Origin of the sequence: Pontibacter mucosus (assembly GCF_003054055.1) — a bacterium.
GTDB lineage: Bacteria > Bacteroidota > Bacteroidia > Cytophagales > Hymenobacteraceae > Pontibacter > Pontibacter mucosus.
In genome coordinates this window covers 346,029-401,780 of sequence record NZ_QBKI01000006.1, presented here as the reverse complement: position 1 = coordinate 401,780, position 55,752 = coordinate 346,029, and the positions used below count along the sequence as shown (strand labels likewise).

General features: G+C 51.2%; 58 protein-coding genes and 1 tRNA gene (2 of these 59 running past the window's edge). 31 read left to right on the top strand and 28 right to left on the bottom strand.

Annotation, left to right across the window (positions count from 1 at the left end):
- Together C8N40_RS13940 and C8N40_RS13935 are read left to right on the top strand one after the other, a co-directional pair.
- On the top strand, positions 1 to 577 hold the 3' portion of the coding sequence (locus C8N40_RS13940; RefSeq protein WP_108212373.1) for a trimeric intracellular cation channel family protein. The gene continues 74 nt to the left of window position 1, outside the view; the window shows 577 of its 651 coding nt (coding positions 75-651); its start codon lies off the left edge, out of view; it ends in the stop codon at positions 575 to 577.
- 213 nt (positions 578 to 790) lie between these two features.
- Positions 791 to 1,864, top strand: a complete 1,074-nt coding sequence (locus C8N40_RS13935) for a sensor histidine kinase (RefSeq protein ID WP_108212372.1) — start codon at positions 791 to 793, stop codon at positions 1,862 to 1,864.
- A gap of 65 nt (positions 1,865 to 1,929) precedes the next feature.
- Here the strand turns inward: C8N40_RS13935 and C8N40_RS13930 are convergent, their stop codons facing one another.
- Positions 1,930 to 2,415 carry an SRPBCC family protein gene (locus tag C8N40_RS13930; RefSeq protein ID WP_108212371.1) on the bottom strand — a complete coding sequence of 162 codons (486 nt, stop codon included), beginning with the start codon at positions 2,413 to 2,415 and terminating at the stop codon, positions 1,930 to 1,932.
- Between the two features lie 547 nt (positions 2,416 to 2,962).
- On the opposite strand from C8N40_RS13930, the gene C8N40_RS13925 reads away from it, so the two are divergent.
- The 7 genes from C8N40_RS13925 to C8N40_RS13895 all read left to right on the top strand — a co-directional run bounded on the left by C8N40_RS13925 (position 2,963) and on the right by C8N40_RS13895 (position 8,475).
- Complete coding sequence (locus C8N40_RS13925; protein WP_108212370.1) at positions 2,963 to 3,520, top strand: TetR/AcrR family transcriptional regulator; 558 nt, start codon at positions 2,963 to 2,965, stop codon at positions 3,518 to 3,520.
- Positions 3,520 to 4,761: a beta-ketoacyl-ACP synthase II gene (fabF, locus tag C8N40_RS13920; protein ID WP_108212369.1), complete on the top strand. Its 1,242-nt coding sequence runs from the start codon at positions 3,520 to 3,522 to the stop codon at positions 4,759 to 4,761. The genes C8N40_RS13925 and fabF overlap by 1 nt, the downstream gene beginning before the upstream one ends.
- A 64-nt stretch (positions 4,762 to 4,825) precedes the next feature.
- Positions 4,826 to 5,398, top strand: coding sequence for a Crp/Fnr family transcriptional regulator (locus C8N40_RS13915; protein ID WP_108212368.1), 573 nt, complete (start codon positions 4,826 to 4,828; stop codon positions 5,396 to 5,398).
- A 103-nt stretch (positions 5,399 to 5,501) separates the two neighbouring features.
- Positions 5,502 to 6,212 (top strand): DUF4386 domain-containing protein, encoded by a 711-nt coding sequence (locus C8N40_RS13910; protein WP_108212367.1) that lies wholly within the window; start codon positions 5,502 to 5,504, stop codon positions 6,210 to 6,212.
- Positions 6,213 to 6,332: 120 nt separating this feature from the next.
- Positions 6,333 to 6,893, top strand: coding sequence for a GNAT family N-acetyltransferase (locus C8N40_RS13905; RefSeq protein WP_108212410.1), 561 nt, complete (start codon positions 6,333 to 6,335; stop codon positions 6,891 to 6,893).
- Between the two features lie 321 nt (positions 6,894 to 7,214).
- Positions 7,215 to 7,793, top strand: coding sequence for a hypothetical protein (locus C8N40_RS13900; RefSeq protein ID WP_108212366.1), 579 nt, complete (start codon positions 7,215 to 7,217; stop codon positions 7,791 to 7,793).
- Positions 7,794 to 7,917: 124 nt separating this feature from the next.
- Positions 7,918 to 8,475: a GNAT family N-acetyltransferase gene (locus C8N40_RS13895; RefSeq protein ID WP_108212365.1), complete on the top strand. Its 558-nt coding sequence runs from the start codon at positions 7,918 to 7,920 to the stop codon at positions 8,473 to 8,475.
- A 754-nt stretch (positions 8,476 to 9,229) separates the two neighbouring features.
- Here the strand turns inward: C8N40_RS13895 and C8N40_RS13890 are convergent.
- Positions 9,230 to 9,303 (bottom strand) — tRNA-Arg (locus tag C8N40_RS13890).
- 152 nt (positions 9,304 to 9,455) lie between these two features.
- On the opposite strand from C8N40_RS13890, the gene C8N40_RS13885 reads away from it, so the two are divergent.
- Complete coding sequence (locus C8N40_RS13885) at positions 9,456 to 9,872, top strand: organic hydroperoxide resistance protein (RefSeq protein ID WP_108212364.1); 417 nt, start codon at positions 9,456 to 9,458, stop codon at positions 9,870 to 9,872.
- A gap of 458 nt (positions 9,873 to 10,330) precedes the next feature.
- On the opposite strand, the gene sucC is transcribed toward C8N40_RS13885, so the two are convergent.
- The gene (gene sucC / locus C8N40_RS13880) at positions 10,331 to 11,527 is read right to left on the bottom strand and encodes an ADP-forming succinate--CoA ligase subunit beta (RefSeq protein WP_108212409.1); all 1,197 of its coding nucleotides are present in this window, start codon (positions 11,525 to 11,527) and stop codon (positions 10,331 to 10,333) included.
- A gap of 181 nt (positions 11,528 to 11,708) precedes the next feature.
- Between sucC and C8N40_RS13875 the strand changes: the two genes are divergently transcribed.
- The 6 genes from C8N40_RS13875 to C8N40_RS13850 all read left to right on the top strand — a co-directional run bounded on the left by C8N40_RS13875 (position 11,709) and on the right by C8N40_RS13850 (position 19,439).
- A complete protein-coding gene (locus tag C8N40_RS13875; protein WP_108212363.1) occupies positions 11,709 to 12,782 on the top strand; it encodes an AI-2E family transporter in 1,074 nt (357 codons plus the stop codon).
- 119 nt (positions 12,783 to 12,901) lie between these two features.
- Complete coding sequence (locus C8N40_RS13870; RefSeq protein WP_108212362.1) at positions 12,902 to 13,570, top strand: ABC transporter ATP-binding protein; 669 nt, start codon at positions 12,902 to 12,904, stop codon at positions 13,568 to 13,570.
- A gap of 516 nt (positions 13,571 to 14,086) precedes the next feature.
- Positions 14,087 to 14,872, top strand: coding sequence for a hypothetical protein (locus tag C8N40_RS13865; protein WP_108212361.1), 786 nt, complete (start codon positions 14,087 to 14,089; stop codon positions 14,870 to 14,872).
- Between the two features lie 134 nt (positions 14,873 to 15,006).
- Positions 15,007 to 15,777, top strand: a complete 771-nt coding sequence (locus C8N40_RS13860; protein WP_108212360.1) for a transporter — start codon at positions 15,007 to 15,009, stop codon at positions 15,775 to 15,777.
- Positions 15,778 to 16,651: 874 nt separating this feature from the next.
- On the top strand, positions 16,652 to 18,562 hold the full coding sequence (locus tag C8N40_RS13855; protein ID WP_108212359.1) for a RecQ family ATP-dependent DNA helicase: 1,911 nt from the start codon (positions 16,652 to 16,654) through the stop codon (positions 18,560 to 18,562).
- 142 nt (positions 18,563 to 18,704) lie between these two features.
- Positions 18,705 to 19,439 (top strand): head GIN domain-containing protein, encoded by a 735-nt coding sequence (locus tag C8N40_RS13850; protein ID WP_108212358.1) that lies wholly within the window; start codon positions 18,705 to 18,707, stop codon positions 19,437 to 19,439.
- An 85-nt stretch (positions 19,440 to 19,524) separates the two neighbouring features.
- Here the strand turns inward: C8N40_RS13850 and C8N40_RS13845 are convergent, their stop codons facing one another.
- Positions 19,525 to 19,752 carry a VF530 family protein gene (locus tag C8N40_RS13845; RefSeq protein WP_108212357.1) on the bottom strand — a complete coding sequence of 76 codons (228 nt, stop codon included), beginning with the start codon at positions 19,750 to 19,752 and terminating at the stop codon, positions 19,525 to 19,527.
- Positions 19,753 to 19,823: 71 nt separating this feature from the next.
- On the opposite strand from C8N40_RS13845, the gene C8N40_RS13840 reads away from it, so the two are divergent.
- Positions 19,824 to 20,444, top strand: a complete 621-nt coding sequence (locus C8N40_RS13840) for a hypothetical protein (protein WP_108212356.1) — start codon at positions 19,824 to 19,826, stop codon at positions 20,442 to 20,444.
- A gap of 45 nt (positions 20,445 to 20,489) precedes the next feature.
- Entirely contained in the window at positions 20,490 to 21,017 is a 528-nt protein-coding gene (locus C8N40_RS13835; protein ID WP_108212355.1) for a DinB family protein, read from the top strand.
- 7 nt (positions 21,018 to 21,024) lie between these two features.
- Here C8N40_RS13835 and C8N40_RS13830 read toward each other — a convergent pair whose 3' ends face one another.
- The 4 genes from C8N40_RS13830 to C8N40_RS13815 form a co-directional block, all read right to left on the bottom strand.
- Positions 21,025 to 22,416 carry an amidohydrolase family protein gene (locus tag C8N40_RS13830; protein ID WP_342749973.1) on the bottom strand — a complete coding sequence of 464 codons (1,392 nt, stop codon included), beginning with the start codon at positions 22,414 to 22,416 and terminating at the stop codon, positions 21,025 to 21,027.
- A 196-nt stretch (positions 22,417 to 22,612) separates the two neighbouring features.
- Positions 22,613 to 23,902 carry an acetyl-CoA hydrolase/transferase family protein gene (locus tag C8N40_RS13825; protein ID WP_108212354.1) on the bottom strand — a complete coding sequence of 430 codons (1,290 nt, stop codon included), beginning with the start codon at positions 23,900 to 23,902 and terminating at the stop codon, positions 22,613 to 22,615.
- Between the two features lie 170 nt (positions 23,903 to 24,072).
- Positions 24,073 to 25,275, bottom strand: coding sequence for a phosphoglycerate kinase (locus tag C8N40_RS13820; protein ID WP_108212353.1), 1,203 nt, complete (start codon positions 25,273 to 25,275; stop codon positions 24,073 to 24,075).
- A gap of 141 nt (positions 25,276 to 25,416) precedes the next feature.
- The gene (locus tag C8N40_RS13815; RefSeq protein WP_108212352.1) at positions 25,417 to 26,004 is read right to left on the bottom strand and encodes a nitroreductase family protein; all 588 of its coding nucleotides are present in this window, start codon (positions 26,002 to 26,004) and stop codon (positions 25,417 to 25,419) included.
- A 237-nt stretch (positions 26,005 to 26,241) separates the two neighbouring features.
- Here C8N40_RS13815 and C8N40_RS13810 point away from each other — a divergent pair, with 237 nt between their 5' ends.
- Both C8N40_RS13810 and C8N40_RS13805 read left to right on the top strand, forming a co-directional pair.
- Positions 26,242 to 27,492, top strand: coding sequence for a PAS domain-containing protein (locus tag C8N40_RS13810; RefSeq protein WP_245905122.1), 1,251 nt, complete (start codon positions 26,242 to 26,244; stop codon positions 27,490 to 27,492).
- Positions 27,493 to 27,536: 44 nt separating this feature from the next.
- Complete coding sequence (locus C8N40_RS13805) at positions 27,537 to 27,893, top strand: CZB domain-containing protein (RefSeq protein WP_108212351.1); 357 nt, start codon at positions 27,537 to 27,539, stop codon at positions 27,891 to 27,893.
- Positions 27,894 to 27,956: 63 nt separating this feature from the next.
- Here the strand turns inward: C8N40_RS13805 and C8N40_RS13800 are convergent, their stop codons facing one another.
- The gene (locus C8N40_RS13800) at positions 27,957 to 29,690 is read right to left on the bottom strand and encodes a phospho-sugar mutase (RefSeq protein ID WP_108212350.1); all 1,734 of its coding nucleotides are present in this window, start codon (positions 29,688 to 29,690) and stop codon (positions 27,957 to 27,959) included.
- A 195-nt stretch (positions 29,691 to 29,885) separates the two neighbouring features.
- On the bottom strand, positions 29,886 to 31,010 hold the full coding sequence (hppD, locus tag C8N40_RS13795) for a 4-hydroxyphenylpyruvate dioxygenase (protein WP_108212349.1): 1,125 nt from the start codon (positions 31,008 to 31,010) through the stop codon (positions 29,886 to 29,888).
- Between the two features lie 144 nt (positions 31,011 to 31,154).
- On the opposite strand from hppD, the gene C8N40_RS13790 reads away from it, so the two are divergent.
- The 3 genes from C8N40_RS13790 to C8N40_RS13780 all read left to right on the top strand — a co-directional run bounded on the left by C8N40_RS13790 (position 31,155) and on the right by C8N40_RS13780 (position 33,154).
- On the top strand, positions 31,155 to 31,553 hold the full coding sequence (locus C8N40_RS13790) for a hypothetical protein (protein WP_108212348.1): 399 nt from the start codon (positions 31,155 to 31,157) through the stop codon (positions 31,551 to 31,553).
- Positions 31,554 to 31,785: 232 nt separating this feature from the next.
- Complete coding sequence (locus tag C8N40_RS13785) at positions 31,786 to 32,352, top strand: DMP19 family protein (protein ID WP_108212347.1); 567 nt, start codon at positions 31,786 to 31,788, stop codon at positions 32,350 to 32,352.
- 52 nt (positions 32,353 to 32,404) lie between these two features.
- Positions 32,405 to 33,154, top strand: coding sequence for a cupin domain-containing protein (locus tag C8N40_RS13780; protein WP_170114108.1), 750 nt, complete (start codon positions 32,405 to 32,407; stop codon positions 33,152 to 33,154).
- Positions 33,155 to 33,222: 68 nt separating this feature from the next.
- Here C8N40_RS13780 and C8N40_RS22700 read toward each other — a convergent pair whose 3' ends face one another.
- On the bottom strand, positions 33,223 to 33,360 hold the full coding sequence (locus tag C8N40_RS22700) for a hypothetical protein (protein WP_170114107.1): 138 nt from the start codon (positions 33,358 to 33,360) through the stop codon (positions 33,223 to 33,225).
- A 225-nt stretch (positions 33,361 to 33,585) separates the two neighbouring features.
- Between C8N40_RS22700 and C8N40_RS13775 the strand changes: the two genes are divergently transcribed.
- Positions 33,586 to 33,771: a hypothetical protein gene (locus tag C8N40_RS13775; protein ID WP_108212345.1), complete on the top strand. Its 186-nt coding sequence runs from the start codon at positions 33,586 to 33,588 to the stop codon at positions 33,769 to 33,771.
- A 1,011-nt stretch (positions 33,772 to 34,782) separates the two neighbouring features.
- Here C8N40_RS13775 and C8N40_RS13770 read toward each other — a convergent pair.
- A complete protein-coding gene (locus C8N40_RS13770) occupies positions 34,783 to 34,995 on the bottom strand; it encodes a cold-shock protein (RefSeq protein WP_108212406.1) in 213 nt (70 codons plus the stop codon).
- 358 nt (positions 34,996 to 35,353) lie between these two features.
- On the opposite strand from C8N40_RS13770, the gene C8N40_RS13760 reads away from it, so the two are divergent.
- A complete protein-coding gene (locus C8N40_RS13760; RefSeq protein ID WP_108212343.1) occupies positions 35,354 to 35,737 on the top strand; it encodes a methylglyoxal synthase in 384 nt (127 codons plus the stop codon).
- 424 nt (positions 35,738 to 36,161) lie between these two features.
- On the opposite strand, the gene C8N40_RS13755 is transcribed toward C8N40_RS13760, so the two are convergent.
- From C8N40_RS13755 to C8N40_RS13740, 4 genes are all read right to left on the bottom strand, one after another.
- Positions 36,162 to 37,325 carry an acyltransferase family protein gene (locus C8N40_RS13755; protein ID WP_108212342.1) on the bottom strand — a complete coding sequence of 388 codons (1,164 nt, stop codon included), beginning with the start codon at positions 37,323 to 37,325 and terminating at the stop codon, positions 36,162 to 36,164.
- Positions 37,326 to 37,505: 180 nt separating this feature from the next.
- Positions 37,506 to 38,480 (bottom strand): tryptophan--tRNA ligase, encoded by a 975-nt coding sequence (gene trpS / locus C8N40_RS13750; protein ID WP_108212341.1) that lies wholly within the window; start codon positions 38,478 to 38,480, stop codon positions 37,506 to 37,508.
- Positions 38,481 to 38,566: 86 nt separating this feature from the next.
- Complete coding sequence (locus C8N40_RS13745; protein ID WP_108212340.1) at positions 38,567 to 39,127, bottom strand: copper resistance protein NlpE N-terminal domain-containing protein; 561 nt, start codon at positions 39,125 to 39,127, stop codon at positions 38,567 to 38,569.
- 305 nt (positions 39,128 to 39,432) lie between these two features.
- The gene (locus C8N40_RS13740; protein WP_108212339.1) at positions 39,433 to 40,344 is read right to left on the bottom strand and encodes an EamA family transporter; all 912 of its coding nucleotides are present in this window, start codon (positions 40,342 to 40,344) and stop codon (positions 39,433 to 39,435) included.
- A gap of 286 nt (positions 40,345 to 40,630) precedes the next feature.
- Here C8N40_RS13740 and C8N40_RS13735 point away from each other — a divergent pair, with 286 nt between their 5' ends.
- Positions 40,631 to 41,017 (top strand): GxxExxY protein, encoded by a 387-nt coding sequence (locus C8N40_RS13735; protein ID WP_108212405.1) that lies wholly within the window; start codon positions 40,631 to 40,633, stop codon positions 41,015 to 41,017.
- Between the two features lie 123 nt (positions 41,018 to 41,140).
- On the opposite strand, the gene C8N40_RS13730 is transcribed toward C8N40_RS13735, so the two are convergent.
- The 6 genes from C8N40_RS13730 to C8N40_RS13705 form a co-directional block, all read right to left on the bottom strand.
- Positions 41,141 to 41,920, bottom strand: a complete 780-nt coding sequence (locus C8N40_RS13730; RefSeq protein ID WP_108212338.1) for a queuosine precursor transporter — start codon at positions 41,918 to 41,920, stop codon at positions 41,141 to 41,143.
- Positions 41,921 to 41,925: 5 nt separating this feature from the next.
- Positions 41,926 to 42,048, bottom strand: coding sequence for a hypothetical protein (locus C8N40_RS23325; RefSeq protein ID WP_281259526.1), 123 nt, complete (start codon positions 42,046 to 42,048; stop codon positions 41,926 to 41,928).
- A gap of 189 nt (positions 42,049 to 42,237) precedes the next feature.
- Positions 42,238 to 43,161 carry a ribonuclease Z gene (locus C8N40_RS13720; protein WP_108212336.1) on the bottom strand — a complete coding sequence of 308 codons (924 nt, stop codon included), beginning with the start codon at positions 43,159 to 43,161 and terminating at the stop codon, positions 42,238 to 42,240.
- A gap of 14 nt (positions 43,162 to 43,175) precedes the next feature.
- The gene (locus C8N40_RS13715) at positions 43,176 to 43,553 is read right to left on the bottom strand and encodes an STAS domain-containing protein (protein WP_046313463.1); all 378 of its coding nucleotides are present in this window, start codon (positions 43,551 to 43,553) and stop codon (positions 43,176 to 43,178) included.
- A 54-nt stretch (positions 43,554 to 43,607) separates the two neighbouring features.
- The gene (locus C8N40_RS13710) at positions 43,608 to 44,555 is read right to left on the bottom strand and encodes a phosphoribosylaminoimidazolesuccinocarboxamide synthase (protein ID WP_108212335.1); all 948 of its coding nucleotides are present in this window, start codon (positions 44,553 to 44,555) and stop codon (positions 43,608 to 43,610) included.
- A 175-nt stretch (positions 44,556 to 44,730) separates the two neighbouring features.
- Complete coding sequence (locus C8N40_RS13705; protein WP_108212334.1) at positions 44,731 to 46,209, bottom strand: SDR family oxidoreductase; 1,479 nt, start codon at positions 46,207 to 46,209, stop codon at positions 44,731 to 44,733.
- Positions 46,210 to 46,357: 148 nt separating this feature from the next.
- Between C8N40_RS13705 and C8N40_RS13700 the strand changes: the two genes are divergently transcribed.
- A complete protein-coding gene (locus C8N40_RS13700; RefSeq protein ID WP_108212333.1) occupies positions 46,358 to 46,795 on the top strand; it encodes a nucleoside deaminase in 438 nt (145 codons plus the stop codon).
- Positions 46,796 to 47,038: 243 nt separating this feature from the next.
- Here the strand turns inward: C8N40_RS13700 and C8N40_RS13695 are convergent, their stop codons facing one another.
- From C8N40_RS13695 to C8N40_RS13685, 3 genes are all read right to left on the bottom strand, one after another.
- A complete protein-coding gene (locus C8N40_RS13695) occupies positions 47,039 to 48,088 on the bottom strand; it encodes a CNNM domain-containing protein (RefSeq protein WP_108212332.1) in 1,050 nt (349 codons plus the stop codon).
- A gap of 81 nt (positions 48,089 to 48,169) precedes the next feature.
- Positions 48,170 to 48,541 (bottom strand): hypothetical protein, encoded by a 372-nt coding sequence (locus C8N40_RS13690; RefSeq protein WP_108212331.1) that lies wholly within the window; start codon positions 48,539 to 48,541, stop codon positions 48,170 to 48,172.
- 98 nt (positions 48,542 to 48,639) lie between these two features.
- On the bottom strand, positions 48,640 to 50,067 hold the full coding sequence (locus tag C8N40_RS13685; RefSeq protein ID WP_211318112.1) for an aldehyde dehydrogenase: 1,428 nt from the start codon (positions 50,065 to 50,067) through the stop codon (positions 48,640 to 48,642).
- Between the two features lie 341 nt (positions 50,068 to 50,408).
- Between C8N40_RS13685 and C8N40_RS13680 the strand changes: the two genes are divergently transcribed.
- Both C8N40_RS13680 and C8N40_RS13675 read left to right on the top strand, forming a co-directional pair.
- Positions 50,409 to 51,254 carry a hydroxymethylglutaryl-CoA lyase gene (locus C8N40_RS13680; protein WP_108212330.1) on the top strand — a complete coding sequence of 282 codons (846 nt, stop codon included), beginning with the start codon at positions 50,409 to 50,411 and terminating at the stop codon, positions 51,252 to 51,254.
- Between the two features lies 1 nt (position 51,255).
- A complete protein-coding gene (locus tag C8N40_RS13675; protein ID WP_108212329.1) occupies positions 51,256 to 51,996 on the top strand; it encodes a (Fe-S)-binding protein in 741 nt (246 codons plus the stop codon).
- A gap of 88 nt (positions 51,997 to 52,084) precedes the next feature.
- Here C8N40_RS13675 and C8N40_RS13670 read toward each other — a convergent pair whose 3' ends face one another.
- A complete protein-coding gene (locus C8N40_RS13670) occupies positions 52,085 to 52,765 on the bottom strand; it encodes an autotransporter domain-containing protein (protein WP_108212328.1) in 681 nt (226 codons plus the stop codon).
- 148 nt (positions 52,766 to 52,913) lie between these two features.
- Entirely contained in the window at positions 52,914 to 53,561 is a 648-nt protein-coding gene (locus C8N40_RS13665; RefSeq protein ID WP_108212327.1) for an outer membrane beta-barrel protein, read from the bottom strand.
- Positions 53,562 to 53,725: 164 nt separating this feature from the next.
- Here C8N40_RS13665 and C8N40_RS13660 point away from each other — a divergent pair, with 164 nt between their 5' ends.
- Both C8N40_RS13660 and C8N40_RS13655 read left to right on the top strand, forming a co-directional pair.
- The gene (locus C8N40_RS13660; protein WP_108212326.1) at positions 53,726 to 54,595 is read left to right on the top strand and encodes a TIGR02587 family membrane protein; all 870 of its coding nucleotides are present in this window, start codon (positions 53,726 to 53,728) and stop codon (positions 54,593 to 54,595) included.
- A 15-nt stretch (positions 54,596 to 54,610) separates the two neighbouring features.
- On the top strand, positions 54,611 to 55,027 hold the full coding sequence (locus C8N40_RS13655) for a hypothetical protein (protein ID WP_108212325.1): 417 nt from the start codon (positions 54,611 to 54,613) through the stop codon (positions 55,025 to 55,027).
- A 620-nt stretch (positions 55,028 to 55,647) separates the two neighbouring features.
- Here the strand turns inward: C8N40_RS13655 and C8N40_RS13650 are convergent.
- Positions 55,648 to 55,752: the 3' end of a 2Fe-2S iron-sulfur cluster-binding protein gene (locus C8N40_RS13650; RefSeq protein WP_092099184.1), read on the bottom strand. It continues 225 nt past the right edge of the window; 105 of the gene's 330 nt are visible here — the last part of the coding sequence; its start codon lies off the right edge, out of view — the gene reads right to left on this strand; its stop codon occupies positions 55,648 to 55,650.

The window sequence follows — 55,752 nt, the reverse complement described above, 5'->3', positions numbered from 1 at the left end:
CGCCGCTAGAAGACGCAACCTTGACGTATTTGGGATAGGTGCCCTTGCCTTCACGGTAGCCTGTGGCGGTGGTATTATCCGGGATCTCTGTATCGGGGTTATTCCGCCCGCTGGCCTGGCAAACTGGCAGTACCTGGTAGTAGCCATTATTGCTGCCGGAATGACTGTAGGTTTATACTCCTTCGTGCAGCTACTCAACCGGCCTGTGCTGTTTTTTGATGCCGTCGGCCTGTCACTGTTTGCAGTAACTGGCGCACAGAAAGCGCTGCATTTTGGCCACAATGGAGAGGTAGCCGTGCTGCTCGGAATCACGACAGCCGTTGGAGGCGGGGTTATACGCGACATCCTGCTTAACCGTGTCCCCATCATCCTGGAAAAAGAGATTTATGCCTTGGCAGCGTTGATAGGGGCTTTGATAGTAGTGTTGGGAGATTACCTGAATTGGATACCGCGTGATTGGGTGGCGGTTATTGCGTTAGGGGTGTGTTTTACTTTACGCATGCTAGCGCTCCATTATCACTGGAACCTACCTATACCTTCTAACGACAAGTCTGACGCATCAGATAAGCAGCCTTAGTTTCTGGCATTGGACTAAGGGTGTACGAGAGGTGTTCCTTTTTTGGCCCTTAAGACACTGTATTCATTACTCCGAGGTTATTAAACAGCTTTGTTCTTTCTTTCCTGGTTACCTATAAGGTATCTGTTTGTAGCTAATATCCGTTCCTATGCTTCTGGTACCTTCGACTATAGAAACACCTGTAAGCAGAAACTGAATAAAGTGCCTTAACCCATGGGAAAGTCATCTAAGAAGCCAAGTCAACTGGAAATACTAATCGAGCTGAATGATGAGTTGGAGAACTATTTCAACAATACGATTATACCGCAGTTGTTTGTAGATGCAGACATGATGCTGCGCAAGTACACGCCTGCCGCCATGAAGCATTTCAAGCTTTCTGCAAGCGATTTGGGCAAACACATCAGCGAAGTGTCGCATAACATCCGCTTCCCCACCATCATTGAGAACATTACTGAGGTAGTTGAGACTGGCAAGGATCTGGAAAAGGAAATCCAGACGACCGATAAGGTGTGGTACCAGATGAATATCCTCCCTTATATCATCAGGAAGGAGAACAGAACAAACGGAGTCATCATCACCTTCGTTGATATCAACGACCGCATCCAAATCCTGAATGGGTATGAGCGGCTGAACAGGAACTATGAGAACATTATTCATTCCATCTCCCACGACATCAAAGGTCCGCTTTCCAATATGGAGGGACTGATAAGTATTCTAAAGGAAACGCCGGCTGACGTAAAGGATAACAGGCTTATCATCGACATGCTTAGCGAGTCTGTGGTAAACCTGCGCAAAACAGTGGAAGACCTCGCTGACATTGACTATGACAAGGAGTTTGCCAAGGCACCTGAGCGTGTAAACTTTGAGAATATCATCGAGGACGCCAAGCTTGCCCTCAGGGATAAGATAGCGGAGAGCAACGCCAGAATCTTCACCAAAGTCAGGGAGTCAGAAATCAACTTCTCCCGAAAGAACATCAGAAGTATCGTCTACAACCTGCTCTCCAATGCGATCAAGTATAAAAAGCCGGACTGCGAACCTGTGGTTACCATCTCTACGGAGAAGTCTGGGGAAGACATCCTGTTGAAAGTGAGCGACAACGGCTTGGGAATAGCCGAAGACCAGCAGCACCGTATTTTCAGCCGCTACGCAAGGGTGCATGACAATGTGGAGGGCACCGGCGTTGGTCTGTTCATCGTCAAAGGAATGGTGGAGGCTATGGGCGGCAGGATAGAAGTAAAAAGCAAGGAGGGCGAAGGTACCACCTTCCTGGTGTACTTTAAATAGCTTCCATAAGCTGCATTAGGGTGTAGTAACTTGGCTCAAGTTAGTTTGCTGAATCCGGTAACCAGTTACTTGTCGATGTGCAACAGGCTTTCCCACTGTCCGGATTCAGCATAATGCTTTATCACGTTGTTGCGCTCCCAAAGCAAACTGGTCATATATTTCTTCAGAAAAAGCGTGTCAGCAACTTTACCTATCGTGCCGAAAGGGGATGTGTAGACAAACACATCCCGCATCAGTGTAATGCCTTTTCCAAAATTCTGGAAGTGGTGCTCATGTTTGAACCGCTTGAACGCACCTGCTACCATCTCATCAGCAAAATAGTAGGGGCGCTCAAATTCAGTGATTCTGCTGGTAAGGTGCTGCCAAAGCCCAAAATGTCTTGCCCTCCATGTTACGGACTCGCCAAGACTAATAAGCCCCGAGGTTACGCCTGCGATAGCCTGTTCGCCTGTATGCTTGGTAGAGAGAACGTGTAGGTCTATGCTTCTGGATAAATCGAAGCAGACTTCTACTGGTGCGTGGATGGTTGTTTCAAAGCTTATGGTGGGCATAGGAGCATAATTTGGAGTGGGCAAGGTATTATGAATGATGCTTCGTTATAATCGCTGCTATAGGCCAACCAACGTCTTTGTGCAAGTATACATACTTCTATCAGTGTGGTTAAATTATCTAAATGATACCCTCAAGATACGGTAGTGAAAGATAAAGGAAAGATTATTTCGGAAGAGAGGCTGCCGGGTATAGTGAATGCAGGCTGGAACGGCTCTAAAAGGGAGGTTTAACAAAATATAAAATATAACAATTCGAATTAACAGCCGCCAAACTTTAATCAAACAATAGCGCCTTTTAATCAAACATTTTCAGTATTTGTTTAATTAAAAGGCTCTGGATTAAATACAAAACGCTGGCTACTAATTAGGTAGCCAGCGTTAGTGATTGATTAAAAGTGCTCAGAGGGTACGGATATCGAATCATGGCCCTTTTCCTCTACTTTACAGCGGTCCAGTTTTTCGGGTGGAGGTCAACTATTAATAAAATGAGCTAATTGTTTTGCCTACCTACTAATAGGTAGTATGTTTGCAGAAAAGATTCGTATCCATGACAACCAGAGAAATTATCATTGACACTGCCGACCAGCTTATTAGAGGCAATGGCTTTAACGCTTTTAGCTTCAAAGACATTTCAAACAAAATAGGCATTAAAACGGCCTCGATTCACTATCATTTTCCAACCAAGTCGGACTTGGGAGTGGCCACAGTAAAGGAGCATATTGCACGCCTGGAGCGGATCAAGGCGGAACTGTCCGGCGAGTCCCCGTTAGTTAAACTTAACCGTTTCCTGTCCATTTATGCCCAAATCAAATCAGATAATAAAGTGTGCCTGGTCGGGTCTTTGGCAACGGACTTGAATACGGTGGATGATGCTGTAAAAAACGAATTAAAGGACTTTGCTGAACGTGTGCTGAACTGGGTGGCGGATGTTTTAGCGGATGGAAAAGAGCAAAAGGTATTTGAATTTCAAGTTCCTCCAAGAACAAAAGCATTAATGGTGATAACAAACATCCTGGCGATCGTTCAGTTGTCACGACTTACCGATGATCAAGATTTTGACATTGTAAAAGAAACCATTTTACAGGAACTAAGCCCCAAGAAATAATGAAAAGAGTAGTAATAACCGGGTTGGGAGCAGTAACACCAATTGGGAATAATGTTCAGGAGTACTGGCACTCTTTGGTTAACGGGGTTAGTGGAGCCTCACCCATCACCAAATTCGACACTTCAAAGTTTAAAACGAAGTTTGCCTGTGAAGTGAAAAAATTTAGCCCTGAAATATTTGAGAAGAACGAAATCAGGAAGTATGATTTGTTTGCTCAATATGCCTTGGTTGCAGTTGATGAAGCGATACAAAACGCCAGGATTGATATTGAAAGCATCAATAGAAACAGGGTAGGTGTGATTTGGGGTGCCGGTGATGGCGGGCTTGCTACTTTTGAAGAGCAGTTCTCGGAATTCAAACGCGGTGACGGGACGCCTCGCTTCAATCCGTTCTTTATTCCGAAACGGATCGTCAACATTGCTTCGGGCGTTATTTCCATCAAGTATGGTTTGCGAGGTGTAACCTATACTACAGCATCGGCTTGTTCTGCAAGTAACAACGCCATCATTGATGCTTTCAATTACATTCGTTGGGGGAAAGCCGATATGATCATTGCCGGAGGCTCTGAAGCTTCTATAACAGAAAGCTCTGTAGGCGGATTTAACGCTTCAAAAGCCTTATCCACTTTGAATGAGAATTTCGAAAAAGCCTCGAGACCCTTTGATATGACAAGAGACGGTTTTGTTCTGGGTGAAGGTGGCGGAGCGCTTATTTTAGAGAGCTATGAACATGCTAGCAGGAGAAACGCCGTGATTCTTGCCGAAATAGTTGGAGGCGGACTGGCAGGAGACGCTTACCACTTGACAGGTACCCATCCCGAAGGAGAAGGGGCTGTTTTGGGAATGACACTTGCATTGGAAGAAGCCGGAATAAATGCGGATGCAATTGACTATATAAATGCGCACGCCACTTCGACACCGACAGGAGATCTGAGTGAACTGAAAGCAATGGAGAAAGTATTTGGCATCAAGCCCAATGCCAATATCAGTGCAACCAAATCAATGACAGGGCATTTACTCGGTGGTGCCGGAGCAATTGAGGCCATTGCCTGCATAAAAGCGATTCAGGAGAACATCATTCCACCAACCATCAACACAGAACAGGTAGAACCTGATTTTGCCAACAACTTTAACCTCACACTGGGGAAGGCGCAGCGAAGGACAGTGAATTTTGCGATGAGCAATACCTTTGGCTTTGGCGGACACATTGCAAGTTCTATATTTAAGAAATATATTGACTGACCTTAGTTCAAATTAGCAGCCTTCACTCAATTTTGTCTTAATAGCCTCCCGAAGGCGACGATTCATGGAAAACGAAATAATAGACTTCATTACGAGTTACATACCGCTTTCCGGAGAGGAGGTGAGCATTATCAAAGAGCAGAACCTGATAAAGTCTTATAACAAAGGGGAGGTTTTGCTCTCCGAAGGCGAATTTTCCAAGGAATGTTACTTCATCTTAAAGGGGTGCATCAGAAGTTATTACCTCATGGATGGGGAGGAGAGAACAACCGAGTTTTATACCGAGAACCAATCGATACGGCCGGTAAGCTACCTCACCAACCAACCCTCCGAATACTATCTGTCCTGCCTGGAAGACTGTGTAGTGGCGGTTGGTTCAACAGAAAGGAATAAAAGACTGATCGAAAGACTACCGAAGCTGGCATCGCTGATCATGCAAATGGACAGTGAGCTGCTCGTGCAGCATCAGGTCTCCTTCGACCAATTCAAGCACCTGAATCCTGAAATGCGGTACCTGAAGCTCCTGGAAACAAGAGCAGACTTGTTCGATAGAGTGCCCTTGTACCATATAGCCACTTACCTGGGCATCACGGCCGTCTCGCTCAGCAGGATGCGAAAGAGAATTTCAAGAAAGTAGTACACTGGCTTAGTGCTGCTTTTTTACTGATCTTATCTTAAGATAATTTATTCGAGAAATGTGACCTGTACGTTTGCCTTAAAATTAACACCTACGAAAAGGCATGAAGTCAGGTACAAAAAAAGACGCAGTAATTACCGGGATACTTTTTATTACAGCAACGGTGACTGCTATAATAGGTCTTAGGTTATATGATCCTGTTTTAAACAACTCCGCTTACCTGACACTTGGTGTCAGCCATTCAAATCAAATTATTGCAGGGGCTGTCTCCGAATTAATACTGGCTTGTACGGCGGCCGGAACAGGCCTGATGCTTTACCCATATCTGAGAAGGTACAACGAAAGCCTGGGATTGGGGTATTTAAGTTTTCGATTGCTTGAAGTGGTTTTCATTCTGGTGGGTATCGTAAGTGTGCTGGCCCTGTTAACGCTCAGCCGGCTGTATACCAGCAGCCCTGCACCTGATACCGCCGCCTTTGAAGCCATTGGGGGAATTTTGAAAGCGATTCATGACTGGACCTTTATGCTGGGCCCAAACTTCATGCTCGGCATAAACACGTTCCTCTACTGTTATGTCTTCTATCAAACGAGACTAGTGCCCAGGAGGCTAGCGGCCTTTGGTATGGTCGGAGCTGGTTGTATATTGATAGCAGCCGTTTTAGAGCTATTTGGAGTCATTCTGCAAATATCCACTTGGGGAGTGTTACTGGCGTTCCCGGTCTTTGCTTTTGAAATGTTCTTGGCCTTTTGGCTTATCCGCAAGGGGTTCAATCTTAAAATCCTACCGGAAGAAGAATTAACGATAGCAGGCTAACGATAGGTGACAAACATAGTGCCCTAAAGAATTGAATCCTTAAAATCAGCAAAGGGCCATACTTATCAGGCGTCAAAGATGTCCTATAGACAAGGTCAGAAGCTCACTAGCTCACTCCTTATGAAAGAAATAAACGCACTCTCCGTACGAGAGATGGTGGAAGACGACATTGAACAATTCATCCGCTACTGGGAGGAGGCCTCTCCGGCGTACCTGGAAGGTATGGGCGTGGACGTCAGTAAGCGCCCAACGCGGGAGCAGTTCGAAAAGCTGGTCATCCCCCAGCTCGGCCAGCCCATGGAAGAGAGGAAAGCCTACTTTCTGACCTGGATAAAGGATGGACACCCTGTAGGGAGTCAGCATGTAAATCAGATTGTATTCGGGGAGCAGGCCTACATGCATCTGCACCTATGGGACTCGGAAAACAGGCAGAAAGGGATGGGGCAGGAATTGGTGAAACAGTCGCTTCCCTTCTTCTTCGAGAACTTAAAGCTCCAGCAGCTTTTTTGCGAGCCTTACGCCCTGAACCCGGCGCCTAATAAGACGGTAGAAAGACTTGGGTTTACACTCGTTAAACAGCATACTACCATTCCGGGCGCCTCTAACTTTGAGCAACTTGTCAACCTGTGGAAGCTGACCCGGGAGCGGTACAATGCGATAATAGCACGACAACACCTTTGAGGAGCTACACCATCCGTTTGCTACCCACCTGCTGGAGCAGGGCATAGTTCTAGCGCTACATCCGGGTGCTGTTGAGTTACAGAAGTACCAAGACCACCGAGATGTATTCCCACGCTATTGCCCATGCTTTGGATAAAATTGTAAGCCCGCTGGATAATCTCTGGTAATCTATTCTGTTAGCTTAAACATATATTTGCGCCTGTTACTCACCAATACCAGATCCATCCAGCAAATGAGCGCTCCTGCAGGGTGTAGCAATTAAGTACATAGTGCAGATAGGCGTATGTTGTTGTATATCCAGAAGTTAGCACATATATTAAAATGAAACGATTAACTAAATTAATAGAACAGAACATATCGGTCAAAAAGGTTTTTGGGCTTTTTCTTCTGACCAATATGGTTTACGTCTACATGCTAGCCTTTACAATTCCTAAAACGATGCAATTCTCGATGGGAATGAAATTGTTGGATATGATGCCAACCGGATATGACTTGGATTATGTGAACGCGTTGTTCATCTCGCTTGGAGAGAAGGGGCGTGAAACTTATTTAACCACTCAGATACCCGTGGATATGCTTTATCCATTTCTTTTTGGGCTTTCCTATTGTTTGCTCATTGGATTTTTTCTCAACAAACTCAGCAAGTTGAATGCGCCTTATGTTTATCTTTGTGTTCTACCAATAGTTAGCGGAATTGCAGATTATCTAGAGAATTTTGGGATAATCTTAATGCTGAACATATATCCGAATTTGACACAGGCTCATGTAACTGTAACGAATTTGTTTTCAGTCATAAAAAGTATCTCAACAAGCGTATTTTTCATTGCTTTGATAATTGTGCTTATATCCCTAGGATTTAAAACAATAAAAAGAAAGAAAACAAGCGCTAACATTGTATAAGTGTAATGCGGACCAGACAGCTAAGGCAGTGAATTGGACAAGTCCCCGCACCACACTTATCCTTGACCGTTAGCAGCCATTTCAAAAACGAGCTGACACATCATCACCGACAGGAAACCAGATAATGGAAGAATTATACATTCAAACCGAACGGCTCAAAATTCGGCGCATCGATTTAGCAGACCTCTCTGACTTTCATCTCTACCGCTCAAACCCAGAAATCACCAAATACCAAGGGTTCGATGTGATGACCATGGAGCAAGCTCAGGAGTTTATCAAAGACAATGCGACAAAGCATTTTGGGAAAGCCGGCGAATGGGTGCAATATGGAGTTGAAAAGAGTGAAACAAGCCAGCTTATTGGCGATTGTGCCATCAAACTCGACTCCTATGATACAAGAATTGCAGAGATTGGCATTACCATTTCACACCTTGAGCAGAAAAAGGGCTATGCGAAAGAAGCGATGCTTGGTGTTTTGGGGTTTCTGTTTGACAAAAAAGGAATACACCGGGTAGTTGAAGTAGTGGACGCTGAGAATATTGCTTCGATTCATCTACTGAAAAGCGTAGGGTTCAGACAGGAAGGGCATTTCATTGAAAACATATTTTTCAAAGGAAAATGGGGAAGCGAGTTCCAGTATGCCATGTTGAGACGGGAGTGGGAAGAGACGAAGCTTGGCTAAAACAGAAGCGTGGAACCCATACTTAGAAATAGAACCACAGCAGCTTACAACTAAGGCTTCGTTGGGTACGGAGTGCCCACAATGAAGCCGTGGTTGGTTCTGAGGACTTTGACGCTAGGGTAACTCACAGCCAGCAAGTCCAAGGGCCGCAACGCCTACTATGCCTACTACCACTGTACGCTGGGCTGCCGGCACCGAACCAAGGCCGAGCTGGCCCACGATATTATTCTGCAGGAGCTGCGTAAGTATACCCCGTTGCAAGCGTTCAAAAGCCTGTATCGGAGCCTTATCCTGGAAGCCTTTCACACGGAGGCCAGGGAGCAGGTGGATGCCCGGAAGAAAGTGCTCCGGGAGATAAGTGATTTTGAGCAGCGCATCTCCCGGGCGCGGGATTTACTTGCTACTACAAAAATCGAACCGGAGGACTTTCGGGAAATGAAGAAGACGTACTCCGCCAACATTGAGAAGCTGGAGGCAAAATTGAACAGTTTATCAGCTAAAACAGACGTGGAGGGGCTTTTGAAGGTGGGGTTGGAACAGTTGATGCAGCTAGACTACTGTTATGAAAAAGGCAACGTCCGGGAGAAGCGAATGCTGATTGGTTCGATATTTCCGGAAAATCTGGTGATCGAAGAACTAAAAGTTCGAACCGCCCGGGTGAACGAAGTAGTTCAGGTTATCTATCTGATAAACAAGGAGTTAGGTGGTAAAAAAAATGGACAAAGAGCTCCAAAAAGCTCTTTGTCCAGTAAGGTGCACCCGAGAGGATTCGAACCCCTAACCCTCGGAGCCGAAATCCGATATTCTATCCAGTTGAACTACGGGTGCTTGGGAATGCAAAAATAGCAAGTAAACGCACATAACGAAATATCTGCCCCGAAAAATATGCACAATACTTAAAGTATAGCTCAGCGGCAAAACCGTAAGCCTTGTTTGGCAGTTCTAACATGTACTAATAGAACGCTGGAAAAACTATGGCTATGGAAAAAGTATATACCGCAGTGGTTACTGCAACAGGGGGCCGCAGAGGCCGTGTTAAATCCGATGATGGAGTTATCGACATGAAAACAAGCCTGCCCGAAGGGCTTGGAGGGCAGGGGGGAAGCACCAATCCCGAGCAGCTTTTCGCGGCGGGCTATTCAGCCTGCTTCCAGAGTGCGCTGCTCGTGGTGGCAGGCAAGCAGCACCTGCGCCTCGACCCGGAGTCTACAGTTACAGCCCACGTAGACCTGAACCGAAGAGACGACGGCGGCTATGCGCTTGGTGTAAAGCTAGAGGTGGACCTGAAGGGCGTTGACAAGGACAAAGCCAGGCAACTGGTAGAGGAAGCGCACGAAATTTGCCCCTACTCAGTGGGCACCCGCGGCAACGTGGAGGTGGAATTGGAAATCGTTTGAGTTTAGGAGTTGGGGAGTTTGGGAGTTAAAGAGTTAGAGAGTTGGGAAGTTAGAAGGTTAGAAAGTGGGTAGTGCTTTGCTTTTTTATACTTTCTGCCGCACGTTTAGCGATAGCGTAACTTGTGGCTATGTATGGCAGCAGTTTTCAACTGCTTTGCTTTGAAAAAGCAAGGGCCGCCAAGGGATTGGCTATACTTTATACTTTAGCAAAACAGCGTTTACAGCTCGTCGCTAAGGTCTGCTGAAGTATAAATTGTTGGTGAAAACACCAACAATGGCGGGAAAACTAACAATAGCTAGAATAGCTGGCGGAGGAGACAACAATGCCAACCATAAACTCCCCAACTCTTTAACTCCTAAACCCTCTAACTCTTCTATTCCCTAACGCGATGCAAAGTATAAAAACAGAAAAGGCTGCCATACGTGGCAGCCTTTTCTGTTTTTATACTTTGCTTAGATTAAGCTTGGGCTAAAACCTGCTTTACTTTGTCAGCGGCCTCTTTCAGCGCCACGGCAGAGTATACTTTCAGGCCGGACTCGTCGATGATGCGGGCACCTTCCTCAGCGTTAGTACCCTGCAGGCGCACGATGATTGGAACGCGGATGTCACCGATGTTCTTGTACGCTTCCACCACACCGTTAGCCACACGGTCGCAACGCACGATACCACCGAAGATGTTGATCAGAATGGCTTTCACGTTCGGGTCTTTCAGGATGATGCGGAAACCAGCTTCTACCGTCTGCGCATTGGCGCCACCCCCTACGTCCAGGAAGTTGGCAGGCTCGCCACCGGAAAGCTTGATGATATCCATCGTGGCCATAGCCAGACCAGCACCGTTTACCATACAGCCTACGTTGCCGTCCAGCTTCACGTAGTTCAGGTTAGAGGCACTTGCCTCCACTTCCAACGGATCTTCCTCCGTCGTGTCGCGCAGGGCAGCCAGGTTCTTGTGGCGGAACAGGGCGTTATCGTCTAAGTCAACTTTGGCGTCTACGGCCAGTATCTTGTTGTCTGAAGTCTTCAGTACCGGGTTGATCTCGAACATGGAAGAGTCAGTGTCCACGTAAGCCTTGTACAAGTTGGTCACAAACTTCACCATCTCCTTGAAAGCCTCACCCTCTAAACCGAAGGCAAAAGCGATCTTACGGGCCTGGTATGCCTGCAGGCCAACAGCCGGGTCGATCCACTCTTTGATGATTTTCTCAGGTGATTTCTCGGCCACTTCCTCAATGTCCATACCGCCTTCAGTAGAGGCCATGATCACGTTCTGGCCCTTAGCGCGGTCCAGCAGGATGCTCAGGTAGAACTCTTTCGGCTGCGACTCGCCAGGGTAGTACACGTCCTGCGCCACCAGCACCTTCTGAACCAGCTTGCCCTCAGGACCCGTCTGGTGCGTTACCAGCGTCATGCCCAGAATCTGACCGGCGATTTCCTTCACCTGGTCCAGGTTTTTGGCCAGCTTCACACCGCCACCTTTACCACGGCCACCCGCATGGATCTGAGCCTTGATTACGTGCCAGCCCGTGCCGGTTTCCTCAGTCAGTTTCATGGCAGCTTTTACTGCCTGGTCTGGCGTTTCAGCCACGATACCCTCCTGGATGCGTACTCCGTAGCTCTTCAGAATTTCTTTAGCCTGATATTCGTGTATGTTCATGCTTTCAGTTTTATTGGACGCACGAAAGTAAGCCATTATCGGCTTAAATTCAAGTAATGTGTTTTTAAAATATAACTCGCCAGGCTGCTGTTTAGCCCCATCACGTAACGAGGATTACGCGAATTGAGTAACAAAGTATACTTATTGGGAGCTTAATAATGCTACTTCGTAGCTGATTCTTATGCTGAATGTATACTTATATGCCAAGCGCGTTGCTATTGCCGCCTTGGTTGTGCTGCTGATTGGAACAGGGTTTTACCTGTTGGGGCGCCATGCCTACTTTTTCCTGCTGGTTTTTGCAGCCATCCTGCTGGCGGTGCTTTTCTGTGGCATGACAGATTGGATTGTGGATAAACTGCACCTGAAAAGGGGATGGAGCCTGCTACTGGCGGTGCTTCTATTCTTCGGGTTGATTATAGGCGCTTTCTGGCTGATTGCCCCAACTGTTAGCGAGCAGGTGCAGGAGATGCGCCAAACCATTCCTAAAGCCCTGACGCAGGTGCAGGACTGGCTGAGCCAGTATGGCTGGGGCCAGAAGCTGGTGGAGCAGGTGCCCGATGACATGAGCCAGGCCATGCCAAAGCAGGACGCGCTCCTTTCTAAGGTATCCGGGGTTTTCTCCTCTGCCCTGAGCTTCCTGGCAGATCTCCTTATTGTTATCATTACAGCGCTTTTTCTGGCATCCAACCCCACACTTTATACCGTCGGCTTCACCAAGCTGTTCCCGGTGCGTAACCGCTCGCGCGTGATGGAGGTGCTGGGCAAAAGTTATGCTACGCTCAAGTCCTGGCTGGTGGGGATGCTCTCGGCTATGGCCATCATCGGGGTAAGCTCCGCGATTGGCTACAGTCTGATTGGTTTACCACTGGCATTTGCCCTGGCACTGATCGCTTTTTTCCTGGCCTTCATTCCAAATGTGGGTCCCTGGATTGCGGGGGTGCCGGCCGTGCTGGTAGGGCTTACAGAAGGCCCGCAGATGGCCCTGTACGTGGTGCTGGTTTATGGAGGCATTCAGCTGGTGGAGAGTTATCTGATCACGCCGATCATCTTCCAGAAAACGGTAGATATGCCGCCAGCGCTGCTGCTGTTCTTCCAGGTGCTGTTAGGTATACTTCAGGGCGCCCTGGGACTGTTACTGGCAGCGCCTATACTTGCCGTCCTGATGGTGTGGGTTCAGGAGTTTTATGTGAAGGATGTGCTGGAGGCTGAGCCCCTCGATGCCTCCTCGGAGCAACATGCCGATGATAAAGTATAAATCTGCCTGCCGGTAAGTATAAAAAGCCACCCAACGTATAAGCTACCTAACAACGGCAAATTTTTTGTAGCTTTGGCTCACCATCATAGGTTTCAAGGGCAATTTATACTTTTCAGAACGTGCTGCAGGTAACGAATATCCATAAAAAATACGGGGCGCTGGAGGTGCTGAAGGGCATCGACCTGACCATTAATACAGGAGAGGTAGTTTCTATTGTAGGAGCCTCCGGGGCTGGTAAAAGTACGCTGCTGCACATACTGGGCACCCTGGACACGGCCGACACCGGTGAGGTGCTGTTCGACGACAAGAACATAGCCCGGATGAGCGCGACGGAGATGGCCCGTTTCCGCAACAGGCATATCGGCTTCATTTTCCAGTTCCACAACCTGCTGCCCGAGTTCACGGCTCTGGAGAATGTATGCCTTCCGGGTTTCCTGGCCGGGCGTCCGGAAAAGGAGGTGCGCCAGCGCGCGGAGGAGCTGCTGAACATGCTGCACCTCTCGCACCGCCTCGACCACAAACCCTCGGAAATGTCGGGTGGGGAGCAGCAGCGAACGGCTGTGGCACGAGCCCTGATAAACTCACCCAAAGTAATCTTTGCCGACGAGCCCAGCGGCAACCTCGACTCCAGAAACGCCCAGGAACTGCACGACATCTTCTTCCGGCTGCGCAACGAGTTTAACCAGACCTTCGTGATCGTTACCCACAACGAGCACCTGGCCTCCATGGCCGACCGCACTCTGGTGATGAAAGACGGCCAGATAGTGGAGGAAGTGAGAGTAGGGTAAGTAGGGAGTTTAGGAGTTAGAGAGTTAAAAAGTTAGAAAGCTAAATGGGGGCAGGCTGCGAGGCTTGTCCTTTTTTGTTTTATGCTTCTGCGAGCCTTGCGCTTCACGCATAAAAGCATCTTATACTTTACGCTGTAAGTATGTGCTTCTCAGCGCAGCTAAAATTTTATACTTTCATACCCAAATACTATATGTGGTTCCACTACCATCCTTATTTAACTTTTTAACCTTCTAACTTTCTAACTCTCTAACTCCCAAACTCCCCAACTCCTAAACTCTCTAACTCTCCCAAACTCTCTAAATCTCAACGCCTGGGATTTCCGTATTTATACTTCACCCTTCCTTCAACTTTTAGCTTCTGAGCTACCTGTGCAGTAGCGTGTAAATATTATAAAAAATATTTTGTAACTGGCTGATAATCAGCAGCATAAAATACAACTTTTTTCTTATTTTTTGCACCATTTACCCTGCTGCTCTGTTAGGTATATGTAACATAACTATGAAAGCTAAATGAGTATGAATCAACCGAATAAAGAAACTAAGGAGATGAAGAAGCCGAAGGTTGAAAGCTATGATATAGCCAAATCTGACGAGACGCTACACCTGGCTACTGACCTTGCAAAATTTATAAAAGAGAACCGCCTTTTCCAGAACATCCAGGGCAAGGAATATGTGAACGTGGAGGGCTGGCAATATGCCGGTTCGCGTTTGGGTATTCTGCCGGTGGTGGAGCACGTGGTGAACATCAGCACGGACGATGAGATTAAGTACCAGGCAAAGGTTAACCTGCTGGACCTGCGCAGTCAGTTGGTGGTGGGTGCGGGTTTTGCTATCTGTTCCAACCGCGAGCAGGGTAAAAAGTACTACCAGGAGTTCGCGATTGCCTCTATGGCCCAGACGCGGGCCATCGGTAAGGCTTACCGTAACATACTGGCCTGGGTGATCCGTGCGGCTGGGTATGAGCCAACTCCTTCGGAGGAGATGGACTATGGTGGAAATGAGGCAGCCGCTAAGCCTGCTGTGCCAACTGAGAAGAAAGCGACGATGAAATCATCCAGGGAAGCAGCACCCGCAGCGGAGGCTGAAAAGCCTGAAGAGCCGAGTGGCAGCGTGCGCTATGCTTCGGCTAAGCAGAAGGAGGAAATTATCCGCCTGCTGAACAACCCGACCATCACACGTCAGGAGAAGACCAAGATGCTGCTCAACATCAACCGCTTCGACGAGGAGCGTGCTGCGCAGGCCATCGATAAACTGAAAAAAGTAATCGAAGAGCGCGAAGACGGCCAGTCGGCAGCTGCTTAACCTGAACGTCATGCATAACCAGAATCCCTACTTCTCATGAGGTGGGGATTTTTTGTTTCTGCCAGGTATGGAAAGTATAAGGTGGCCACAGGAGCTGCTGCGCCGTATAGGGAGCAAAGCTTTCAATACAGAGTATGAAGCAGACACTACACCTTGGATTTATACTTTTGCTCATACTTTCCGGAGTAACTGCAGCTTTTGCACAGGGAGAAGAAATAGAAACAGACCGCCCCGACCAGACAGAATCATCCACGTTAGTGCCAAAGGGGACACTGCAGCTGGAGGCAGGATATTTCTTCCAGAAAGCGACCGAGCAGGGGCTGACGATTAGAACACATGCCTACCCCACCGCCCTGGTGCGGGTGGGCGTGCTGGATTGGCTGGAACTGCGGGTGCTGAGTGCGCTTAGGGACTCTGTGACAGAGAACGGGAAAGAGCGTGAGGTGAGTGGCCTTGCTCCGTTGAACCTGGGTGTAAAGGTGAAGCTGTGGGAGGAGCAGGGTTGGAGACCGGAAGCGGCTTTCCTGGTGCGGGCCGCCCTGCCGGTGGGTTCCCGCTCCTTCCGCCCCGACAATCCCGAGCCGGAGATACGCCTGATGTTTTCGAACGGGATAACTGAGAAAATCGACCTAGCCTATAACCTGACCCACAGCTGGGTGGAAGGCGAGCCCCAGAAAGGCTATACCCTTAGCCTGAGCGGCGAAGCAATTGACAAACTAACCGTTTACGGGGAGGTGTTCGGAAGCAAGCGGAAAGGGGAGAAGGCAGAGCACCAGGCAGACATAGGCGTGTTGTACCTGCTTCTACCCAACTTACAGTTCGATGTCGCTGCAGGCAAAGGCTTACATGCAGCCGCCCCCGATTTCTTCATGACAACGGGCGTTTCCTATCGATTGCCAAGGTAGTAGCCTGAGTTTATACTTTAGTTTGAACGTAAAGTATAAACCTGTCCCTTTCACCTCTCCTAAAAGTAAAGTGAGTTTTGCGGTACCGGGTCCAACCACCCCTGTCCCCTCCTTAGCCAAGGAGGGGAGCTTAGAACTGCTTTGGCTGAAGTATAAGTTTCATAGTCTCCGTTCTCGCGCGGACAGGTCGCGACCTGTCCCTACAAAATATTAACCCACACTTGCCCTTCCGAGGAAGGGAATTATACTTGTCACTCTCCCTGTCATCTCGAGCAGGGCGAGAGATCTATCGGGGATTCTAATCAGATCTCTCCCAAGGGTCGAGATGACAACAGTAGCAGTGGCTATCGAATGATTCCCAGCCTTTGGGTTGAGCGCCTTCTAGATTTCCGGTTTTGCCTCAGCGAAATTGCGACGTAGGAGCAAAGGAAATGTAGACAGCGCGATGCCCGAAGGCGAGGCCTCCCGGCCTGGGAGGGCACCAAAGCCAGAAATGCAACAGTAGCATATGTAAGTCTGGAGGATGAACGGTGGCTAATAAGGATAGCTTGGTTAGAGTTGCGGGAAGCGGTGGCTATGAAAGTATAAGCTGAAGTATAAAAGTATAGCCAAAGTATAAGTATGGCTTTTCAAGCCAGTCAAGTTACAAACTTGGCCTCATCGTAGGCACGAGTTGCAAACCCGCGCCAGCGATAGGGGGTGGAGTATAGCTAAAGTATAAAATCCTTTTCATCTCCTAATCCTGCAAATCCTGATTCAGACAAGTATAAAAGTATAGCCGGGGTAGACCCTGTTAAATTTGACCTGCGGCTAAAGTATAAATCATATTCTTCCCGGTATACCTTATCTTCGCAGAAAAGATACCAGCCTTACCTTGCACAACATCCACCACATACTCAAAACCTACTGGGGCTACGACAGCTTTAGGCCCCTGCAGGAGGATATTGTGCAGTCGGTACTGGCAGGGCAGGATACGCTGGCGCTATTGCCGACGGGCGGCGGTAAGTCCATCTGTTTCCAGGTGCCGGCCATGGCGCTGGAGGGGATTTGCCTCGTTATCACGCCACTCATCGCCCTCATGAAGGACCAGGTGGAGAACCTGAAAAAGCGGGGGATTCCGGCCGTGGCGGTATACTCTGGCATGAGCCGACGCGAGATCGACATTGCCCTGGATAACTGCGTGTATGGTGAGGTGAAATTTCTGTACCTGTCGCCGGAGCGCCTGCTCACCGAGCTTTTCCAGGAGCGGGTGAAGCGCATGAAGGTGGGGCTGCTGGCCGTAGATGAGGCGCACTGCATCTCGCAGTGGGGCTATGATTTCCGACCGCCCTACCTGCAGTTGGCCGAGCTGCGCGAAGCGTTGCCTCAAGTGCCGGTTATCGCCCTTACAGCCACTGCCACCGAACAGGTAAAGCAGGATATTCAGGAAAAGCTCAATTTTCCGAAGCCTAACGTTTTCCAGAAGAGCTTTGCCCGCGCCAACCTTTCCTACTCCTGCCTGCCAACAGAGGATAAAGCCAACCGTTTGCTGGAGATCCTGCAGCGCATGCCCGGCCAAAGCATCGTGTATATGCGCAGCCGCCGCCAAACGGTGGAGATGGCCAAGTTTCTGCAAAGTCGCCGCATTTCCGCCGCTGCCTACCATGCCGGACTAAAGTTTGAAGAGCGCAGTGCCGTGCAGCAACGCTGGGTAGAGGACAAGGTGCGGGTAATCGTAGCGACCAATGCTTTCGGGATGGGCATCGACAAGCCGGATGTGCGCCTGGTGGTGCACCTGGACCTGCCCGAGAGCCTGGAAGCATACTACCAGGAGGCAGGTCGTGCGGGCAGGGACGAGTTGTACGCCTACGCTACCATCCTTCTGGGACCGAATGATGTAAACGAATTACTGAAGAAAGTAGAGGAGTCGCACCCGCCGGTGGAGTTTATCCGGAGGGTGTACCAGTGCCTGGCCAACTACTACCAGCTGGCAGTGGGCAGCGGGCAGCTCAGCAGCTTCGATTTTGACGTAGCCGATTTTGCCAAGCAGTATAAACTCAACCCATTAGAGACGCACCATGCCATTAAGCGGCTGGAGCAGGAGGGCTACGTACAGCTGAATGAGAGTTATTACATGCCTTCGCGCCTGATGCTGGCTCTGGAGAATACGGAACTCTACAACTTCCAGCTCAAGAACCCGGAGCACGATAAGCTCATTCAGCTTATACTCAGGATGTATGGCGGAGAGGCTTTTGTGAATTATGTGAAGGTGCGCGAGCGGAAGATGGCCGAGCTGCTGAAGATGCCGGAGCCTGAACTGCGCCGCAAACTGGAGTACCTGCACAAGCTTCAGGTTATTCATTATGAGCCCCAGCACGACGCTCCTCAGCTTGTTTTTACAAGCCCGCGGGAGGAGGCCAGCCGGGTTATCCTCAATACAAAAAAACTGATCACCCTGCGCGAGCGGGCGCTGCACCAGGCCAAAGAGATGAGCCGCTACGTGCAGACCGAAAACCGCTGCCGCACCCAACTGCTGCTGGAGTACTTTGGAGAAATATCCGACAAAAGCTGCCGCATCTGCGACTACTGCCTGGCTGAAAGAAAGAAGCAGCGGCAACAAGGGGAGCTCTCCTCGCTGCGTAGCAAGGTGCTGGAGCTTTTGCAGGTAAAGCCATACTTGCCCAAGGAGTTGGTGCAGCAGTTCGAGCCGAAACACGCTGAGACTGTAACTGAACTAGTCCGGGAGCTGCTGGATGTTGGCAAGCTGCGTTACCAGGAGAGCGGGAAGCTGGAGGCCATCCTATAAGCTGTTTTCTCACCCTCGCATAACCCTATTTTACCCATGTCCATACTTGGTTAGCGTAAAACCAACGCCCAATCAGGTAAGCTGATGCAACTAAGCTGTACTTTCCGGAATCTTGTTACCATCAACTATACAGCGTAAAACTATGAACAAGATTACCCGAAAAGTCACAGGAATCGGAAGCAAACTGCTGGTTGCGGTGCTGGCCACCTTCCTCATCAGCGCCTGCGAGGACAACAACTGCATTAAGGGCGAGGGCGCTGTGGAAACGCGTACGCTGAACCTTCCGCCATTCTCCAAAGTGGAGGCAAACGGCGACTTTAAAGTATACCTCACACAAGGCCAAACACAGAAAGTGGAAGTGAAGGGCGAACCAAACATCCTTGACCAACTGAATACAAGTATAAGCAACGGCACCTGGGAAATTGAGCACCGCGACTGCGTGCGAAAAAGTAAGACCGTGGAAGTATTCATTACCATGCCGACTGTGCAGTCGCTGTCCTTAAATGGTTTAGGGCATATCCGGAGCCAGGATGCGTTTGAGGTGGATGAAATGCTGGTGGAGGTAAACGGCTCGGGGGAAGTAGAAGTTGGCGTGAGCGCAGCCAAGGTGATAACGCGGGTGACCGGGTCCGGGAAGGTGGCGCTGCGGGGCCAGACAGACCTGCACCACATCAACATGTCGGGCTCGGGCAAGGCCGCCGCTTTTGAATTACAGGCAGAAGACGTAACCGTGAACTTATCCGGCTCTGGTATGGCCGAGGTCTATGCCAATAAATCCCTGACGGCCGATATCACGGGGAGCGGTGTTGTGTACTACCAGGGAAACCCAACCGTGAACACCAATATCTCCGGTTCGGGCAAGGTGGTGAAAAGGTAATTGCTTTTGCCTGAAGTTTAACTTAGTGACAGTTTCTGCAAATCAGGGGCGGATGGACCATGAGCTTTGTATTTCCTCAACAAGCTTACCTGATTTTGCGACGGGTGTACAAGTATAGATGCTCCACTTTGTCCCGGGCCCAGGGGGTGCGGCGGAGGAATGTGAGGCTTGATTTTATACTGGGGTTGTTCTTAAAGCAATTGAGGTTGATCTTATGGCTCAGATGCTCCCAGCCATATACTTCCACCAAATGCTCCAGCATTGCCTGCAGCGTCACGCCGTGCAGTGGGTTGTTTTTCTGTTCTTCTGCCATACTTCAAAAGTACGCATTTTCAGTTGAAAGTATAACCAATCCCACAGCGGCCACTACCGTATAAGGGGGCTATGTTAGAAGAACTCATCATTCGGTCGCTGGCCGATACACTGCCAAATCATACTTTAGACGCGTTATTTTTATTCGGACAGACAGCAGATAACCAGGAGTCGGGCTTTGCAGTGGCTGAACGACTGGTGCGGGAGGCGCAGGTTCAGAGAGTATTGTTCCTGCAAACCAGGCCTCTCTGCGGCTACCCCGGCTACGAAGCATGGCACGCGCAACTGACAGCCAAAGGTATAGCTGCGGATAAACTGGAGGGCATCCCAGACCCTGGTAAGGAGCACCTGCACACGCTCATCGAGGCAGAAGCCATGGTGAAGCACGCCAAAAACAAGGGCTATAAAAGTATAGCGGTGGCGGCAGCGCCTTTTCAGCAGCCGCGCGCCTTCATGGCGGCTGTTACTGCGGCCCATCGGCATCACCCTTCTTTATACTTGTACAGCCTGCCCGGCAAAGCCCTGCCGTGGTGCCGCGAGGTAACGCACTCGCAAGGGAAGGTAGAGGACACCCGCGCCGGGCTGATTGCCGGAGAAATGGAGCGTATCCGCAGGTATAACACGCAGGGCGATCTGGACTCGGTAGAGGAGGTGCTGGGCTACCTGAACCGCCGCGATCGGGGGCAGCTTTAATTCCGGGTATCCGTAAGTATAACCCACATCCCAAAGTATAAACGTATGGCAAAAGAGAATAAACCCGAGGCCTGGATGAGCGGGCCTGTGGAAGGAATTCCGCCCCTCTTGCAACCCGTGGCCCATGCGCTGCTGCAGGCCAGGGAGGAGGTACATACCTATTTGGAAGGCTTCCCGGACAAGCTGCTGTGGGAACGACCGGCCGGCGTGGCCTCCGTAGGCTTCCACCTGCAGCACCTGAAAGGCGTACTCGACCGGCTCTTTACCTATGCGCAGCGGCAGCAACTAAGCGAGGAGCAGCTGAGTTATCTGTACGCCGAAGGCAAACCCGCAGCGAACCAGACGTACCAGGTGCAGGACCTGCTAAAAGCCTATGATGAACAGGTAGATAAGGCACTGGAGCAACTTAAAACGATCGATGAAAGTGCCCTGACCGATTTCAGAGGCGTGGGTCGCAAGCAACTGCCTTCTACGGTACAGGGCCTGCTTTTTCATGCTGCCGAGCATACCATGCGCCACGTGGGGCAGTTGCTGGTAACGGCAAAAATACTGCTCCACCAGGAGAAAGGGTAGGGGAGCCCTACCGCTTCTCCAGCTTCTTCAGCTCCTGATCAATGTATGCTTTCGGGAGCCACTGCTTGCCTACCAGCACTCCCTCAATGTTCTGTGTCTCTCTGATGTTCTCCAGCGGGTTACCTGCAACCAGAATCAGGTCAGCGACAGCGCCAGCTTTTATTACGCCCAGGTCGGGGCGGTTGTAGAACTTGCCAACGTTTACAGTCCCGGTCTGAAGTGCCTCGTAGGGAGTGAGGCCGGCAGCTACCAGGTATTCCAGCTCCTGGTGCGTGGAGAAACCCGGCACGTTGAAAACCTGCGGCGCGTCGGAGCCCAGCAGCAGCCCCACGCCATTCTTCTGGCATTCGTAAATCAGCTTGCGTCGCAGTTGCATGTAGCGGTCAATGGCGGCCGGATCATACTTCGGGTTCGCCATAAACTTTTGCTTGGAGGCAACCCAGTTTTCCAGGATATTGGGGCTCATGTAGACCATTTCCGGGCTTTTTCGAAGCACCTCGGGAGCCTTATCGGCAGCGATCCAGCGCTCGGCCAGCGCCTGCGTGGGCACCACCCAAATGTTGTTCTCGCGCAAAGCGCTTACTAGTTTGGGGATACGCGACGCATCAGCCTGATCGGAAATAAACATGGCAAACAACCCGGTCTCCTGCTCGGGTATACTTTCCAGGTTTGGTATTAGGCTCTCCACAAAGCCATCCAGGTGATCAATGGTCGCATAGCCGGCCTCTATGGCGCGCCACACCCCCACGTCGTACGACACATGCCCGGCATAGGGAATGTCCTCGGCTTTGGCTGCCTTGGCAATGGCTCCGAAGGTTTCCGGCGTCAGCCCAGGGTGCAGCTTCAGAAAGTCGTATCCTGCCTGCTTTTGCTGGCGCACCATCTCAGCCCCTTGCTCCGGGCTCTTCACGCTGCCGCCGTTAAACGAGGGCCCGGAAGTATAAAAGCGCGGGCTCAGCAGCTCGCCCTTCTCAATCATGCTGCGTAGCTCCAGGTGGCGCGGGTGGCCCAGCATTCCTCTAATGGTCGTCACGCCCTTCAAAGCGAACAGCCTGACGACCTCCTTCATCGGTTCCAGGTCATCCACGGGAGGCACGTGCGCATGCATCTCAGCCAGCCCGGGCATCAGGTATTTCCCTTTGGCATCTATTACCAGGGCTCCCTTGCCATACTTTACCTTACCCGTACTGCCCATGGCCGTAATCTTGCCATCCCTTACCACGACATCCTGGTTCTGCAGCACCTGTTCCTTATCCATCGGCACCACGTGCACGGCGCGGAACACTATATCACGGTTAGCGGAGTTTACCGCCTCCTGCGCCTGCGCCATACTTGCCGAAAGTATAAACAGGCAGGAGAAAATCAGGTTCAGTAGGAAAGAGCGTAGCGTGGGCTGCATATCCAGGTTGTTAAACAGTTGATGATCAGAAGAGTCCTTGAATTTATACTTTCCCTGCTATACGGAACACCTGCATTTTTTGCTGTGGCCGGGTTATTTTCTCTGGATAGGAAATGGTGCCGGGAAGCTACCTAAAAGAAAACCACCCTGCCACTTTGAGGTAGCAGGGTGGTTTATACTTTGATTTGAGTGCCTGTTAAAGGTAGCCGTAGCGCTCCACAGCCTCACGCTCCAGCCGCTCGCGGTGGTCCGGGTGGGCAATGTTGATGAGGGCCTTGGCGCGCTGGCGCAGGTTCTTGCCGTACAGGTAAGCCACGCCATACTCGGTCACCACATAGTGCACGTGCGCGCGGGTAGTCGTCACGGCAGCTCCTTCGTTTATGAGCGGGGTGATGCGGGAGATGCCTTTGTTCGTTACGGAAGGCAGCGCGATGATGGGTTTCCCGCCCTCGGACAAAGCCGCCCCACGGATGAAGTCCATCTGCCCGCCAATGCCGGAGAACTGATACTTACCAATCGTATCAGCCACCACCTGGCCCGTCAGGTCTATCTCGATGGCGCTGTTAATGGCCGTTACCTTCGGATTGGAGCGGATGATGGTTACATCGTTCACGTAGTCGGTGCGCTGCATCAGGATGAGCGGGTTGTCATCCACAAAATCGTAGAACTTGCGGTGCCCCACAATAAAGCCGGTAGCAATGCGGCCCGGGTGTCTGTACTTGTGCTCGTTAGTGATCACACCTTTCTCCACCAGCTCCATCACGCCGTTAGACATCATCTCGGTATGAATGCCCAGCTCCTTGTGGTTGGTCAGGCTGCTGAGTACGGCATCCGGTATGGCACCGATGCCCATCTGCAGGGTAGCACCGTCTTCCACCATCTCGGCAATATAGCGGGCGATGGTTTTTTCCTTCTCCGTTACACGCAGGCTGTAGTCCACCTCCGGAAGGGCCTCGTCAACCTCCACCAGCACATCAAAGCGCTTCATGTGGATCAGGCCGTCGCCGTGGGTGCGCGGCATCTGGGGGTTTACCTGGGCGATCACGTGCCTGGCGTTCAGTACGGCCTCCCGGGTAATATCGACCGATACACCCAGCGAGCAGTAGCCGTGGCGGTCGGGCGGCGATACGTGTACAATGGCCACGTCCAAGGGCATCAGCCCAGACCGGAACAGGCGCGGAATTTCGCTCAGGAAGATGGGCACGTAGTCGCCGCGGCCGGAGTTAACGGCATCGCGCACGTTGGCCGATACGAACAGGGAGTTGATGAAGAAGGAGTCTTTGTAGCGCTCCTCCGCCAGCGGAAACTCGCCGTAGGTGGTGATGGTAACCAGCTCCACGCCGCGCAGTTCGTCGGCGCGCTCGGCTAGTTTGCGCACCAGGTACTGCGGCGTGGCAGCACTGCCCTGGATGAATACGCGGTCGCCGGACTTGATAACAGCCAGGGCTTCTTCGGCTGTTTTATAGGTTGTGTTGTAGGTACTCATAAGCATGTTGTCTTTGACTAAAGTTACCAAACATTGGTGACTTTAGGACCGTCATTAATTCAAAAAAACGGCGGCATGTGAGTAAATACTCATTAAGGTACAAACAAAGCAAGGTAAACTACAGACAGGGCCGCTGCCTATACTTTACCTTGCTTAATGTTTGAAAAAAATTAGTAGTCGCTTCGCTCGATGGCGGCCACACCCGGCAGGGTCTTGCCTTCCATGTACTCCAGCAGGGCGCCCCCGCCGGTGGAGATATAGGACACGCGGCCGGCGTAACCCAGTTTGTTTACGGCTGCCGCAGAGTCGCCGCCGCCTATCAGCGAGTAGGCGCCTCTGGCCGTCGCGGCCACCACGGCGTCGGCTACCGCCTCTGTGCCCACCGAGAAGTTCGACATCTCAAACACGCCCATAGGGCCGTTCCAAAGTATGGTTTTGGAGTTGGCGATAACGTCTGCATACAGCTCACGCGACTCCGGGCCGATGTCCAGGCCCATCCAGTTCTGCGGGATGTGGTGGCTCAGTTTGGTGTCGATGTTGGCGTCGTTGCTGAAGGCATCGGCAATGACAGAATCCACCGGGATCATGATGTTCACGCCTTTCTCCTTGGCCATGCGGATGAGGTCGTTTGCCAGGTCCAGCTTGTCTTCCTCTACCAGCGAGGAGCCAATCTCGCCCCCGTCTGCCTTCACGAAAGTATAAGCCATGCCTCCGCCAATGAGCAGGTTGTCCACGCGGTCGAGCAGCTTCTCGATGATCAGGATTTTATCGGAGATTTTGGCGCCGCCCATGATGGCGGTGAAAGGACGCTCGGCATTTTCCAGCACGCGGCGGGCATTGTCCAGCTCGGACTGCATCACATAGCCCATCATTTTGTCGTTCGGGAAGTAGCGCGCAATCACGGCCGTGGAGGCATGCTCGCGGTGGGCTGTGCCGAAGGCGTCGTTCACGTACACATTGCCTAAAGTAGAGAGGGCTCTGGCAAACTCGGCGTCTCCTTTTTCCTCCTCCTTATGGAAGCGCAGGTTCTCGAGCAACAGTATTTCGCCGGGCTGCAGTTCCTGTGCCATCTGCGCCGCCTCCGGGCCTACACAATCAGGGGCGAAGGCCACGCGGGTGTTAAACTCCTGCTCCAGGCGCGGCACCAGGTGGCGCAGCGAGAATTTCTCCTCCGGCCCGCTCTTGGGGCGGCCCAGGTGCGACATCAGGATCACGGCACCGCCATCGTTCAGGATTTTCTGGATGGTAGGCACCGCTGCGCGGATGCGGGTATCGTCCGTAATCCTGTAATCCTTGTCGAGGGGTACGTTGAAGTCCACGCGCACCAGTGCCTTTTTGCCGGCGAAGTTATACTCGTCTATATTTCTTGTCATGTTTGGGTATGGTTTAGTTGTGAAAGCGTTACTCGTTGTTCGTGAATAGCGGTGTTTTTGTTACCCTACAAATATAGTGTTTTGCCTATAGTGATGTGCGCCAGCGCCAAAAGAAATGACACGCAAGCGCTTGCACAGCCGCTACCTCACCCAGCTTACTTTCTCTTCCAGGGGCACCTGGCGTTTGCCCGGGTGCGCCGCGTTGTCTCCGTAGCCTAAGTATAGAATGCCCAGCACGATATCCTGCTCCCGCAACTGCAGGTGGTTTTTCATGGCAGGATGGTAGGCCATGCCGCCTGAGCCCCAGTAGCTGGCCAGGCCCAGGGCGCTGGCTCCCAGCAGCAGGTTCTGGATGGCACAGGAAGTGGCGGCAATCTCCTCCAGCTCCGGAATTTTGGGCAGCTCGCCGCGGCGCATGTAGGTTACCAGGATGTGCGATGCCTGCTCGCCCATGTGCCGAAGTTTTTCATACTTGTCCTGGATGAATTTATCGGCTGGAATATGCTGCTTGTATAGTTCGGCGTGCTGCTGGCAAAAGTGCTGACGGGCTTCATCGGAATAAACTATAAAGCGCCAGGGCTCGGTATGCCCGTGGGTGGGGGCCCAGTCGGCTAGCTGCAGCAGTTGCATGATTTGCTCGTCGGGGATGCGCTGCCCGTTCATTTTGGGTGGCTTGGTGGTGCGGCGCGTCTCAATTACCTGCTTTATACTTTGAAAAAGGTCGTTCATGGTGTTGAATACTATTTGATATGTCTATACTAAGGTAAGCGTATAATCGCTCAAATGTTATTTTAAAGTATGATTGTGGCCCGGGCTGGCGGTTTCTGTTTCAGGAAACATGCCACGTAATTTCAGATACAAAGGATACTAAACCCAGAACACTTTGGCAATTTCAGCGTTGAGCAGCTTGTAGTACGGTTTTTACTCCCTACCTTTATTTGCTTTTAAAGCGAGACACCTGTCTGTATGATGAATTTTGAAAAGCTATTTGCAAGTATACCAGAGGCCCTTGTGGTGGTGGCGCCGGAGCCTGATTACCCCATCCTGGCCGCCACCGATTTTTACCTGAAACTTACCATGCGGAAGCGGGAGGACATAATTGGCCTGAAGTTTCTGTTGGAGGCTTACCCGGAGCGCGACGTGTCTTACGAGGAGAACAAGGTGCGTAAGTCGCTGGACAAAGCCCTGAGCACCCGCCAGGTGGATTACCTGGACGTTATCCGCTATGACCTGGTGAAGCCGGACGGCACCTACGACGTGCGTTATTGGGAGGCTTCGCATACGCCGGTGCTGGATGGGCAGGGCCAGGTGTTATACATCATCCAGCACACCTCAGACGTGACGGAACGGGAGAAGGCAAAGGATGCACTGAGCGCCACAAGAGAAGAGTACCGCTTTATGGCAGAGGCCATGCCGCAGCTTGTCTTCACGACCGACGGTGCCGGGAAGCTGACATACTTTAATAAACGCTGGGAGGAGTATACCGGGGTTCCGTTGCCAACACTCCTGGAGGAGGGGTGGCAGGACATTATACACCCGGAGGATTTGGCTTCCACAGCTGCCAAATGGGAAAGCTCTATGAAGACAGGGGAGCCTATGCAGGTAGAGCTCCGCAAGCGCGACAAGAACGGCGTGTACCGCTGGCACCTTTGCCGCTCGCTGCCCATGAAAGATAAGGAAGGAAACATCACCATGTGGGTGGGCAGCTCGACGGACATTCACGAAACCCGCAAGCTGGTGCAGGAACTGCTCGAAACGAATGAGCAGATGGCGCTGCTGTCGGACCAGGTAAAGCTGGCCTACGAGAAAGCAGAGTCGCGCCGGGCGATCCTGGAGCGGCTCATCATGAAGGCACCTGCGATGTTCTGTGTTTTGCAAGGCCCTGAGCACCGCTTTGAGCTGGTCAATGAAAAGTATCAGATGCTGTTCCCGAATCGTCAGCTGCTTGGTAAAACGGTTGCCGAGGCCCTGCCCGAAGTGATTGATCAGGGCTTTGTGAACTTGCTGGACAACGTTTACAGAACAGGAAATGAGTTTGTGGCTGAGGAAATTCCCATCAAGCTGGACAGGCAGAACAATGGCCAGCTGGAAGAAATATTCATGACCTTTATTTACCAGGCCATTCACGAAGGGGATGAGGTGACAGGCATCCTGGTTTTTGCCTACGAGGTAACCGAACAGGTACTGTATAAGAAAAAGCTGCAGGAACTCAGTTAAAGTATACGCATGGAAGTTGGGGGCAGGTTAGAAGGAGCCGGTAGATGAATTTAGCTCAATTAGATTTTCAACAGCTTAGGATTAAGCACATCCTATACAAATCCAAGGTACGATCCGTGCTTTACGGAGGCGTGTACGATGAGGCCTTTTTCTCTCGCACCGGCCCCGTTCATCAGTGGTTTTCGACGGTGGGCAGCGTGAGATATTCGCACGAGCCTGAGTTGCATGAGCTGGTTACGGTGCACCAGGAGTTAAATAACACCGCTCACCAGCTGTTCAGCCTGTATAAGAGCGGGAAGATAGACCAGGCACACGAGGGGATGAAGAGCGTCGAGCTTACCTCGGATAGGTTTCTGCAATTGCTGGCCAGGATGGAAAACCGACTGAAGGATGATGCATAAAAAAGCCGCCTGACTTTAATCAGGCGGCTTTTTCGATATATTACGGTAACAGCAGAGAAGCTTCTACTTCAGCTTCAGGTCTTTCAGGATTTGCTCTATTTTTTGGTTCAGCTTCTGCTCTGTAGCCTCGTACGCATCCGTAGAGGCCAGCGGCTCTTTCACGCTGATGTAGAACTTAATTTTTGGCTCGGTGCCGGAGGGGCGGGCCGATACTTTGGTGCCGTCCTCGGTCAGGTACTGCAGCACGTTCGAGCTTTCCAATTGCAGTTTGTGCTCCTCGCCGGTAAACAGCACTTTGCGGGTGCTCATCTTGTAGTCATGTACTTCAACCACGTCAGAGCCACCAAGTTGCTTGGGCGGGTTGCTGCGCATGTCGGCCATCATCTGCTGGATTTCCTCCGCACCGCGTTGCCCTTTCTTCGTGAACGATACCAGCTCCTCTTTGTAGAAGTTATACTTGGTATACATCTCCACCATCATCTCAAACAGCGTCTGGCCCTTGTCCTTGGCCACGGCAGCCATTTCGGCAATCAAGGCGCAGGCCGAGATGGCATCCTTGTCGCGCACGAAGTCGCCGATCATGTAGCCGTAGCTTTCCTCGCCGCCGCCAATGTATACTTCCTGGCCTTCTTTTTCGCGGATAAGCTGGGCGATGTACTTGAAGCCGGTCAGGGTCTCGTACATCGTTACATTATAGCTGTCGGCAATCTCCTTAATCAGGTCGGTGGTCACGATGGTTTTTACCACGTACTCCTTGCCGGTTAGTTTACCAGCCTTCTGCCAGGCCTGCAGCAGGTAGTTGATCAGCAGCGCACCGGTCTGGTTCCCGTTCAGCAGCACAAACTCGCCATCCTGGTTTTTCACGGCGATGCCTACGCGGTCAGAATCCGGGTCGGTGGCCAGTACCAGGTCAGCGTCAATTTCCCGGGCCTTGTTCAGGGCCAGGGTCATGGCTTCTTTTTCCTCCGGGTTCGGGTATACTACGGTTGGGAAGTCGCCGTTCGGCTCGGCCTGCTCCTGCACCACGTGCACGTTGGTAAAGCCAAAACGCTTGAGCACCTCCGGCACCAGCACGATGCCCGTGCCATGGATAGAGGAGAAAACGATCTTCAGGTCGTGCTGGCGCTGGATGGCTTCCTGCGAGATGGACAGCTGCTGCACCTGCTGCATGTAGGCCTCATCCAGCTCCGTGCTGATCAGCTCGATAAGCTCCGGGTTCGGGACAAATTTCACCTCATCGATGCTGGTGATCTTATTTACCTCGGAGATGATGTTTTTGTCGTGCGGGGCTGTTACCTGCGCGCCATCGTTCCAGTATACTTTGTAGCCGTTATACTCTTTGGGGTTGTGTGATGCCGTTACCACCACACCGCTCTGGCAGCCCAGGTGACGGATGGCAAACGAGAGCTCCGGCGTCGGGCGCAGCGCCTCGAACAAGTATACTTTAATGCCGTTGGCGGAGAAAATCTCGGCGGCGATACGGGCAAACACGTCCGAGTTGTTGCGGCAGTCGTGGGCGATGGCCACCTTTACCTGCTCTCCCGGGAAGTTCTGCTTCAGGTAGTTGCAAAGGCCCTGCGTGGCCATCCCCAAGGTATAGCGGTTCATGCGGTTGCTGCCCGCGCCCATTATGCCGCGCAGGCCGCCGGTGCCGAACTCCAGGTCTTTATAGAAAGCATCCGACAGCGCCTCGTGCTCGTTGCGCTCCAGCATGCCGCTTATTTCTTGTTTGGTGGCTTCGTCGTAGTTGCCGGCCAGCCACTGGTCAATCTTCTGTTTTACAGATGGTTCAATCATAGTCTGTTCTTGCTGATATTATAGTAGCAGTAATCGAAAGTATAAAGGCCTGAAAAGCAGGCGCAGGTTAAGACAAAAAATCACACCAGCCCTTGCCGTACCTAAAGCACAGCCCCAGAACTGGTGTGAAGTATAGCAATATCAAAATAAAGATATTTTAGCCACATTTACACGCGGCTATACTTTATTTTTGGCCTAAAGGTTGCCCCGTAGCGCCTGCTCGCGCTCAATCGCCTCGAACAATGCCTTGAAGTTGCCCTTGCCGAAAGATTTGGCTCCTTTGCGCTGGATGATTTCGTAGAAAACCGTAGGGCGGTCTTCCACCGGCTTGGTGAAGATCTGCAGCAGGTAGCCCTCGTCGTCACGGTCCACCAGGATGTTGAGCTTTCTCAGGTCCGCCATGTCCTCATCGATGTGGCCGATGCGCTCAATCAGGTCTTCGTAGTAGGTCTCGGGCACGTAGAGGAACTCCACCCCGCGGCGGCGCAGCTCGCTTACCGTGTGCAGAATGTCGTTGGTGGCCACGGCAATGTGCTGCACGCCCGCGCCACGGTAAAACTCCAGGTACTCATCAATCTGCGACTTCTTCTTGCCCTGCGCCGGCTCGTTTATCGGGAATTTGATGTAGCCGTTCCCGTTCGACACCACCTTCGACATCAGGGCGGTGTACTCGGTGCTGATGTCTTTGTCATCAAAGGTGAGCAGCAGGTTGAAGCCCATCACTTTCTCATAAAACTCTACCCACTCGTTCATGCGGCCCAGTTCCACGTTACCTACGCAGTGGTCTACATACTGCAGCCCAACGGGCTCTATCTCCAGGTTGCTCTGGCGCGCAACATAGCCCGGCATAAAGGCGCCCTTGTAGTTTTTGCGCTCCACAAATGTATGGATGGTGTCGCCATAGGTATGGATAGAGGCTACCTTTACCTCGCCGTGCTCGTCGGTGAGGGTAGTAGGTGCATGGGCCGGTCTGGCGCCGCGCTCCACGGTTCCCCGGAAAGACGCCTCGGCATCGTCCACCCACAGGGCCAGCACTTTCACGCCGTCGCCGTGCAGGTGCACGTGTTTCGAGATTTCAGAGTTAGGGTCTAAGGAAGTAGTGAGCACCAGGCGGATTTTCTCCTGCTGCAGCACATAGGAAGCGCGGTCGCGCACCCCGGTTTCCGGGCCGGCATAGGCCACGAGCTGAAAGCCGAAAGCGGTCTGGTAGTAGTGGGCCGCCTGCTTGGCGTTGCCGACATAGAACTCAATGTGGTCTGTGCCGTTAAGGGGAAGGATATCTTTAGTTACTGTTTCGGAAGATGCGGTTTGTGTACTCATAGTTCGTTGATTAGTTTATAAAGAAGTACGTAAAAATACAGCTTTTAGCGGTTTATCAAAACGCCGGCAGAGGCAGCCAAATTATCAATCTATTTCTTGGAATTACTGAGGCATGTTTCCAACTTTGTAAAAAAACGAGACAACATGAATGCAAAAGCCCTGAACGAGTCCATTGTGGCCATCCTGGAGAAAAAGCAAGAGTTACGAGCGCTTGACTACAACGATGCGCGCTATGATGACATAGAAGAAGAGCTGCACGACCTGGAGGATGATTTTAATGAGGAGTATGGCGAAGAACTAGAGGAAGTGCTGGAGGATGTGCACGGCAAAATTAAGTCGGATGCCGATATCCTGCTGCCCACCGCTTACCTGGCCAGCTCGCTTGACGGCAAAGAGCTGGAAGACGGCGACGAGACCGAAGGTGTTTGGGTAGAGTCGGATACGTTTCCGGGAGTGGAGATGCGCCTGGTGCTGGTAGCCAATCCGCCACGCGTACTGCTCATCCTCGCAGACCAGGAGCGCGTGCTCTGGACAGCCGAATAGAATAAGACTTCATACTTTGAGCAGTAGCTGCTGAGGCTGCTGTTTATACTTGCCGCACTTGCCAAGGCTTTGAGCCAAGGTGGGTGCGGCTTTTTTATACTTTGCTGGTGGTGGATTTTAGGTATATTGTGGTTGCCATATGTTTGTGCGGCTGAAGTATGAATTTAGTTAAGTGCATAGTGCAGATAAGTGTAGGTTTTCGTTTATACTCTAGTTGTGGTGCATTATCTCTATGAAGTACAATTTTTACACACTCACATTTGTAGCAACTCTTTCTATAGCTTTTACATCCTGTGGTCAGGAATCAAAAGCTACTAAAAACCAACAGCAGCTCAAGATGACGATAGAACAAATTTTAAAAATGGATGACGCACAGTTAGCTGTCATAGAGCTTGATACACGGATAAACGAGCTTTCTGAATATGGTGATGACTTAAGTAAATTAACAGAACCTCAGAAGGTATTGCTGTTTTTAGAAAACGTGGAAAGGGAAGTCAATAATGGGGGCTTCAATCAATTTTTCTGGAACTCAAGTGGTGATTATGCGCATGAATCACTTGCTGCTTTGGAGGTTATAGGAGCCAACAAAACAGCTACTATAGTCAGAAAGGCAATAGCTCAATGGCCCCAACAGACTGTACCTAAAGACAAAACAGAAAGAGAAGAGTTGCTGGGGCAAATTGAAGAGAAGGCTGAAGCTGTTTGGGAAAAATGTGAAGAAGAGTTTTTTGCATACGAAGAAGATATATCTCAGTTGTTGATTGAATATGTGAAGAAGCATCAGCAAGAGTTCAACTAAAATAACGATACCACAACACGGTGCAGCCTTAACCCTTGCTATGCTTCGGGCTTTGGCTGCACAAATCCGTTACAGAAAAATGGGTTGGACAGAAACCGGGCTGCACGGCGATGATGAAAATAAGTTTGAGATGACCGGAGAAGCTTGGCTGGAACAGAAGCGTGGAGCTTACTCCTGGAAAGCAGCTATACAACAGTTGACATTGTATAAGTGCAAGCCTTTGCCAGAAGACCTTGACCCTCACTCACAGGTGGCCGTTAGCAAATATGTAAATAATAAATCAAAGATTATGCGATTAGATTGTACTGAGCTTGGAATGGTTATGACCATTGTAAAATCCTCAAGGGATACTAATGGTGAGTCTTTAGAAATGGAATGGATACTTTCTCCACATTCAGGAGAAACTCCTATTCATATTCATCCAACCGCAATAGAAACCTATGAAATTCTAAGCGGGGAATTAGAGGTATTTAAAAAAGATAAGTGGATTACGGCTAGGGTTGGGGAGAAAATAACTATTGAAAGTGGTGAGCCCCATACTTTTAAAAACACAACTGATGAATTTGTCCGTGTTTACAATACGCATCAGCCCGCCATGGAGTTTGAGAACTTCTTTAAAGGGCTACACAAGTTTGCTAAAAGCGGACTTGTTAAAAACGGAAAAATGAATTTTAAATCAATCGTTGGAATCTCAACCCTTTGGACTAACTACTCGAAGGAAATTGTGTCTGTAAAGCCTCCTGCATTTCTGATGCGGGTACTGGGGATTTACGGAAAGATGATTGGATTGAATTTCAAGTAGAATAAGAAAAGCCGCACCAGCTTCCTTCAGGAGGCTGGTGCGGCTTTTTTTTAAAGTATAAAATCCTATCAGGCCATCTCCCAACGCAGGTACCGGATGACGGCCCTGGTCCTGGGGTATAGCGTAAGTTTCGGGTAGTAAGGGTAGCGGTAAAGTATAAACACCACCATGCTGGCCAGCGCCAATAGCACCAGGTAGCCATACAACTCTTGAACGAAACTAGCAGCACCTCGCTTTGCAGCATACCAAACACAGCGCCCATATCTGCCTGCTGCAGCTTGTGGTTTACGTGGTCCAGGCTAGCCGACAGCAGCGTGAAGTTTTTGGCAATAAGCTCTTTTAAGGTGTGCTGAATCACAGCTGTATCCAGCACCATCATGCAGAGCGCTACTACTTTCCAAGGACTAAATCATCATCTAGTCCTTCATCGAGTGCTGGTAGACCACTACAGTCTGGAGCACCATGTGCACTTTTATGCAAATCAGCTGCACATCACGCCGCACTACCTCACGCTCGTCGTCAAGCGCATGACGGGACATACGGTGGCCGATTTCATCTTCCTGATGCTCTACGGCGAGGCCCGCTTGCTGCTGCAACCCCAGCTGTCAATTCAGTAGATCTCAGAAATGCTCCACCTTTCCGACCAGTCATCCTTTGGCAAGTTTTTTAAGCGGAAGAGTGGCCTGTCGCCTATACAGTTCCGGAAGGCAGTCGCCAGATAGTCAAGTGAGATTGACTTATGTGGAATTCTAAATTTATCTCTCCTGAGTGTAGGGAAGACTGTAAGGGTTGCGGGTATTGGAATTAAAGCAACACTGATTTCTGCGGTACCCGGGCCCAACCACCCCTGGCCCCTCCTTAGCCAAGGAGGGGAGCCTGTTTTTACTGATGCTGATGTATAAGTTTTGTAGCTGATGTTCTTGCGCGGACAGGTCGCGACCTGTCCCTACAAAGTATAAACCCACCCCTCAGAGCTGTGCTCGCTAGCTCAAAACTCCCGTTTTGGCTAGTCCAGAGGAGGGGAATTGTACTTACTAATTTCACTGTCATCTCGCCTCAAGAGGGTCGAGATGACAGTAGGGGCAGCGGCTATTGGATTTGTTCCCAGTCCTTGGGTTGAGCGCCTTGTAGATTTCTGGTGCCCGTCCAGGGCATTGCGACCGAAGGGTAGCAAAGGAAATGTACACCGCGCGATGCCCAAGGACGAGGCCTCCCGGCCTTGAGGGAGCCAAAGCCAGAGATGAAACAATAGGCGAGTGAGGCTGGAGGATGAACGGAGGCTAGAGAGGATGGCTTGGTTCAAGTAGAAGGAAGCAACGGCTAGGAAAGTATAAACTGGCAAGTATAAAAGTATAGCTGCAAGTATAAAGTATGGCTTTTCAAGCCACTCGGATTGCAAATCCGAGAAAATTGGAAGGCACGGGTTACAAAACCGCACCAGCGGAAGAGTAAAGTATAAGACAGAAAGTATAGCTAAAGTATAGAAGTTCAAACGCTGGACCAGCCGGGGCGAGTTGCTTTTTGAATTGGCCCTGGCACGTTGCTAAAGTATAAGTTTATACTTTCATGGTATTCCCTAATCAAAAAAGGCAGGTTAGAATCTGGTTCTAACCTGCCTTTTGCTCTTGTTAAGCTTTATCGTCTTCATCACGTTTTTTGGGTTCTTCCGGGGGGGTGTCGGTAATGTTACCGAACTCATCCACATAAGCAATCATGGCTTCCAGGCTTCCGCCTGCAGAGTTCTCATGGCGCTCCTGCTTGCGCTGCATCTTCTCTTCTTTCTTCTTTTGCTTCTGTTTCTCGCGTTGTTTCTTCAGGAATGTGTTCTGTGATCTGGCCATAGGCGGTATATAGTTAAAGTAGGACATGTGCCACGACCAACGCAGCGGAAGGCCGTACGGCAAACAAGCGCAGCTTTTATACCCGTAGACATTAAGCCAGGGTGCGCTGCAGAAGTATAAACCCTGATAGGAAATTTCTGATTAGGCCTCAGGAAGGAAAACCAAAGGGAGGCGAAATGTATGATCAGAGCGGGATCAGGATGTTGCAATACTTCAAATTTAGTCATTTTTTGCGAGAAAAGCACGGTTTCTGCCGCATTTCTTGCCAAGCTACTCTCTCTGGATTGTACGCTTTTTTCAAAAATAAGAGTAACTTTAGGCAAGGCATCTACAACAGAGGCCACCAAACAAATTGCATATGAAAAAAACTACCATTGCGTTAATCGCCCATAACCAGAGAAAGACAGAGCTGCTGAACTGGGCCAAGGTGCACCGCGAGGAGCTCGTAAAGCACGAACTGATCGGCACCAGCAACACCTCCAAACTGCTCAACGACATGCTCGAACTGGACGTGAAACCCTTCGGCCACGGCCCAAGCGGCGGCGATATCCTGCTGGCTGCTAAAATCCTGCAGCACGAGGTGCACAAGGTCATCTTCTTCATCGATGCCGAAACGCCCCACGGCCACGAGCACGATATTCAGACCCTTATCCGTACAGCCGTAATCAACAACATTCCGATTGCGCTAAACCGTGCCTCCGCAGACTTGATCATCATGGAGGGGGCAGAGGAGGAAGTATAGATTTATACTTTCGTTTACCAGTTCCTGCACTTACTGCTAAGGCGTAAGTGCTTTTTTTATGCCTGCGCAAGTATAAAAAAACTATGCGTTACCCCACCTCTAATTCCTCCGAGTATGGAAGTCATGTACAACTTGCAGGCAATCCCCCTCTGTGGTGCTGAGCTATTTCATACTACTCAAAGCACTTTTGACCTGCTGTCATTCTGCTAAGAATCTTGGTAGAAGGGAGGTTAAGCTTTTACTACTCGCAACCAAGATCCTTTCAGGATGACAAAATGAGGTGAATGAAATGGCCTTATCCTGGGGCAGGGTTGCTCCTTAGCTAAAGTATAAAACCCAACTTGAATTCTAAGTATGGACAAACAAAAACCCCCGCCGGCCAAAGTATAGCCGGAGGGAGTTTTTGCGTTGGGCAAGTATACTTTTATACTCTGATGTAAATGCGTTTGCGGTCCATGATGTAGCCCATCAGCCAGTGCACGAGCATGTATGCCAGCGCGAACATAAGCGAGGCGAATTCCCCTTCGCTCCAGCTCAGGAACCAGTTCTGGTAAATCCAGCGGCTCAGGCGCGTCTGCTCGTCCATTTTAATAAAGCTCAGGGTTTTGATAACGAGGATGGACATGGCGTAGATAAACAGCGGGTTCTTGCCGAAGACCTCGAAGAAGTAAGCCCATTTCCGCACCTTCAGCACCTCAACTAGCAGCATGATAGCGGCCAGCACCAGCATCACCAAGCCGATGGTGTGCAAAGTATAGGAGCTCGTCCAAAGAGCCTTGTTTATCGGGAACACCAGGTCCCACACCAGGGCAATCACAATCAGGGCGGCACCCATGAGGTTGAGCTTGAACACAGTGCTCAGGTTGTTGCCGAATTTCTGGATGGCCATGCCCACCAGGTAGCCGGCAATAACGTTCACGGCAGCTGGCAGTGTGCTCAGCAATCCTTCCGGGTCAAAGGGGATGCCGTAGCCCTTGTAGAGCACCACCGGGGAGAAGAACAGCAGGTCGAATTTCAGCGCGGCGTTGCCTTCGAGTGAGTATGGGTCTGGTTGGTCGCCGAAGAAGTATAGCACCGCCCAGTAGCCCAGCAGCACCACGCCGCTAAAGATGAAGGCGCCCTTTGTTTTGAGGTAGTGCACCACCAGCGAACTAATCAGGTAGGCCAGTGCGATGCGCTGCAGCACGCCCATAATACGGATGGCCGTAAAATCAATCACCTCCAGGCCACCACCCGCGGCGTGTGCCACAAACGGAAACGCCCGAAGGCCCAGGCCAATAAGGAAGATGATGGCGGCGCGCTTAAACACTTTTTTCAGGAAAACGCTGTCGGGCTGCAGCGAGAACTTGCGCATGCTGAAGCTCATGGCATTGCCGACGGCAAAGAGGAAGGCCGGGAACACCAGGTCGGTGACGGTGAAGCCGTGCCAGGTAGCGTGCCGAAGCGGTGCGTAGATGGTGCTCCAACTGCCGGGCGTGTTCACGATGATCATCAGCGCCACGGTGAGGCCCCGCAACACATCCAGCGAGAGGTAGCGCTCCGACTTTTTCTCGGTCAGAGGGGCGGTTTCTGCAACTGCGTTTATCATATGCTTGATACTTGGATGATTAGGTTAAGTATAGTGACTCCCCAAGATATAGATATTACAGGATATGTTAAATCTATTGAAGCATATATGTTGCAGAAAAGTAAAACGGCAGCCGGTTTATCCGGCTGCCGTTTTTCGGTAAATTATACTTGTAATGTTTATTTACCTGCTGATTTATACTTAGTAACCCAGCTTCTGGCGCACGCGCTGCAGTACCGGAGCGGCAATGTCTCTTGCTTTCTCGGCACCAAGCTGCAGCTTTTTATCCAGCTCCGGCAGGTTGTTCATGTAGTAGTTAAACACCTCGCGCTCCTTAGCATACTTGCTTACGATGAGTTCATAAAGTGCCTGCTTGGCGTGCCCGTAACCGTAGCCGCCCGCCTCGTAGTTCTGGCGCATCTTCTCTACCTCCTCCGCAGAAGCCAGCAGGCTGTACAGCTTAAAGGTGGTGTCATCGTCCGGATTCTTGGGCTCCTCCAGCGGGGTGCTGTCCGTTACAATGCTCATTATCGTTTTGCGCAGCGGTTTATCGGCCACAAAAATATCGATGATGTTGCCGTACGACTTGCTCATTTTCTCGCCGTTGATACCGGGCACAGTCATCACGCTCTCGTCTACCTTCGCCTCCGGTAGCACAAACGTGTCGCCGTAGATGTGGTTAAAGGCGCTGGCAATGTCGCGGGTAATTTCCAGGTGCTGTATCTGGTCTTTGCCCACCGGCACAAAGTTGGCGTCATACATGAGGATGTCGGCTGCCATCAGCACCGGGTAGGTAAACAGCCCGGCGTTTACGTCAGAAAGCCCACGGCGGGAGGATTTATCCTTGAAGGAGTGCGCGTTGGCCAGCATCGGGAACGGCGTGAAGCAATTCAGGTACCAGGTCAGCTCGGTTACCATCGGCACATCCGACTGGCGGTAGAAGATATGTTTGTCGGTATCGAAGCCGAAGGCCAGCCAGGAAGCGGCTACCGAATAGGTGTTGTGGCGCAGCGTTTCTGCATCGCGGATGGTAGTGAGCGAGTGCATGTCTGCGATAAAGTATAAAGCCGCCTCATCAGAGGCCTGGGAGAACTTGATAGCAGGAATAATGGCACCCAGCAGGTTGCCCAGGTGGGGCCTGCCAGTCGCCTGTATTCCGGTTAGGTAACGTGCCATAGTAGGGATAATGGTTTATACCTGCAAAATAACGCAAAATGCTCAAAACACGCCTATCCCTGTAGGCACATTTCCATAGCTATACTTTAAAGTTTGCGGATGGAGTAGTTCTGAGAATCGCCTATCTCGCCCTGCTGCCGGTTCAGCAGCTTCAGCTCCGAATCGCTTACCTGCAGGAAGTACATCAGATCCAGGTCGCCGTCCGTTGGGATGAGCTGCAGAATTACAGCGTCGGGGTCCTGCTTGTTACCCTTCGCCAGAAACCATTTGCCACTGCCTGTAACGATGCTTTTATCGGCTGGCTTGCCCACAAAAGTCTGCTTCATGGTAAAGGTTCGGTTGCCGTCTTTGGGACTGCCGGTCAGCACCAACTCCGTGCGGATGCCCTGGCAGTCGGTGCAACCAATCGTGCCCCGGAACGTGCCGCTGGGCGGGGCCATGGCAGGAGCGGCGGCGGCATCGCTTGCTTTGGCGGCCGCGGCCTTGCCTTTACCTTTGGCAGATGTTTTTTTGGAGGTAGCGGCCGTTTTGCTTTTGGCGCGGCTTTCCTTCAGCCAGTCCTGGTAGCTTTTGCCCGACTGCGCCTGTGCCTGCTGCAGGCCGAGGGAAAGTATGAATAGTATAAAAAATGCAGCTATCGTTCTCATAGGGTTGTTTTTGTTGGGTTGGGGTGATACAATCAGAAAAAATGCCAGATTTGAAAAGGGGCCTGTGTTATGGTGTCCTCTCTTTGTGATAAACTGCCGCCGGGTACGAATTATTATACTTTGTGGCTAGCAACAAGAGGACGGAATGGCCTTTTGCCAGGAAGTGTGATACGAAGGCATGGCTGCAAAGTTTGCTCGGAGACACTCGAAACCTACCGGCATCCGATTACCCCGGAAACAAAAAAGCCAGGCATCTGCACGGGGCAAAGCCTGACCTTCCTGTAATTAACCATCAATAAAAAAATTTAAGCATTGGCAAATTTGTGCTGCCGCCTCCTCTGCCTGAGGGAGTTAATGTTGGACAACACAATGGCTAAAAGTATAAGCCCAACACCTGCCCACTGCACAGGCCATACTTCCTCCTGCAACACCATGCTGGACATCAGCACCGCCACAGGCAGCTCGGCGGCGCTGAGGATAGCGCTCAGCCCCAGGCCTGTTTTAGGAATGCCGTAGGCAAAGAACAGGGGCGGAATAACCGTGCCGAAAAGCGCCAGCACCAGCCCCCACTTCAGCAGGCCCGCCAGCAAGGCCCCGTTCACCAGAAACACGGGCGGGAAGATGCTAAGAACAAGTATATTAGCCCCCGTAAGCAGGAGCGCACTTTTAGTAGCGGGGTGCAGCGAGTTGCCCACCGAGCTGTTTATCATCAAAAAGCAAGTATAGCAAAGGGCGGCAATCAGGCCGTAGGCGATGCCTGCCAGGTCGAAATCGGGAATACTGCTGCTGAAAAGCCGGCCAGCCAGGGCTGTGCCAATCAGTATCAGCACCACCATGCCCATTTGCATAGGGCTAGGCAACTTCCGTTTTAAAAGGGACTCTAACAGCAGGCTCATCCAGGTAAACTGCATCAGGAGCAGGATGGCAATGGAGGCCGGCACCAACTGCACGCATTTGTAGTAGAAGATGCTGACCAGCCCCGTGCTGGTGCCCATGGCGACCAGCTTGAGCTTTTCCCTGAACGTCGTGTTGCTGCTTTGGCTGCCGCGCAGCTTCCGCAACAACACGATGGTCCAAAGAATAATCAACCCAAAAAATACCTGTGTGCCCGTTACCTCACCCAGGCTGAAGCCCTCTTGGTAGGCCAGCTTAACAAAAGTAGAAAGTATGCCGAAACTGCATGCGCCCAGAAACACAAGGGCGATTCCTCTGAACATAATTGTCCCTCCCGTGTAAAAATCAATCAACCAAAAATAAAAAGGAAGGGCATTATAGCCCCAATAGAAGATGGGTGAGCTACTACAAGTCGTGCAGCTCGTAGCCTGTAATGAAAATCTGAGTATGTGCTAAATGTGCAGGCATTTTCTATTTTGCAAGACTGCAAAGATAGGCCAAGATTCTTGAGATTCAAAGATTGTAGGATTGATTAGGCGAGGTATTGATATCCGGACCTACAAATTTAGCAAAGAATGAATGTTTTTCCAGACCAGTTGTATGCTGGCTATGGAGTTTAAAGAGTTGACGCATAAAGTTATAGGGTGCGCCATGAAAGTGCACCGGACACTTGGCAACGGGTTTAGGGAAGCAATTTACCAGCGGGCTATGGCGATAGAAATGAAAAAGCAAGGCCTTCATTTTGTTCAGGAAATGGAGATGCCTATATACTACGAAGAGATAGAAATAGGCACCCGAAGAGTAGACTTCTTTGTAGAAAGCACTGTGATGGTAGAACTAAAAGCCGTAGCACGTATGGATGATACGCATTTAGCGCAGGCTATTAATTACCTGGAAGCTTACAACCTGCCAATCGGCCTATTGATAAACTTTGGAGCAAAAAGCCTGGAGTTCAAAAGACCGTATAACACCAAACACCCGGTAAACCAGAACTAAGATTTTTAGGATTGGGAGATTACGGGATTTTTTCTGAAACAAGAAGACTTCAGGGCTAGATTGGACAGGCCGAGGTGTGCCGTTGCGAGGCAGAATCCTACCCATCCTTCCATCATATAAATCTTAGTTCTGGCTCTCCAACGCAGCTTCCTCTATTTGCGCTTCCGCCTGTCGGTGCCCCAGGTAACCGTCTATCAGGTAATGGGCCAGGTAGAGGAGGGGGGTAAGCAGAATGGCCACGCCAAACTTGTACATGTAGTTAATGGCCGCCACCGACAACACCTGCTTCATGCTCCAGTTGCCGAACACGAAAAAGGCCACAAACAGCACCACCAGCGAGTCGATGATCTGGGAGACGAGGGTGGAGCCGGTGGCGCGGAGCCAGATTTTGCGGCTGCCCGTAAAGCGGCGGAGCCAGTGAAACACGGAGGCATCGAGGAACTGCGATATCAGGAAGGCGGCCACAGAGCCAAGGATAATGCCCAGTCCCTGGCGGTACACGCTGTTGTAGGCATAGTTAATGTCGAAGGGCCTGCCCATGTCATCGGTGCTGTTCACCTCCAGCCAGAACTGCGCGGGCGGCAGCCCCGTGACAACCCATATCACCAGAAACGCATACAGTATAAGTATAACGGTAAGCACACTTACCTTCTTGACGCCCTCCTTGCCGAAGTATTCGTTAATGATGTCGGTGGTGACAAACACAATGGGCCAGATGATGACGCCTGTTGTGAGGTTAAAGTCCAGCCTTTCGCCGCCAATAGGAATCTGCGCTCCCGGCAGCCCCAGCAGCGCCTCGCCTGAGAAAATCTTCACCCCGATCAGCTCTGCCAGCAAGGCGTTTGCGACGAAGATGCCGCTCAGCACCAGAAAAAGGTTGTTGCGCTTATGACTAGGATTCATGGGATTTAAGGATTTAGAGGATGTTCTGCTTTGCACGTTAAGCTGGCGGAAGTATAAGTATAAGTATAAGTATAAGTATAAGTATAAGTATAAGTATAAGTATAAGTATAAGTATAAGTATGGCTCATTCAAACCGGAAGCGGCACAAGGGAGAAAACTCTTTCTGTTGCTAAAGTATAAATTCCTTATTCACACTCTTCACGCGGGCAGTTCGTGACCTGCTTGCATAAGACAGAGACCTAAACCTTAATCTCAATCAGATTTACTGCAAACCCATACTCAGGCAAGCATCCTGAAATCCACTAATCCTACCAATCTTAGTCCCGCTCCATCACACTGAAGATACTTCCCTCTGTTGCCAGCTCCGTTGCCGGAAACACCTCCCGGGCCTCTTCCAGCAGCGGGCTCAGGTCTTTGTAGCGCACCGAAAAGTGTCCAATGATAAGCTGGCGCACCTGGGCGGCGGCAGCCAGTTCGGCAGCCTGGCGGGCGGTGCTATGAAAGGTATAGGCGGCACGTTCGTGCAGGTCGTGGGTGAAGGTGGCCTCGTGGTAGAGCAGGTCAACGTGCTGCAGGTAGGGGAGCAGCGCGGGCTTGTAGCGGCTGTCGGAGCAGTAGGCGTAGCTGCGGCTGCGCTTGGGCGCCAATGTTACGTCCGTGTTGCGCACCAGCAGGTTGCCTGCCTCGTCCCTGATATCCTCGCCCCACTTGAGGCGCACCAGTTGCGGCGGGCGCAGAAAGTCCGGCAGTTTCTCTTTGATGAGCGGGCGCGGCTTTGGCTTCTCGCGGAACAGGAAACCACAGCATGGCACGCGGTGCTCCATCGGAATGGTATGCACCGTGACACTTTTATCCTCAAAAATCTTTTTGTAAACAGTGGTATCCAGCTCGTGGAAAACAAGCTTAAAGTTAAGGTTGGTGCCGGAATACTTAAACTGTAGGCTGAGAATTTCGGAAAGGCCGGGAGGGCCAAAAAGGTGCAGTGGCGTTTGGCGACCCTGGAGGTGCATGGTGGAGATGAGCCCTGCCAGGCCAAAGTAATGATCGCCGTGGAGATGGCTGATATAGATGTTACAAATGCGCTGATGCTTTATCCTGTAAAGCATCAGCTGCATTTGTGTTCCTTCGCCGCAGTCAATCAGGTGGTGCTGATTGCCAATGGTTAAAACCTGGGCGGTATGGTGTCTGTTTGTCGAGGGTGTGGCCGACGAACTTCCCAGAATCCTGAGTTCGAATTCCACAACGGCGTTGCTACTTAGTCTTCCTTGTTAGTCAGGTCCTGCTCAATTTCGTGCAGAAACACGCGGTCGATGGCCTCTTCCACGGTTGGTAAAATGTTCAGCACCGACTCCAGCTTAGAAATGGAGATCAGCTTCATCACATGGTCCTGCAGTCCGGTCAGGATCAGGAGGCCGTTGGAGGAGTTGCACAAGCGGTTAGCAATCAGGATAGAGCTAAGCCCGGAAGAGTCTGTATATTTAACCTCGTTAAGGTCTAGAATCAGGTTGTTTATTCCTTCAGCATTAAGTTTCACGAATTCAGACTTCAGGTCCGGCGCGATTGAAGTATCCAACTTCTTCTCATCAATCGTGATAATCGTGTAGTTTTCTTTCTTATCTATCGTGTACTTCATGGTCAACCAGTAAAGGATTTAAATGCGAATGTACCAAAATATAACTTAACAAACTTAATTTTTGGTAGTAAAAATGTTGTCATTAATATGCTTCTCAATACGTTCCAACACCGAATCGTAAGCCTCTTTCCGGAACTTTTCCCCTGTGAACACCTCGAATAGCTCTATATAGCGCTCCGATATGCCTTCCACTACGGCGTCGGTCATTTCGGGCACCTGCTGGCCATCTTTGCCCTGAAAGCCATTCTCGATAAGCCACTGGCGCACAAACTCTTTCGAGAGCTGGCGCTGCGGCTCTCCTTGCTGCTGGCGCTCGGCATAACCTTCGCTGTAGAAGTAGCGCGAAGAGTCCGGAGTATGGATCTCGTCGATGAGGTAAACCTGGCCGTTATACTTGCCAAACTCATACTTGGTATCCACCAGAATCAGGCCGCGCTGCTTTGCCAGCTCGGTGCCGCGGTCAAACAGGGTTCGGGTATAACGTTCCAGGGTCAGGTAATCTTGTTCCGAAACGATACCTTTTGCCAGAATCTCCTCCCGCGAGATATCCTCGTCATGACCTTCGCTGGCTTTTGTGGTGGGGGTGATGATCGGCTCGGGCAGCTTGTCGTTTTCCTTCAGCCCCTCGGGCAGTGCTACACCGCAGAGCGTGCGCTTGCCTGCTTTATACTCGCGCCAGGCATGGCCAGCCAGGTAACCCCGAATCACCATTTCCACCTTGAACGGCTCGCAGTGGTAGCCTATTGTCACGTTGGGGTCAGGTGTACTGAGCACCCAGTTCGGCACAACATCTGCTGTGGCCTTAAGGTTCAGGCTGGCAATTTGGTTAAGCACCTGCCCCTTGTAGGGTATAGCACGGGGCAGCACCACATCAAAGGCGGAGATGCGGTCGGTGGCAATAAGGGCGAGCCTGTCTTCGAAGAAATAAACGTCGCGTACTTTGCCCCTATAAAAGCCGGTCTGGCCGGCAAAATTGAAATTGGTTTCCTTAATGGCTTCCATTAAATCAGTGTCGTTATAGGCAAGCAAAGTTAAATATATTTTACAGGGCAGGAAATAAATATGGAAACAGTAAAAACAACAATGGTTACCACCAAAAATATAGTTACCAAAAGATATTGAAGTATACTAAGGGCATATCTTTTTGTTTTATACTATAGATGCTATAGTTTGCATATTAGCCTGATTCTCTATTCACGGCAGCTTTTGGCAGGGCTGAAGTATGCTCTACAATATTTCGCGCCATGCCACCAAAGATGATGAAGTGGAAGGGAAGCATAGCGTACCAGTACAGGCGGCCCGGCAGCCCCTCCGGCCTGAAAACAGCCAGTTGCTCCAGGTAATGGCCATCCTTTTCCTCCACTATCCGGAACTGCAGCCAGGCCTCGCCCGGCAGTTTCATTTCGGCGTAAAGCAGCAGGCGGCGGTTTGTCTTATCGGCCAGCAGCACCCGCCAGAAATCTATGGTATCGCCGGCCTGTACCTCCGTGGGGCTGCGCCGCCCGCGCCTGAGGCCCACGCCACCCACAATTTTGTCCAGCAGGCCGCGCAGTTGCCACAGAAAGTCGGTTTTGTACCAGCCACGCTCCCCGCCAATGCTCCAGATGTTGGCCAATACCTCGTCCGGGTTGCGGTCAAATTTGAGGTACTGCCGGTCGGTGAGCACACCGTGTTGGGGTATCTGCACGAAATCCATGTAGTTGAGCCGCATGGTGCCGCTCACCAGGGCATCCTTCCAACTCGAGACCACCTCGTTCTGCTCAATTTTAGCGTAAGCCAGCCGAACGGCCTCCTGGTAGGGCAGACAGCGGTGCGGGAGCAGCTCGTCTATACTTGTGTCTCTCACCACGGCGTCGTTCCGGAGGCTGTCCACCAGGCGCTGCGCCAGGGTATAATTGGTGCTGGTGATAAAGTATAGCCAGTAGGAGGAGAGGCGCGGGGTCAGGACAGGCAGGGTGATGATGTAGCGGTTCAGGTGGCGTGCCTCGGCCAGGCCGTGCAGCATCTGCTTATAGGTCAGCACGTCGGGGCCTCCAATCTCCAGCTTCTTGCCGTAACAGCTTGCATTACCTAAAGTATGGGTCAGGTAAAAGAGCACGTCGCGAATAGCGATGGGCTGGCAGCGGGAGTTAAGCCACTTCGGCGTGACCATCACGGGGAGCTTCTCCACCAGATCGCGGATGATTTCGAAGGAGGCGCTGCCCGAGCCGATGATGATGGCGGCCCGCAATACCGTAAGGCTGGCCCGTACCGAGCTGAGCACCTCCTCTACCTGCTGCCGCGAAGCCATGTGCCTGGAGAGGCTTTGGTCGTGGGAGAGGCCGCTGAGGTAAATGAGTTGCGTCGCGGCAGTCGTCTCCAGGTAATCCACAAAGTGCTGGGCGGCCATACTTTCTGCCACCGAAAAATCGCCGGCGCCCGAACCCATGGAGTGTACCAGGTAGTAGGCTGCGTCAATATCCCTGGGTAAATATTCCAAAGTATCGGGCTGCAGCAAATCGCCTTGTACCACCTCTACCTTGGCCTTTAGCGTATCTGGCAACTCGTAGCGGCGCGGGTCGCGCACCAGGCACACCACCTCATGCTGCTGCTCTACCAGCAGGGGCAGCAGGCGCTTCCCGATGTATCCATTGGCTCCCGTCAGCAGTATTTTCATCGTATGGCTCAAAAAGGCAAAAGTACGTACTTATACTTTCTCAACAGGCAGGCACTATTTAAGTTAGGCCGCGCCTGTGCTTTCTTTTACCTCATTGTAAGTATAAATTAACCGGGCAGGCAATGCTGCTTCCCTTAAAATATAAACTATGGATCAGTATTTACAGGCAGCCCTGGAGGAGGCCAGAAAGGGTTATGAAGAAGGGGGCATCCCCATTGGATCGGTGTTGGTGCACCAGGGCAACATCATTGGCCGGGGGCATAACAAGCGGGTGCAGCAGGGCAGCGTGGTGCTGCACGGCGAGATGGATGCGCTGGAAAACGCCGGTCGGCTGCCGGCCTCCGTGTACCGCGAGTGTGTGCTCTATACCACCTTGTCACCCTGCCCCATGTGCTCGGGCACCATCCTGCTGTACGGCATACCCAAGGTAGTCATTGGCGAGAACCGCACCTTTAAAGGCGAGGAAGATTTACTTCGGTCCAGGGGCGTGGCGGTAGAGGTGGTGGATGATGCGGACTGCGCGGCGCTGATGCAACGTTTCATCGCCGAAAAGCCGGAGGTTTGGAATGAAGATATCGGCGTGTAAGTAGCGCCCGGGGCAGATGCGGTAGTTCTGGCTGAGGTAACAGTAGAACTTGAGCTGCGATTTACCCACCAATGAGATTACAGTCACAGGAACTCTCCTCCTCGGAGGGGAAGGGGTGGGTTTACACTTCTACAAAAGCACAAATAGGAATTCGGGATATATTTTTAACCTTTTGTCTGGAAGCTGAAAACTGCGGAGACTGGTGCATTAGCCTCCGCAGCGCAAAGTATACGTTAGCGCCTGCTACCCGGGGTTATGGCCCAGGCGGCGCGCCCGCTTTTCCCAGTTTTCCCGGGCCCACTCCTGCAGGTCGGCCACCTGGTCCAGCTCGTCTATAATCTCCATGCCCAGCAGGGTCTCGATGATGTCTTCCATACTTACCAGGCCGGCGGTGCCCCCGTACTCGTCTACCACCAGCGCAATATGCTCCTGCTGCTCCTGCAGCTTGCTGAACAGCGTGGGGATGGCCATGTGCTCGGGCACCACCAGTATCCTGCGCAGCACCGATTTAAGCGGCTGGTTGCCCTGGTTGGCGATGATCTTGTGGAGCACCTCGTTTTTGAGGATGTATCCCTGAATATCGTCCAGAGTGGAAGTATAAACGGGGATACGGGAGAAACGCAGGTCCGGGAAGTCGCGGAAAAAGTCTGTCATCGTCATATCTTCTTGGGCGCTTACGATAACGGTGCGGGGAGTCATGATGTGCCGCACCAGGATGTTGTTGAAACGCAGGATGTTCTGGATCACCTGCGATTCGCTGTGCTTGAATATCCCCTCCTTAATGCCCAGCTCTGCCATGGCCGTAAAGTCAGCACGGCTCAGCACACTCCGATCCTTGTCCGTCTTCAGGCGCTTGGTTATCACCTGCGACAGGATGATAATCGGGTAAAGCGGGGAGTAAATCAAGATCTTAAGGGTGCGCACCGTGAAAGGAATCAGCTGTTTCCAGTAGTTGGCTCCCAGTGTTTTCGGGATGATCTCGGTCAGAATCAGGATGACGATAGTTAACACGACGGATACGATCGTCAGGTACTCCTCGCCCCAGAGCCGCTGCGCCTGCGCGCCCACGCCTGCTGCCCCGATGGTATGCGCAAAAGTATTCAGGGTAAGTATGGCTGCCAGCGGCCTGTCGATGTTGTCTTTAAAGTGCTTCAGGTCTTTGCCGAGGGATGGGTTCTCTTTGCTCACGATGGCTACATGCGAGGGCGTTACGCTGAGCAGGGAGGCCTCTAGCAGGGAGCAGAGAAATGAGAAAAACAGCGAAATGGCCAGGTATAAGAGAAGTAATCCCATGTGGTGATGCGAAGGTTGACAAATGCAGTGTTGCGCGAAAGTATCCTATTAAGCTTTCGAGAGCAATAATTTTGTGAAAAGTTAATGCACCACCCGCAAAATAGGCTCGGGCAGGGGCTGGTGCGTTTCAGGATCGGCGGTGAAGTAGCCCACCATGCTGGGGCCATAGCCCAGGTTCACCTCTATGAATTTGTCCTTCTCGGGCAGCATCTCCACAATTTCGGCCTTTAGTTTTTCCAGGCGCTGCCTCATTTCCTGTAGCTCGCCTTCAGAAACGTGAGGTCCCTCTTTCAGGGTGGTAGACGTGTTTTTGGCGGCCTCTTCCACAGGGCCTCTCCTGGTGAGCAGGTCCACTTCCAGTTGCCGGATATCTTTCTCCAGGTTCAGGTACTCGGTCAGCTTTTTATCCAGCGGCACGAGCGCGTCGTCTAAATATTGAATCAGGTTTTCCATAGTCTTATACGTTTAAAGCATGGCCTTTGCCCAATGGCGAACCATACCTTACCTGAAACGAAGTATAAACCTGACGGGTTAAGAAATGCCCGGGTACCCTACAGCCATTTGAACGCCTTGCGCAGAAACTGCAGGCGGTTGGTATAGGGCGGATAGCGCATCGGCAGGTCGAGCCAGGTGCCGCGGTGCAACACGCTTTTCTGCTGCGAGAACAGGTCGAAACTGCTCTTGCCGTGGTAGCTGCCCATGCCGCTGTGCCCCACGCCTCCAAAAGGCAAATAGGGGTTAGCTACATGCGAGATGGTGTCGTTGACGCAGCCGCCACCGAAGAACGTATGGGCCAGCACCTGTTCCTTCTTTTCATCATCCGAGGTAAACAGGTACAGGGCCAGCGGCTTCTCATGTCGTTTTACTGTAGCTATGGCATCGTCTAACTGGCCGAAGGTTAGCACCGGCAGGATAGGCCCGAAGATTTCCTCCTGCATCACGGGGTGCTGCCACGTCACCTTGTCCAGCAGGGTGGGGGCGATGTAGCGGGTAGGCGCATCGGTCACGCCGCCGGTGCGCACCAGGCCGTCTTTTAGATACCTGCTCAGGCGGTTAAAGTGCGCATCGTTTATGATGCGGGCAAAGTCGGGACTCTGCTGCGGGTCCTGCCCGTAAAACTGCTCGATGTATTGGATGATAAGCTCGATGAGGTCCTCTTTTATACTTTCCTGCACCAGCAGGTAGTCCGGGGCGATGCAGGTCTGGCCGGCGTTCATAAACTTGCCCCAGGCAATGCGGCGGGCGGCTAGACCCAGGTCAGCGTCCTCGGTTACGATGGCAGGACTCTTCCCGCCCAACTCCAGGGTTACCGGCGTCAGGTGCTCAGCAGCGGCCCGCATCACAATTTTGCCCACCTTGGTGCTGCCTGTAAAAAAGATAAAGTCGAAGCGTTGCTGGAGCAAGTGCTGTGTTGTGCTGACACCACCCTCCACGGCTGCCACGTAAGCCTCGTCGAAATGCGCGCGCAGCAGGCGGGTCACCACGGCGGAGGTGTTGGGGGTGAGCTCAGAGGGTTTCACGATGGCGCAGTTGCCGGCGGCCATGGCCCCGATGAGCGGCGCCAGCAGCAGCTGAAACGGGTAGTTCCAGGGCGCGATGATCAGTGTGAGGCCGTAGGGGTCGGAGTGGATGTAGCTGCGGGAGGGGAAGTTCAGGAGCGACTCTTTTACCCGCTGCGGCTTAGCCCAGCTGCTCAGGTTTTTCAGCACCAGTTTCAGCTCCAGCTCTATAAATCCTATCTCCGTGGCGTACGCCTCTACCTGCGGCTTGCGGAAATCAGCATACATGGCATCCAGAAGGTCCTGCTCGTGCTGTAGAATGGCCTGCTGCAGCTCCCGCAGGCGCTCCATGCGGAACGCCAGGTTTAAAGTATGGCCGCTGGCGAAGAACTCGCGTTGCTTCTGAACTATTGACCGGACATGCTGCAGGTCGGTATCTGCGGGAGGTGGGGCGGTGCGTACGGAATTGGTGCGTGGCATATGCTCTATGTAAGTCGTGGGTTAGGGCCGGAGCTGATTTTTCTTCCCCGGAACCTGCCTATCGAAGTATAAACCTGTTAACTTCACTGTGCCGGAATGGCAAAGTGTAAATGTGCTGTACCCCAATATGTTGTGTATGTCCTGTTCCCGAACCGTAGCCTGTTGTGGACGTAAATCCCAATCATTGTCTGCTGTTTAAGTTGTAACAATGTGATTTTAGAATAAAATATAGGTAAAAGAAGGATGCTGTCAAAGTATAAGATTGTACTTTTTTAGTTAAAAGGATAAATGTACCTTTGGGTAAGGCCGCCCTGCTATACTTAAACGTTAAACGCCGGACTATGAAACTAATCGAGTGCCCCCGCGACGCCATGCAAGGCATCAAGGATTTTATACCCACGGAGGTAAAGGCAAACTACATCAACCAACTACTCAAGGTAGGCTTCGATACGATCGATTTCGGGAGCTTTGTGTCGCCCAAGGCCATCCCGCAAATGGCCGACACAGCCGGGGTGCTGGACATGCTGGACCTAGGGGACACTTCCTCTAAGCTACTGGCCATTATCGCCAATACGCGTGGCGCAGGGGAGGCGGCAAAGTATAAGCAAATAGATTACCTGGGCTTTCCGCTGTCGGTGTCGGAGACGTTTCAGCAACGCAACACGAACAAAAGTATAGCCGAGGCCATGCTACAATTGGCTGAAATCCAGGACATCTGTCAGAAACACGGCAAAACGCTGGTTACCTATATCTCCATGGGCTTTGGCAACCCCTATGATGACCCCTGGGATGTGGAGACGGTGATTAACTTTGTGCGGGAGCTTGACAAGCTGCAGGTTAAAATCGTTTCTCTGTCCGACACGATCGGCGTGGCTACGCCGGAGAATATCACCTACCTGTTCTCGCATCTGATTCCGGCATTCGGGCATATCGAGTTCGGGGCGCACCTGCACACTACGCCCGCTACCTGGCAGGAGAAGGTGGAGGCGGCTTATATTTCCGGCTGCCGCCGCTTCGATGGGGCTTTGCGCGGCTACGGCGGCTGCCCCATGGCCAAGGACGAACTGGTGGGTAATATGCCAACTGAAAATATGATAAGCTACTTCGAAAATATTGGCGTAGATTTGCACCTCAACAAAGCTGCTCTGCAGGCTGCCATGGCCGAATCGGGGGCGGTGTTTCTATAGTATGTTAAGAAGACACATAGTTGATATTTTCGTGCCGTGCTTCGTGGACCAGCTCTTCCCCGAAACGGCCATGAACATGGTGAAGGTACTGGAAAAGGTAGGCTGCGATGTGCGCTACAACCCCAACCAGACCTGCTGCGGACAGCCAGCCTACAACGCCGGCTTTTTTAACGAGGCCCGTGAAGTAGCCGATAAGTTCCTGGAGGATTTCACGAGCGATACGTCCCATTTCATCGTGGCGCCCTCGGCGTCGTGCGTGGGCATGGTGCGCAACGCCTACCAGGATATTTTCGTGAAGTCGTCGAAGCTGGTGCAGTATAGGGCCATGCAAAAGAAAGTGTACGAATTGACCGAGTTCCTGACCGATGTGCTGGGTATTACGCGTATCGAAGGGGCTTCGCTGCCAGGCCGCTATACCTACCACGACTCCTGCAGCGCCCTACGCGAGTGCGGCATCAAAGCGGGCCCGCGCGAGCTCCTGAGCAACGTAAAAGGGCTGGAGCTTGTGGAGATGGAAGATAACGAGACCTGCTGCGGCTTCGGGGGCACCTTCGCCGTAAAGTTCGAGGCGATTTCCTCAGCCATGGCCGAGCAAAGGGTAGACAATGCGCTGGCTACCGGCGCCGATTACATCGTCTCCACCGACAGCAGTTGCCTGATGCACCTGGAGGCCTATATCAAAAAGCAGAACAAGCCTATCAAAACCATGCACATCGCCGACGTGCTGGCCAGCGGCTGGTAAGTATAAATGTCATCTTAAAGTATAAAAAGAGAGGCCTGCGCGAATCTATACTTGCGCAGGCCTCTCTTTTTATACTTGCTATACTTGGCTAGCGGCTGATGTAGTAGCTGAAGCCGAAGGTAAGGCTGTTGCCGCTCAGGTCCAGACCAAAGTTTGAAGAGGTAGACTTATAATCATCAAAGAACTCTAACTTTGATTTTGATGTATTGCGCGTGTATCCCAGATTTCCAAAGCCTGCGCTTAAACCTATCTTGGTAGTTGGGAAAAAGGTAATGCCAGGTTTTACACCAGCACTGAAACCCGTCCACTCAGAATTAGATGAACCTGAACTGCCGCTAGTACTCTCCGAATGGGACTCGTGGTCGGCCGAAACATAATTGACATAAGCTTGGCCAGTAAATGCAATTTTCTCTGAGATATAGAAATACTTCTTCAGATAAGGTCCAATAGCAAAACTGCGATCTGTGGTTTCACTAGTTGAATACAGTTGAAGACTACCATCCGGTAGAACGGAGTAAACCTTCGATTCATCGATGGATGAAGTATATCCTATAGACATTCCCGCTTCCAATCCATCTCTTAGCATGTAGCCTATACTGGGAGCTAGAGTGAAGGACCTGTTGCCTGTCCTATGCGTGACGGCGTCGCTTTTGGAAGTATTATGCTGATAGTTTAGGGAGCCGGAGGCTACAATGGAGCCCTGTGACGTTTGGGCAAGAGCAGCGGAACCGATGCATGCAAGGAGAACGGTAAGCCATAATCTTTTCATGGTTTGTCTTCTTTAGAAATTTAAGATTTTACAACAGTGTGAACTGGCAGGGGTATTTTAGAGAAGTCAGAGCAGTGTGAAATTACACATACTTCCTTCTGGAAAACTGAGGAACATAGGTGCTTACTCAGCTGCAATTGAAATTTTACTAGCGATTGAGATAATAGCTTAAGCTGAAATAAAGCGCGTCTTCGAAACTAACTTTAAAACCAGAGTTCTTATTTATAGGAGTACCACCTGCTTCCGTTTTCTTTGAAGACTGCTCATATCTTAGCCCCCCAAGCCCGGCGCTTATACCGAGTTTATCAGTGGGGAAATAGGTAATTCCCGGGGCTAGCGCTGCATTAAAAAAGATGTCTTTTGGCTGGGAATCAGCAGGATCGTCGGATTTTTTTTTGCGGACTCCTAATACAGTAGAAAACTGACCGGTAAGGGCAAATTGCTCGGAGATCATAAAGTGCTTTTTCAGATAAGGGCCAATGCTAAAGGTGTTCGATTTTGTCTTTATTTCATAGCTATCGCCTTCACTGTTGAAGTACTTGTCCTTATATGTTGAGTGGAAGTAACCTAGAGCTGTGCCAAGCTCAAATCCGCCTCCAAGCATATAACCAACACTTGGGCCTATGTACAAACCAACACCGTTTGATTTACGGTTTAGTGTGTCTTTTACAGTGTAATCTGAGGTGGAAGCTCTAAGGGAAAAGTTACCCGTTACCACAACGGTTCCCTGAGAGGTTTGGGCGAAGGCACCTGTGCCCAGTAAAGCGAATAGGGCTGCTGCTAGAAGCTTCTTCATGTTTGTTTTCTTAGTTGAATAAAAGGTTGTATGCTGTCACGTTCAACAAGTATAGCTAATATACTATGTTTTAACAAACACTTTTTAAAGTTTCCTATACCCCAAAGTATCCTCAAAGCAGCCGTAACTCCCCTTCAGCCGTATATGGCACAAATTCAGAGGAAGTGACAGAGGAAAGAAAAAAACAGGAGGCGGGGAGCAACAGCCGGCCGCTGCGGCAGTCGCTGAAGGAGTACGCGCGCGGTATAACCGGCGGCCTGCTGTTTAGCTTCCCGCTGCTGTATACCATGGAAGTATGGTGGGCCGGCTTTATTGCCTCTCCGTTTCGGCTGTTGATCCTGGTGCTGGTAACGTACCAGTTGCTGCTGGGCTACAACCGTTATGCCGGCATGCACCCCAGCGTGTCCTGGCGCAGCGTGATGGTGGACTCCGTTGAGGAGATGGGCATCGGGCTGGTGCTCTCTTTTTGCGTGCTGTTTGTGCTAAACCGCATTCAGCTGCACGAAATGGCCTTGGCAGAGGTGATGGGGAAGGTGATAGTGGAGGCGATGGCTGTTTCAATTGGCGTGTCTATTGGCACGGCGCAGCTGGGGGATGAAGAGGATGAGGAGGAAGATGACGAACTGGAGCGAGAGAAGGAGCCGCTCCGATTCGGGATGGTGGTGCTGGCCACGTGCGGGGCAATCGTGATTGGGGGCAACGTAGCCCCGACGGAGGAGGTGCTGATGCTTGCCGTAGAGGCGCAACCTTACCATGTGCTGCTGATGGCAGTGCTCTCGCTGCTACTCAGTGTGGTGGTGGTGTACTTCAGCGATTTCAAGGGGGCAACCGGGCGCAGGTCTGGCAATCTCGCTTTTGAACTGACCTTGGATACCTGTATCACCTACCTTATCGCGCTTGCCGTGTCTGCAGCGGCACTTTGGTTTTTCGGCAGGTTTAGCGGGGTTAGTTTTTGGGTGGCTTTTTCGCAAATTATCGTGCTGGGCGTTCTTTCCTCGCTGGGCGCCTCTGCCGGCAGGCTTCTGATAAAATAAGCTAATACATGCATCATGAACAAGAAGGAATCGCAAAGCAGCGGTGAGGAAAAGGACATAAAAAACTGGTTCGAGTGGACCGTGTTCGGCCTGAGCCTTATACTTGTCCTGGCAATACTGGGCTACCTGGGCTATAAAGTATACCATCACTCCGAAACGCCACCAGAGATAGTCGTTCAAGTATGGCCATCACCATCAGAAAATACACCCAACCGCTACCAGGTGCAGGTGGAAAACAAGGGCGGCACGTCGGCAGAAGAAGTGCGCGTGCAGGTGTCCATCCGCAGAGGGGGGCAGGAACTGGAGAAGGCGGAGCTGCATATCGCGTTTGTGCCGCAGGAATCGAAGCGGGAAGGATGGGTGGTGTTTGAAAAGCCTGCCAGCCAGACAGATTCTGTGGTCGCGCGGGTAATCAGTTTTGAGAAGCCTTAAACGGAATTGCCAGCAGAGGCTGGATGTATAAGTATAGAAGTATACCAAACTTGATCTTTGAGTTAACACTGCAGCCCTCGCTTGCCACCGACGAGTGTGAACTCTCCCCCAGTGGCATATACATTATTACTGCGGCAGGCTATTAAGCTCCACAACAAACTGTCCCCTTGAGGGGACTATAGGGGTGTAAAGCCAGTTGCAAATGTCCATTTCAAAATTTAACACCCCTCCATGAACTGCGTTCGCAAACTACGCACTCCCATGCTCGTTTGTCCTCAAGGGGAGAATTTTGTTCTTGCTATATTCAGCCTCGGATGCAAGAGTGTAGTGGTTAAGACAGAACTTAACGATAATGCTCCCAAGAGGAGAGTTGCTGCAGCTGTACTATGATTCCCCTCTTGGGAGGGGTTAGGGGTGGGTTAATCGTAACCAGGTTTATACTTTATACTTCAGCTTTTACTTTTATTCTTATTGTGTGAGGCCGCCTGATTACTATGTGACACAGACGGATCATGCTCTTCCACATCGTAGGAGGTGGCGTTTCCAAAAAGGCTTATAAAGCCATCGGGCTCCTCCCAAGTACTGAGAAGAGCCCGACAGTTTTTAAAAATGTGGAGCGCTTATGCTTCCGGCATGATGCGCACCACCAGGCCATCCAGGTCCGGGTTAACACGCAGCTGGCAGGAGAGGCGGCTGCTTTCCGTGGCGTGGGGCAGCGATTCGAG

Coding starts and splice junctions, on each gene's coding strand:
- C8N40_RS13935 (WP_108212372.1), top strand. CDS start 791: ATGGGAAAGTCATCTAAGAAGCCAAGTCAACTGGAAATACTAATCGAG.
- C8N40_RS13930 (WP_108212371.1), bottom strand. CDS start 2,415: ATGCCCACCATAAGCTTTGAAACAACCATCCACGCACCAGTAGAAGTC.
- C8N40_RS13925 (WP_108212370.1), top strand. CDS start 2,963: ATGACAACCAGAGAAATTATCATTGACACTGCCGACCAGCTTATTAGA.
- fabF (WP_108212369.1), top strand. CDS start 3,520: ATGAAAAGAGTAGTAATAACCGGGTTGGGAGCAGTAACACCAATTGGG.
- C8N40_RS13915 (WP_108212368.1), top strand. CDS start 4,826: ATGGAAAACGAAATAATAGACTTCATTACGAGTTACATACCGCTTTCC.
- C8N40_RS13910 (WP_108212367.1), top strand. CDS start 5,502: ATGAAGTCAGGTACAAAAAAAGACGCAGTAATTACCGGGATACTTTTT.
- C8N40_RS13905 (WP_108212410.1), top strand. CDS start 6,333: ATGAAAGAAATAAACGCACTCTCCGTACGAGAGATGGTGGAAGACGAC.
- C8N40_RS13900 (WP_108212366.1), top strand. CDS start 7,215: ATGAAACGATTAACTAAATTAATAGAACAGAACATATCGGTCAAAAAG.
- C8N40_RS13895 (WP_108212365.1), top strand. CDS start 7,918: ATGGAAGAATTATACATTCAAACCGAACGGCTCAAAATTCGGCGCATC.
- C8N40_RS13885 (WP_108212364.1), top strand. CDS start 9,456: ATGGAAAAAGTATATACCGCAGTGGTTACTGCAACAGGGGGCCGCAGA.
- sucC (WP_108212409.1), bottom strand. CDS start 11,527: ATGAACATACACGAATATCAGGCTAAAGAAATTCTGAAGAGCTACGGA.
- C8N40_RS13875 (WP_108212363.1), top strand. CDS start 11,709: ATGCTGAATGTATACTTATATGCCAAGCGCGTTGCTATTGCCGCCTTG.
- C8N40_RS13865 (WP_108212361.1), top strand. CDS start 14,087: ATGAATCAACCGAATAAAGAAACTAAGGAGATGAAGAAGCCGAAGGTT.
- C8N40_RS13860 (WP_108212360.1), top strand. CDS start 15,007: ATGAAGCAGACACTACACCTTGGATTTATACTTTTGCTCATACTTTCC.
- C8N40_RS13850 (WP_108212358.1), top strand. CDS start 18,705: ATGAACAAGATTACCCGAAAAGTCACAGGAATCGGAAGCAAACTGCTG.
- C8N40_RS13845 (WP_108212357.1), bottom strand. CDS start 19,752: ATGGCAGAAGAACAGAAAAACAACCCACTGCACGGCGTGACGCTGCAG.
- C8N40_RS13840 (WP_108212356.1), top strand. CDS start 19,824: ATGTTAGAAGAACTCATCATTCGGTCGCTGGCCGATACACTGCCAAAT.
- C8N40_RS13835 (WP_108212355.1), top strand. CDS start 20,490: ATGGCAAAAGAGAATAAACCCGAGGCCTGGATGAGCGGGCCTGTGGAA.
- C8N40_RS13830 (WP_342749973.1), bottom strand. CDS start 22,416: ATGCAGCCCACGCTACGCTCTTTCCTACTGAACCTGATTTTCTCCTGC.
- C8N40_RS13825 (WP_108212354.1), bottom strand. CDS start 23,902: ATGAGTACCTACAACACAACCTATAAAACAGCCGAAGAAGCCCTGGCT.
- C8N40_RS13820 (WP_108212353.1), bottom strand. CDS start 25,275: ATGACAAGAAATATAGACGAGTATAACTTCGCCGGCAAAAAGGCACTG.
- C8N40_RS13815 (WP_108212352.1), bottom strand. CDS start 26,004: ATGAACGACCTTTTTCAAAGTATAAAGCAGGTAATTGAGACGCGCCGC.
- C8N40_RS13810 (WP_245905122.1), top strand. CDS start 26,242: ATGATGAATTTTGAAAAGCTATTTGCAAGTATACCAGAGGCCCTTGTG.
- C8N40_RS13805 (WP_108212351.1), top strand. CDS start 27,537: ATGAATTTAGCTCAATTAGATTTTCAACAGCTTAGGATTAAGCACATC.
- C8N40_RS13800 (WP_108212350.1), bottom strand. CDS start 29,690: ATGATTGAACCATCTGTAAAACAGAAGATTGACCAGTGGCTGGCCGGC.
- hppD (WP_108212349.1), bottom strand. CDS start 31,010: ATGAGTACACAAACCGCATCTTCCGAAACAGTAACTAAAGATATCCTT.
- C8N40_RS13790 (WP_108212348.1), top strand. CDS start 31,155: ATGAATGCAAAAGCCCTGAACGAGTCCATTGTGGCCATCCTGGAGAAA.
- C8N40_RS13785 (WP_108212347.1), top strand. CDS start 31,786: ATGAAGTACAATTTTTACACACTCACATTTGTAGCAACTCTTTCTATA.
- C8N40_RS13770 (WP_108212406.1), bottom strand. CDS start 34,995: ATGGCCAGATCACAGAACACATTCCTGAAGAAACAACGCGAGAAACAG.
- C8N40_RS13760 (WP_108212343.1), top strand. CDS start 35,354: ATGAAAAAAACTACCATTGCGTTAATCGCCCATAACCAGAGAAAGACA.
- C8N40_RS13755 (WP_108212342.1), bottom strand. CDS start 37,325: ATGATAAACGCAGTTGCAGAAACCGCCCCTCTGACCGAGAAAAAGTCG.
- trpS (WP_108212341.1), bottom strand. CDS start 38,480: ATGGCACGTTACCTAACCGGAATACAGGCGACTGGCAGGCCCCACCTG.
- C8N40_RS13745 (WP_108212340.1), bottom strand. CDS start 39,127: ATGAGAACGATAGCTGCATTTTTTATACTATTCATACTTTCCCTCGGC.
- C8N40_RS13740 (WP_108212339.1), bottom strand. CDS start 40,344: ATGTTCAGAGGAATCGCCCTTGTGTTTCTGGGCGCATGCAGTTTCGGC.
- C8N40_RS13735 (WP_108212405.1), top strand. CDS start 40,631: ATGGAGTTTAAAGAGTTGACGCATAAAGTTATAGGGTGCGCCATGAAA.
- C8N40_RS13730 (WP_108212338.1), bottom strand. CDS start 41,920: ATGAATCCTAGTCATAAGCGCAACAACCTTTTTCTGGTGCTGAGCGGC.
- C8N40_RS23325 (WP_281259526.1), bottom strand. CDS start 42,048: ATGAGCCATACTTATACTTATACTTATACTTATACTTATACTTATACT.
- C8N40_RS13715 (WP_046313463.1), bottom strand. CDS start 43,553: ATGAAGTACACGATAGATAAGAAAGAAAACTACACGATTATCACGATT.
- C8N40_RS13710 (WP_108212335.1), bottom strand. CDS start 44,555: ATGGAAGCCATTAAGGAAACCAATTTCAATTTTGCCGGCCAGACCGGC.
- C8N40_RS13705 (WP_108212334.1), bottom strand. CDS start 46,209: ATGAAAATACTGCTGACGGGAGCCAATGGATACATCGGGAAGCGCCTG.
- C8N40_RS13700 (WP_108212333.1), top strand. CDS start 46,358: ATGGATCAGTATTTACAGGCAGCCCTGGAGGAGGCCAGAAAGGGTTAT.
- C8N40_RS13695 (WP_108212332.1), bottom strand. CDS start 48,088: ATGGGATTACTTCTCTTATACCTGGCCATTTCGCTGTTTTTCTCATTT.
- C8N40_RS13690 (WP_108212331.1), bottom strand. CDS start 48,541: ATGGAAAACCTGATTCAATATTTAGACGACGCGCTCGTGCCGCTGGAT.
- C8N40_RS13685 (WP_211318112.1), bottom strand. CDS start 50,067: ATGCCACGCACCAATTCCGTACGCACCGCCCCACCTCCCGCAGATACC.
- C8N40_RS13680 (WP_108212330.1), top strand. CDS start 50,409: ATGAAACTAATCGAGTGCCCCCGCGACGCCATGCAAGGCATCAAGGAT.
- C8N40_RS13675 (WP_108212329.1), top strand. CDS start 51,256: ATGTTAAGAAGACACATAGTTGATATTTTCGTGCCGTGCTTCGTGGAC.
- C8N40_RS13670 (WP_108212328.1), bottom strand. CDS start 52,765: ATGAAAAGATTATGGCTTACCGTTCTCCTTGCATGCATCGGTTCCGCT.
- C8N40_RS13665 (WP_108212327.1), bottom strand. CDS start 53,561: ATGAAGAAGCTTCTAGCAGCAGCCCTATTCGCTTTACTGGGCACAGGT.
- C8N40_RS13655 (WP_108212325.1), top strand. CDS start 54,611: ATGAACAAGAAGGAATCGCAAAGCAGCGGTGAGGAAAAGGACATAAAA.